The organism is Pseudomonas sp. PLMAX, from assembly GCF_046042685.1.
Lineage (GTDB): Bacteria > Pseudomonadota > Gammaproteobacteria > Pseudomonadales > Pseudomonadaceae > Aquipseudomonas > Aquipseudomonas putida_AE.
In genome coordinates, this window is record NZ_CP064949.1 from 748,045 (window position 1) to 805,715 (window position 57,671).

Annotated in this window: 49 protein-coding genes (2 of these 49 only partly in view); 16 read left to right on the forward strand and 33 right to left on the reverse strand. The window is 60.0% G+C overall.

The annotated features are described in order from the left end of the window. On the forward strand, window positions 1–960 hold the 3' portion of the coding sequence (locus DKB71_RS03355) for an AsmA family protein (RefSeq protein ID WP_408599610.1). Its footprint begins 1,110 nt before the window's first position; the window shows 960 of its 2,070 coding nt (coding positions 1,111–2,070); the start codon falls outside the window, past its left edge; its stop codon occupies window positions 958–960. A 71-nt stretch (window positions 961–1,031) separates the two neighbouring features. On the opposite strand, the gene DKB71_RS03360 is transcribed toward DKB71_RS03355, so the two are convergent. The 3 genes from DKB71_RS03360 to DKB71_RS03370 form a co-directional block, all read right to left on the reverse strand. Beyond that, window positions 1,032–1,715, reverse strand: a complete 684-nt coding sequence (locus tag DKB71_RS03360; protein ID WP_408599611.1) for a hypothetical protein — start codon at window positions 1,713–1,715, stop codon at window positions 1,032–1,034. A gap of 72 nt (window positions 1,716–1,787) precedes the next feature. After that, entirely contained in the window at window positions 1,788–2,558 is a 771-nt protein-coding gene (locus DKB71_RS03365; RefSeq protein ID WP_408599612.1) for a hypothetical protein, read from the reverse strand. Between the two features lie 180 nt (window positions 2,559–2,738). After that, window positions 2,739–3,641 (reverse strand): LysR substrate-binding domain-containing protein, encoded by a 903-nt coding sequence (locus DKB71_RS03370; protein WP_408599613.1) that lies wholly within the window; start codon window positions 3,639–3,641, stop codon window positions 2,739–2,741. Between the two features lie 119 nt (window positions 3,642–3,760). Here DKB71_RS03370 and DKB71_RS03375 point away from each other — a divergent pair, with 119 nt between their 5' ends. From DKB71_RS03375 to DKB71_RS03385, 3 genes are all read left to right on the forward strand, one after another. After that, entirely contained in the window at window positions 3,761–4,399 is a 639-nt protein-coding gene (locus DKB71_RS03375) for an NAD(P)H-dependent oxidoreductase (RefSeq protein WP_323607441.1), read from the forward strand. Then, window positions 4,400–4,705 carry a DMT family transporter gene (locus DKB71_RS03380; protein ID WP_408599614.1) on the forward strand — a complete coding sequence of 102 codons (306 nt, stop codon included), beginning with the start codon at window positions 4,400–4,402 and terminating at the stop codon, window positions 4,703–4,705. 108 nt (window positions 4,706–4,813) lie between these two features. Continuing rightward, a complete protein-coding gene (locus tag DKB71_RS03385; protein ID WP_408599615.1) occupies window positions 4,814–5,704 on the forward strand; it encodes an esterase/lipase family protein in 891 nt (296 codons plus the stop codon). 77 nt (window positions 5,705–5,781) lie between these two features. Here the strand turns inward: DKB71_RS03385 and DKB71_RS03390 are convergent, their stop codons facing one another. Beyond that, a complete protein-coding gene (locus DKB71_RS03390) occupies window positions 5,782–6,669 on the reverse strand; it encodes a DMT family transporter (RefSeq protein ID WP_408599616.1) in 888 nt (295 codons plus the stop codon). A gap of 95 nt (window positions 6,670–6,764) precedes the next feature. On the opposite strand from DKB71_RS03390, the gene DKB71_RS03395 reads away from it, so the two are divergent. The 3 genes from DKB71_RS03395 (at window position 6,765) to DKB71_RS03405 (ending at window position 9,083) form a co-directional block, all read left to right on the forward strand. Continuing rightward, the gene (locus tag DKB71_RS03395) at window positions 6,765–7,553 is read left to right on the forward strand and encodes a helix-turn-helix transcriptional regulator (RefSeq protein WP_274076838.1); all 789 of its coding nucleotides are present in this window, start codon (window positions 6,765–6,767) and stop codon (window positions 7,551–7,553) included. Between the two features lie 73 nt (window positions 7,554–7,626). After that, window positions 7,627–7,935, forward strand: a complete 309-nt coding sequence (locus DKB71_RS03400) for a PsiF family protein (protein ID WP_323607438.1) — start codon at window positions 7,627–7,629, stop codon at window positions 7,933–7,935. A 134-nt stretch (window positions 7,936–8,069) separates the two neighbouring features. After that, window positions 8,070–9,083: an AI-2E family transporter gene (locus tag DKB71_RS03405; RefSeq protein WP_274076840.1), complete on the forward strand. Its 1,014-nt coding sequence runs from the start codon at window positions 8,070–8,072 to the stop codon at window positions 9,081–9,083. A gap of 136 nt (window positions 9,084–9,219) precedes the next feature. On the opposite strand, the gene DKB71_RS03410 is transcribed toward DKB71_RS03405, so the two are convergent. Then, window positions 9,220–10,494, reverse strand: a complete 1,275-nt coding sequence (locus tag DKB71_RS03410; protein ID WP_274076841.1) for an Hsp70 family protein — start codon at window positions 10,492–10,494, stop codon at window positions 9,220–9,222. A gap of 296 nt (window positions 10,495–10,790) precedes the next feature. Between DKB71_RS03410 and DKB71_RS03415 the strand changes: the two genes are divergently transcribed. Together DKB71_RS03415 and DKB71_RS03420 are read left to right on the forward strand one after the other, a co-directional pair. Continuing rightward, window positions 10,791–11,735: a DnaJ C-terminal domain-containing protein gene (locus DKB71_RS03415; RefSeq protein ID WP_274076842.1), complete on the forward strand. Its 945-nt coding sequence runs from the start codon at window positions 10,791–10,793 to the stop codon at window positions 11,733–11,735. A 23-nt stretch (window positions 11,736–11,758) separates the two neighbouring features. Then, complete coding sequence (locus tag DKB71_RS03420) at window positions 11,759–12,064, forward strand: chaperone modulator CbpM (protein WP_274076843.1); 306 nt, start codon at window positions 11,759–11,761, stop codon at window positions 12,062–12,064. Between the two features lie 29 nt (window positions 12,065–12,093). Here DKB71_RS03420 and DKB71_RS03425 read toward each other — a convergent pair whose 3' ends face one another. Both DKB71_RS03425 and DKB71_RS03430 read right to left on the reverse strand, forming a co-directional pair. Further along, complete coding sequence (locus tag DKB71_RS03425) at window positions 12,094–12,888, reverse strand: RHS repeat-associated core domain-containing protein (protein WP_408599617.1); 795 nt, start codon at window positions 12,886–12,888, stop codon at window positions 12,094–12,096. A gap of 196 nt (window positions 12,889–13,084) precedes the next feature. Beyond that, complete coding sequence (locus tag DKB71_RS03430) at window positions 13,085–14,215, reverse strand: HAMP domain-containing sensor histidine kinase (RefSeq protein WP_323627029.1); 1,131 nt, start codon at window positions 14,213–14,215, stop codon at window positions 13,085–13,087. Window positions 14,216–14,454: 239 nt separating this feature from the next. Here DKB71_RS03430 and DKB71_RS03435 point away from each other — a divergent pair, with 239 nt between their 5' ends. Together DKB71_RS03435 and DKB71_RS03440 are read left to right on the forward strand one after the other, a co-directional pair. Then, entirely contained in the window at window positions 14,455–19,674 is a 5,220-nt protein-coding gene (locus DKB71_RS03435) for an NEL-type E3 ubiquitin ligase domain-containing protein (protein ID WP_408599618.1), read from the forward strand. A gap of 69 nt (window positions 19,675–19,743) precedes the next feature. Then, entirely contained in the window at window positions 19,744–25,794 is a 6,051-nt protein-coding gene (locus DKB71_RS03440) for an NEL-type E3 ubiquitin ligase domain-containing protein (protein WP_408599619.1), read from the forward strand. 81 nt (window positions 25,795–25,875) lie between these two features. On the opposite strand, the gene ureC is transcribed toward DKB71_RS03440, so the two are convergent. From ureC to DKB71_RS03550, 22 genes are all read right to left on the reverse strand, one after another. Beyond that, window positions 25,876–27,576, reverse strand: coding sequence for an urease subunit alpha (gene ureC, locus DKB71_RS03445; RefSeq protein WP_323607433.1), 1,701 nt, complete (start codon window positions 27,574–27,576; stop codon window positions 25,876–25,878). Window positions 27,577–27,741: 165 nt separating this feature from the next. Further along, window positions 27,742–28,047: an urease subunit beta gene (locus DKB71_RS03450; RefSeq protein WP_008146494.1), complete on the reverse strand. Its 306-nt coding sequence runs from the start codon at window positions 28,045–28,047 to the stop codon at window positions 27,742–27,744. Beyond that, complete coding sequence (locus DKB71_RS03455) at window positions 28,047–28,580, reverse strand: GNAT family N-acetyltransferase (protein WP_408599620.1); 534 nt, start codon at window positions 28,578–28,580, stop codon at window positions 28,047–28,049. Before DKB71_RS03455 ends, DKB71_RS03450 begins: the two co-directional genes overlap by 1 nt. 4 nt (window positions 28,581–28,584) lie before the next feature. Beyond that, window positions 28,585–29,118, reverse strand: coding sequence for a GNAT family N-acetyltransferase (locus DKB71_RS03460; protein WP_274077511.1), 534 nt, complete (start codon window positions 29,116–29,118; stop codon window positions 28,585–28,587). A 9-nt stretch (window positions 29,119–29,127) separates the two neighbouring features. After that, window positions 29,128–29,430 (reverse strand): urease subunit gamma, encoded by a 303-nt coding sequence (gene ureA / locus DKB71_RS03465; protein WP_007907366.1) that lies wholly within the window; start codon window positions 29,428–29,430, stop codon window positions 29,128–29,130. Between the two features lie 137 nt (window positions 29,431–29,567). Next, a complete protein-coding gene (locus tag DKB71_RS03470) occupies window positions 29,568–30,407 on the reverse strand; it encodes an urease accessory protein UreD (protein ID WP_408599621.1) in 840 nt (279 codons plus the stop codon). Window positions 30,408–30,437: 30 nt separating this feature from the next. Next, window positions 30,438–31,136, reverse strand: a complete 699-nt coding sequence (urtE, locus tag DKB71_RS03475; RefSeq protein WP_408599622.1) for an urea ABC transporter ATP-binding subunit UrtE — start codon at window positions 31,134–31,136, stop codon at window positions 30,438–30,440. Window positions 31,137–31,249: 113 nt separating this feature from the next. Further along, window positions 31,250–32,119, reverse strand: a complete 870-nt coding sequence (urtD, locus tag DKB71_RS03480) for an urea ABC transporter ATP-binding protein UrtD (protein WP_274077508.1) — start codon at window positions 32,117–32,119, stop codon at window positions 31,250–31,252. Beyond that, a complete protein-coding gene (gene urtC / locus DKB71_RS03485; RefSeq protein WP_408599623.1) occupies window positions 32,116–33,195 on the reverse strand; it encodes an urea ABC transporter permease subunit UrtC in 1,080 nt (359 codons plus the stop codon). Before urtC ends, urtD begins: the two co-directional genes overlap by 4 nt. Then, complete coding sequence (gene urtB / locus DKB71_RS03490; protein WP_408599624.1) at window positions 33,195–34,697, reverse strand: urea ABC transporter permease subunit UrtB; 1,503 nt, start codon at window positions 34,695–34,697, stop codon at window positions 33,195–33,197. The genes urtC and urtB overlap by 1 nt, the downstream gene beginning before the upstream one ends. A 157-nt stretch (window positions 34,698–34,854) precedes the next feature. After that, entirely contained in the window at window positions 34,855–36,120 is a 1,266-nt protein-coding gene (urtA, locus tag DKB71_RS03495; RefSeq protein WP_046819717.1) for an urea ABC transporter substrate-binding protein, read from the reverse strand. Between the two features lie 243 nt (window positions 36,121–36,363). Next, window positions 36,364–37,740, reverse strand: a complete 1,377-nt coding sequence (locus DKB71_RS03500; protein WP_274077505.1) for a PepSY domain-containing protein — start codon at window positions 37,738–37,740, stop codon at window positions 36,364–36,366. A gap of 110 nt (window positions 37,741–37,850) precedes the next feature. After that, window positions 37,851–39,968 (reverse strand): TonB-dependent copper receptor, encoded by a 2,118-nt coding sequence (locus tag DKB71_RS03505; protein ID WP_408599625.1) that lies wholly within the window; start codon window positions 39,966–39,968, stop codon window positions 37,851–37,853. A gap of 84 nt (window positions 39,969–40,052) precedes the next feature. Beyond that, window positions 40,053–40,499, reverse strand: a complete 447-nt coding sequence (locus tag DKB71_RS03510; RefSeq protein WP_274077503.1) for a DUF2946 domain-containing protein — start codon at window positions 40,497–40,499, stop codon at window positions 40,053–40,055. A 21-nt stretch (window positions 40,500–40,520) separates the two neighbouring features. Continuing rightward, entirely contained in the window at window positions 40,521–41,000 is a 480-nt protein-coding gene (locus DKB71_RS03515; protein ID WP_323627018.1) for a copper chaperone PCu(A)C, read from the reverse strand. A 47-nt stretch (window positions 41,001–41,047) separates the two neighbouring features. After that, complete coding sequence (locus tag DKB71_RS03520; RefSeq protein WP_408599626.1) at window positions 41,048–41,446, reverse strand: DUF2946 domain-containing protein; 399 nt, start codon at window positions 41,444–41,446, stop codon at window positions 41,048–41,050. Between the two features lie 97 nt (window positions 41,447–41,543). Beyond that, entirely contained in the window at window positions 41,544–41,834 is a 291-nt protein-coding gene (locus DKB71_RS03525) for an addiction module antidote protein (RefSeq protein WP_274077500.1), read from the reverse strand. 3 nt (window positions 41,835–41,837) lie between these two features. Beyond that, window positions 41,838–42,140, reverse strand: coding sequence for a type II toxin-antitoxin system RelE/ParE family toxin (locus DKB71_RS03530; RefSeq protein WP_408599627.1), 303 nt, complete (start codon window positions 42,138–42,140; stop codon window positions 41,838–41,840). Between the two features lie 189 nt (window positions 42,141–42,329). Next, window positions 42,330–43,058 carry a cobalt-precorrin-6A reductase gene (locus DKB71_RS03535; protein WP_408599628.1) on the reverse strand — a complete coding sequence of 243 codons (729 nt, stop codon included), beginning with the start codon at window positions 43,056–43,058 and terminating at the stop codon, window positions 42,330–42,332. Further along, window positions 43,055–44,152 (reverse strand): cobalt-precorrin-5B (C(1))-methyltransferase, encoded by a 1,098-nt coding sequence (locus DKB71_RS03540; protein ID WP_408599629.1) that lies wholly within the window; start codon window positions 44,150–44,152, stop codon window positions 43,055–43,057. Before DKB71_RS03540 ends, DKB71_RS03535 begins: the two co-directional genes overlap by 4 nt. Beyond that, window positions 44,145–45,356: a precorrin-6y C5,15-methyltransferase (decarboxylating) subunit CbiE gene (cbiE, locus tag DKB71_RS03545; RefSeq protein ID WP_408599630.1), complete on the reverse strand. Its 1,212-nt coding sequence runs from the start codon at window positions 45,354–45,356 to the stop codon at window positions 44,145–44,147. The genes DKB71_RS03540 and cbiE overlap by 8 nt, the downstream gene beginning before the upstream one ends. A gap of 132 nt (window positions 45,357–45,488) precedes the next feature. Then, complete coding sequence (locus DKB71_RS03550; protein ID WP_408599631.1) at window positions 45,489–46,139, reverse strand: hypothetical protein; 651 nt, start codon at window positions 46,137–46,139, stop codon at window positions 45,489–45,491. A gap of 192 nt (window positions 46,140–46,331) precedes the next feature. Between DKB71_RS03550 and cobG the strand changes: the two genes are divergently transcribed. From cobG to DKB71_RS03575, 5 genes are all read left to right on the forward strand, one after another. After that, a complete protein-coding gene (gene cobG / locus DKB71_RS03555; RefSeq protein ID WP_408599632.1) occupies window positions 46,332–47,654 on the forward strand; it encodes a precorrin-3B synthase in 1,323 nt (440 codons plus the stop codon). Further along, window positions 47,647–48,273 carry a precorrin-8X methylmutase gene (locus DKB71_RS03560; protein WP_274077493.1) on the forward strand — a complete coding sequence of 209 codons (627 nt, stop codon included), beginning with the start codon at window positions 47,647–47,649 and terminating at the stop codon, window positions 48,271–48,273. Before cobG ends, DKB71_RS03560 begins: the two co-directional genes overlap by 8 nt. Next, the gene (locus DKB71_RS03565) at window positions 48,273–49,004 is read left to right on the forward strand and encodes a precorrin-2 C(20)-methyltransferase (RefSeq protein WP_274077514.1); all 732 of its coding nucleotides are present in this window, start codon (window positions 48,273–48,275) and stop codon (window positions 49,002–49,004) included. Before DKB71_RS03560 ends, DKB71_RS03565 begins: the two co-directional genes overlap by 1 nt. After that, window positions 49,004–50,698, forward strand: coding sequence for a precorrin-3B C(17)-methyltransferase (cobJ, locus tag DKB71_RS03570; protein ID WP_408599633.1), 1,695 nt, complete (start codon window positions 49,004–49,006; stop codon window positions 50,696–50,698). The genes DKB71_RS03565 and cobJ overlap by 1 nt, the downstream gene beginning before the upstream one ends. Window positions 50,699–50,878: 180 nt before the next feature. Then, a complete protein-coding gene (locus tag DKB71_RS03575; protein WP_408599634.1) occupies window positions 50,879–51,703 on the forward strand; it encodes a hypothetical protein in 825 nt (274 codons plus the stop codon). Window positions 51,704–51,747: 44 nt separating this feature from the next. Here DKB71_RS03575 and DKB71_RS03580 read toward each other — a convergent pair whose 3' ends face one another. The 4 genes from DKB71_RS03580 to purH all read right to left on the reverse strand — a co-directional run. Then, entirely contained in the window at window positions 51,748–52,344 is a 597-nt protein-coding gene (locus DKB71_RS03580; protein WP_008058841.1) for a MarC family protein, read from the reverse strand. Window positions 52,345–52,408: 64 nt separating this feature from the next. Further along, window positions 52,409–55,183, reverse strand: a complete 2,775-nt coding sequence (locus DKB71_RS03585) for a response regulator (RefSeq protein WP_408599635.1) — start codon at window positions 55,181–55,183, stop codon at window positions 52,409–52,411. A 97-nt stretch (window positions 55,184–55,280) separates the two neighbouring features. Continuing rightward, entirely contained in the window at window positions 55,281–56,573 is a 1,293-nt protein-coding gene (gene purD / locus DKB71_RS03590) for a phosphoribosylamine--glycine ligase (RefSeq protein WP_274077489.1), read from the reverse strand. Between the two features lie 156 nt (window positions 56,574–56,729). Next, on the reverse strand, window positions 56,730–57,671 hold the 3' portion of the coding sequence (gene purH / locus DKB71_RS03595) for a bifunctional phosphoribosylaminoimidazolecarboxamide formyltransferase/IMP cyclohydrolase (protein ID WP_408599636.1). 666 nt of this gene lie beyond the right edge of the window; only the last 942 of its 1,608 coding nucleotides appear in the window; the start codon falls outside the window, past its right edge; the stop codon is at window positions 56,730–56,732.

The following is a 57,671-nucleotide window of genomic DNA, read 5'->3' on the forward strand; positions in this document are numbered from 1 at the left end:
ATCGGCGCCGACTCCAATGCCAAGCAGAAAGCCCGCGGCGGCGAGAGCAAGCAGCCGGCAGACAAGGTACTGCCGGTCGAGGAGTTCAAGACGGATCGCTGGCGCGACATGGACGCGGATGTAGAATTCACCGGCAAGCGCATCGTCCATAGCGAAAAGTTGCCATTCAACGACCTCTACACGCACCTGGTGCTCACCGATGGCGTGCTCAGTCTCGAGCCGCTGCGATTTGGCGTGGCCGGTGGCAAGCTGGATGCGCAGATTCGCCTGAACGGGCACACCGAACCGCTGGAAGGCCAGGCAAAACTGACCGCCCGGGGATTCAAGCTCAAGCAGTTGTTCCCGACCTTCGAACCGATGAAAACCAGCTTTGGCGAACTCAATGGCGATGCCGACATTACCGGGCGCGGCAACTCGGTGGCCAAGTTGCTGGGCAGTGCCAATGGCAAACTGAAAATGCTGATCAATGACGGCGCCATCAGTCGTGAGTTGATGGAGTTGGCCGGGTTGAACGTAGGCAACTATGTGGTTGGCAAGATCTTTGGCGACAAGGAAGTGAAGATCAACTGCGCCGCTGCCGATTTCGATATCAAGAGTGGTCTGGCCACTACGCGGTTGTTCGTCTTCGATACCGAGAACGCGATCATTTACATCGATGGCACGGCGAACATGGCCACCGAGCAGCTGGACTTGACCATCACGCCGGAATCCAAGGGCTGGCGGCTGATCTCACTGCGTTCGCCGCTGTATGTGCGAGGCAAGTTCATCAAGCCCGACGCTGGCGTGAAAGCCGTACCCTTGATGTTGCGTGGGGCCGGGATGGTTGCACTGGGTGTGATTGCCGCGCCGGCGGCGGGGTTGTTGGCGTTGGTTGCACCAAGTGGCGGAGAACCGAACCAGTGCGCGCCGTTGCTGGAGCAGATGAAGGCGGGGAAGGCACCTAAGACGGTCAAGAACTGACGTGTGCCGGTAAATTTGACTGCTCTCGACTGGAAAGTCGAGAGCAGTCATGCATACAGCGTATTAAGAAATTACTTGTCAGTGGGTAAGTTAATATGAAGTAGTTCAGCTTCAATTTTTTTGACAAGCTTATCTTGGATTTTAGCGCTGATACCGTTGTATCGGTGTTCATCCAGCAAGCAACGCATTAGGCGGAAGTTGTTTGTACCATTATTGATGCTGGTCAGTTCAGGTCGGTCCAGTAAGTCTATTGCAATCGGATGAGCAGTCCGGAATGCAGTCTGCAGAGTAATTGCGGACTTATTGTTGCACACAATGGTCAGTATTGCGGTCGTTGAAACCGACACGTCACTATTGGTAGCAGTCGAAGTGTTAGCTTGGAGTTTTGCGACAAAATTTTTAACGGGCAATGAGTCACTCTGGAGTTTGGTAAGTGCCGAAAATGCGTCGGCGAGTGCTTGCCGTTCAAGGTTTGGCAAATCTCCGTCAGCACCTTGGTCGACGATGTCTAACAGACTTTTGTTTTTGAATTCAAGCCGTTGGGTATTCCGACTATTAACCACCCAGAAAAGTTTCCCCAATGTATCGGTGTAAGTCGACCATGACTTTTCTCGATCAGTGCCTGGTTTCGCCGCTACCAATGCAGAGAATAGGCTGGAGTTTAGGATGTCATTCTTGAATCTGTCACTGTGCGTGCCGCAGAATATTGTGATGTTGCCGTTGACAATATAAATGTCGAGCGATGGTTTGTTCATATTTGCCTCCGTGCAAGTTGGTTTGTATTGTCGTTGGTTAACTAGCAGAAGCTTGCCGTGTTCGGTCGAAAGTTAATCGAAGTCGCCCAGGTCTTCAATCAACTCATCGGTTTGTTTGCTGTACCTTGTGGCGAGCTTTTCGCGGACAAGGGAGAAAATGGAAGTGTTCAAGTAAGCGCGAACTGCGCCTGATTTAATGGTGGTGGATGCACGGGTAGACTTCCAGAACAAAATGCCACGGGTACTTTCGCGCGCATCCAGAGAAATGCAGTTTAGAATCATATTTGCCTGCCCGCTTCCATCAACCCAAACGGGTGCGACGTCGAACTTGGCCTGTGTACCAAGTTTTTTATCGCGCTCAAAGATCTTAATGGCGCCGGGATTGTTTTTGACCGCGTCTACAGCCTGTTTCCCAACGTTAGCCAGAATATTGGCCGCGTTGGCGCCAATCATTCCCGCTGCAATATCCAGCGCCACTTGGTCCATCGTCAGGCCAGTTTTGCGGATGGTGACTTCTTGAATATTTCTGTTTTGAATGACCCATCCCAGTTTGCCAAGACCGTTAACGTAATGTTTGTACCAATCAAAGAGTTGCGAATCTTCTGGGAACTTTTTGGAAGCATCGTTCTGCATGATCAGTTTGCAAAGATCGACATCGTCTATAATCTGTTCCGATACCCCAGGCATGAACACATTGACTGTGTTTGGCATGGCGCTGGCAGACGGTTTGTTGATGTCGTGAGGTGGAGTTTCTGGGGAGGAAAATGCGCGTATGGCAGATGTCATTTGCAGCGGCAACGACGCCAGGGAATCAATAAATTCAAGTCGTTCTTCAAGATGCATGTCAGTAGTCCTTTACTTATTTGTTAAAGCAACCGGTTGGTTGTGGTTGTTATAATAAGTTTGTTCTGGCTGAAGTCTACCGAGTGTTTGTAACTTTTGGTTGTTTGTGTGGGAGGTGTTTGTAAGTGCAGCTGGAATAAAACTAAGTATTAGGCAGTTCGCAGCAGCGCTGGACAATACTTACGTTAAGATATGTCCGGACACCGTTGCCTCCTCCTGCAACCACGCAAAAAAAGCGCGCACCGGCGGATGACGCTCACGCCCCGGCACGCAAAGAGCGCTATAACCGGCACCACGGACCTGTATTTCGCCCCGGTAAGCCATCAGCAATCCACTGGCCACGCTTTCTGAAACCAGAATATTGCTGGCCAGCACCAGGCCCTGACCGGCAATCGCCGCTTGCAAGGCGTAATGTTCTTCATCGTATTCGCGCACGGTGGGCTGACCCGCCAACCAATCCTCGCCGGACTGTGCGCACCAGGCTTCCCAGCCATGGGCGTAGAGCTTGGAGTTGTGCCAGCGCACGCTGATCAGCGTAGGCGTGTGATGGGCAGCCAAGGCCACTTGTTCCGGCGAGCCGTAAACGCCGAAAGACTCATCGAACAGGCAAAGGCCATACAGGTTCGGATAGTCATCGAGGCTGTAGCGCACCACCAGGTCGACACTGGCGTCCTGATGCAGATCGATCACTTCGCAATGGGTGTCCAGGCGCAGGCTGATGTTGGGGTGTCGAGCATAGAACCGGCCCAGGCGCGGCACCAGCCACAGGGCGGCGAAGGCGGCAGTGGTGGAGATCGTCAGGTTCGTGCCGCTGCGGTGCGGACGCAGGGTGTCGACGCTTTGCGCCACTTCCAGCAAGGCGCCGTGCAGGCTGTGGAACAGCCGTTCGCCACCTTCGGTCAGGCGGACCTGGCGTGGCAAGCGTTCGAATAGCGCCACACCCAGCCAACTCTCGAGCGAGCGGATCTGGTGAGACACCGCCGTCGGTGTCACTGAAAGCTCCTCGGCGGCGGCCTTGAAACTCAGCAGGCGCGAGGCGGATTCGAAAGCGCGCAGGGCGGTCAATGGCAATGAGGCAAACATGATATCTCCATGGATGAAATAGATTCATCCGGACTGACTTTTGTTCAGTTGTAGTGGGCAGCAGTGAGTTACAAGCTGCAAGCCACCCGCAATTCGAGTTTAGTCCCAAGGAGAGTCAGATGAGCACAGTTCTTGCGATTCATGCCAGTCCACGAGGGGATCGTTCGCACTCCCGGCGTTTGGCGGAAGTGTTTCTGTCGGCCTGGCAGGCCCGTCACCCGCAATCGAAGCTGACCCGCCGCGAAGTCGGCCGAGCGTTGATCCCACCGGTCAACGAAGCGTTCGTGGCCGCCGCGTTCTATCCCGAACCCGACGCGCGGCCCCTGTCGATGCAAGCGGATTTGGCATTCAGCGACACGCTGGTCGGCGAGTTGCTCGGGCATGACGTGCTGGTGATTTCCACGCCGATGCACAATTTCAGCGTGCCCAGCGGTTTGAAAGCCTGGATCGACCAGATCGTGCGGCTCGGGCTGACCTTCAATCACACCCTGGATAACGGCATCGCGCAGTACGAGCCACTGGTGCAGGGTAAAAAGGCCTTGATCGTGACCAGTCGCGGCGGCTTCGGCTTCGGTCCGGGCGGCGAGCTGGAAGCGATGAACCATGCCGATACGCTGCTGCGCACGGCGCTGGGATTCATTGGCATCACCGATGTCACGGTGGTCGCCGCCGAAGGCGAAGAGTCCGAGGCGCGCACGTTCCAGGTCTCCGCCGCCGAAGCAGAGCAGCGCTTGCTGGCGCTGGCCAGGGAGTTCTAGATGGCCTGGCTGTTTTTGCTGATCGCCGCCGGGTTCGAGGTCACCTTCGCCATGGGCATGAAGTACGCCGAGGGCTTTACCCGGCTCTGGCCCTCGCTGATGACCATCGTGGCCGCGGTGGGCGGGATTTATTTTTTGACCCTGGCCATGCGCGAGTTGCCGGTGAGCATCGCCTACCCGATCTGGACCGCCATCGGTTCCCTGGGCACGGTGTTTCTCGGCTTTGCGTTGCTCGGTGAGAGCCTGACGGTGGTCAAGTTGTTGTCGGTCGGGCTGATCGTGGCGGGTGTGGTGGGGCTGAAGTAGGGCGGATGTCCTAGACTGGTCGTCGGTTTGTCATGTTCGCTGGCGAAGCTTGGCGGATGTCTTGCATCCGCCATGCATCACCTCACCGATCACAAGGATGTTTCGCCCATGTCGCAAGGTCCGGCCACGCGTTACCCATTGGTGCTGGTCCCGGGAATGCTCGGGTTCATCCGTTTGGTGCTTTATCCGTACTGGTACGGGATCGCCGAGGCATTGCGCCGTGGTGGTGCGGTGGTGTTTGCGGTGCAGGTTTCGCCGCTCAACTCCGATGATGTGCGCGGTGAGCAACTGCTGGCGCGGATCGAGGAGATTCTGCGCGAGACCGGTGCCGGGAAGGTCAACCTGATTGGCCACAGCCAGGGCTCGCTGACCGCCCGCTACGCAGCAGCCAAACGCCCGGACCTGGTCGCCTCGGTGACCTCGGTGGCGGGGCCCAATCATGGTTCGGAACTGGCAGACTATCTGCACAAGCACTATCCGCATGACAGTGCCATGGGGCGGCTGGTGACCTTTTTGATACGGTGCATCGCGGCGCTGATGAGCCTGCTGGAAACCGGTTACCGTGGACCGAAGTTGCCGGTGGATATCCATGCCTCTCATCATTCGCTCACCACGGAGGGCGTGGCGCTGTTCAATCAACGTTATCCACAGGGGCTACCTGAAACCTGGGGCGGGCAAGGGCCGGAACAGGTGAACGGCGTGCGTTACTATTCCTGGTCCGGGACCTTGCAGCCGGGCAAGACCGATCGCGGGCGCAACCTGTTGGACGGCACCAACCGCAGTTGTCGTTTGTTTGCCAGGACCTTCGTTCGCGAGGCCGGGCATTGCGACGGGATGGTCGGGCGGTATTCCTCGCACCTGGGGACGGTAATTGGCGACGAGTATCCGCTGGACCATTTCGACATCGTCAATCAGTCGCTGGGGCTGGTGGGGAAGGGGGCGGAGCCGATCCGATTGTTTGTCGAGCATGCAGCTCGGTTAAAGGCTGCCGGTTTATAAGATCAAAATCAAAAGATCGCAGCCTGCGGCAGCTCCTACAGGGGGAATACGTTCCCGCAGGCTGCGACCTTTTTTGCTCAGGCAACGCTGACCTTGCGGCCCAATACGGTGGTCCAACGCTCGGAAAGAATCACCCCGCCCAACGTCAACATCCCGCCCACCAGGTGATACAGCGCCAACTGCTCATGCAGCACCACCGCCGCAATCAGCGCGGTAATCAACGGCAGTAAATTGAAGAACAGCGTGGTCCGGCTCGGCCCCAAACGCACCACGGCCTGCATCCACGCCAGCGGTGCGATCATCGAGGCCAGCAGGCAGGCGTAAAGCACCAAGGGGATGTTCTGCAAGGTCAGGCCGGTTTTCGGTGAGGCGAGAAACAGCGGAAACAACACCACCACCGCGACCAGCACCTGCAAGTACAGCAGCACCAATGGCGGCAAGCGCAGCTGCCATTTTTTCAGCAAGGTGCTGTAGATCGCATAGGCCAGGGTGGCGATCAGCATCATCGCGTCGCCCAGGTTCACCCCGTGTTCCAGCAGCACGCCCAGGCTACCGGACGAGACGACCACCAATACCCCGGCAAACGACAGCACCGCACCGGCCAATGCGCCGATGGTCAGGCGTTGGCCGAGGCTGATGATCGCCATGGCCAGCGACATCAAAGGCATCAAGGACAGGATGATGCCCATGTTGGTGGCGGAGGTCAGGCTCGCGGCGAAATACGCCAGGCTTTGATAAACCGCCATGCCGAGCACGCCGAGGACAAAGATCTTGCCCAGGTTCGGGCGAATGGACGGCCAGTGGGCAATCACCGGTTTGAGCATGAAGGGCGTGAACAACAAGCCGGCCAGGAGCCAGCGGTAGAATCCGATCTCGGCGGGGAAGATCGCCCCGGCCGACATTTTGGTTATGACGGTGTTGCCGGCCCAGATGAAAATGGCCAGCAGGGGATAAGCGTATTGCATGGGGAAAACCAGAACGTTGATAAGGGTTAATTATCCCTTGTCTGGTTACAGGCCTATACTTCGATCCAGACAACCGAGCGCCAATTACGGACAGCATGACCAGTAAACACATCGACCTGCTGGATTTCAGCGAGTTACCCGCCCCGGTGTACTTCCGCTACGCCGATTTCGATGCCCATCGCTTTGCCTCGGCCCATCGGCACCCGTGGGGCACGCTGGAGTATTCGGCCCATGGCGTACTGCACATGGAAATCGGCGGCAGTCGCTTCATGTCACCACCGCAATACGCCGTGTGGGTGCCCCCCGAGACCGAGCACAGCTTCTACAGCAACCAGCCGATCAATTATCGCGCAGTCTGCCTGGCGCCCACCCTTTGCGCTGATCTGCCACAAGAGGCTTGCACACTGGCCATCAGCGACATCCTCAAGGCAATTCTCAAGGACTTTGCCGCCCGGGACGTGAAGATCCCCAAGCAGGCCGCGGACCAGCGCCTGGCCCAGGTGTTGGTGGATCAACTGCAGCAAGCACCGGTGCATGAGTGTTATCTGCCCTATGCCAGCAGTAGCCGATTGCTTGGAGTCCTTGAGGCACTGCAAGCCGAGCCTGGGGATAACCGGCCACTGGCGGACTGGGCCGCGCAGATTCATGTCAGCGAACGCACGCTGGCGCGGCAGTTTGTCCGCGAGTTGGGCATGAGTTTCGGTGAGTGGCGCCAACGCCTGCGCTTTCTGACGGCGATCGAGGCGCTGGACAGTCACCGCAGCATTCAGGACGTCGCCTTCGACCTGGGCTACAGCACCGGCTCGGCGTTCATCGCCATGTTCCAGCGCCAGGCCGGGTGTACGCCGGAGCAGTATCGACGCAGCCACCTGGAGACAGGATGAAGGTGTTACAGGTGTTGTCTACACTCCAGTGCAAGACCGTTCCCCCTCGGTGCGGTGACAAGGAGAACATTCCATGACGATGTTGCGCGCCCCTTTGCTGCTGATCGGTTTGCTCCTGTGTTCCCAAGGTTTTGCCGCCACTGACCAACAGAACAAGATGACCACCTGCAACGCCGACGCCACGGCCAAAAGCCTCAAGGGCGATGAGCGCAAACTCTTCATGAGCAATTGCCTCAAGGCGACACCGGCGGCCACTGAAGCCGTCCCTGCCTTGACGCCACAGCAGGAGAAAATGAAAACCTGCAATGCCGACGCCACGACCAAGGCCCTCAAGGGCGATGAGCGCAAGGCGTTCATGAGTGATTGCCTGAAGAAAAAATAAACACTGGGCCGGGAATGCGAGCAGTGCAAATAACCGATCACCCTCCGACAAAGGTCGACCCATACATTCCCTAGTGCTGCCATCGGATCGCTGGCAGACTGCCAATCCTTTTACGCCGTTCGTTTTGAGGCTGTATGCCAACGTTTTCTCAACGTCATGTGTTGCTGGTCATTAGCTGGGTCATCATCTTTGGCGGACTGCTGCTGGTGATCCCGCTGCGGTTGTTGCCCAGCCTGCTGGCCGGGTTGCTGGTGTTCGAACTGGTCAACATGCTCACCCCGCAATTGCAGCGGCTGATCGAAGGCCGGCGTGCGCGGTGGCTGGCGGTGGCGTTGCTGGGCACATTGGTGGTCAGCGCGCTGACACTGATTTTCGCCGGTGCCATCAGCTTTCTGTTGCACGAAGCGGAAAACCCCGGGGCTTCCCTCGACAAGTTCATGGGCGTGGTCGATCGCGCGCGCGGGCAATTGCCGCCGTTCATCGATGCCTATCTGCCCGCCAGTGCAGCGGAGTTTCGCGTGGCGATCGGCGAGTGGGTGAGCAAGCACCTCAGTGACTTGCAACTGGTGGGCAAGGATGCGGCGCACATGTTCGTGACGTTGCTGATCGGCATGGTGCTCGGGGCGATCATTGCCCTGCAACGCATCCCGGACCTGACCAAACGCAAACCGCTGGCCGCGGCCCTGTTCGACCGCCTGCACCTGCTGGTGCAGGCGTTTCGCAACATCGTGTTCGCCCAGATCAAGATTTCCCTGCTCAACACCTTCTTCACCGGGATATTCCTGGCGGTGGTGCTGCCGATGTTCGGCATCAAGCTGCCCCTGACCAAGACCCTGATCGTGCTGACCTTCCTGCTCGGCCTGTTGCCGGTGATCGGCAACCTGATGTCCAACACGCTGATCACGATCGTCGGCCTGTCGCTGTCGATCTGGGTGGCGCTGGCCGCGCTGGGCTACCTGATTGTCATCCACAAGCTCGAGTATTTTCTCAACGCGCGGATCGTCGGTGGGCAGATCAGTGCCAAGTCCTGGGAGTTGCTCCTGGCAATGCTGGTGTTCGAAGCTGCGTTCGGCCTGCCGGGGGTGGTGGCAGGGCCGATTTATTATGCGTACCTGAAGAGCGAGTTGAAGCAGGTGGGGATGGTTTGATCCGTTGGATCTTTGTTGCCTGAGCTGGCCCCTTCGCGAGCAAGCCCGCTCCCACATTCAACCGTATTCCGTCTGGAGGAACTCGGTTGAATGTGGGAGCGGGCTTGCTCGCGAAGGGCGCACCGCTGAAATTGGATCAGCCCATCGAACCGTAACGCTTGGCCGCCTCAATCGCCAGGCCACTGCCGATGCTGCCAAAGATATTCCCTTCCACATGCCGCGCATTCGGCAACATCGCCGAGACGCTGTTGCGCAGCGCCGGAATACCACTCGAACCCCCAGTAAAAAACACCGTATCCACCTGATCGACCCGCACATCGGCGTCGGTCAGCAGCTGGGTGACGCTATTGCGCACGCGTTCGAGCAGGTTATCGATGGCCGATTCGAACAGGGCACGGCTGAGCTCCACGCTCAAGCCGGCTTCGATGCGATCCAGCGGTACGTGGCGGTGGTCTGCATGGGTCAGCTGGATCTTGGTCTCTTCGACTTCCATGGCCAGCCAGTGCCCGGCGCGCTGTTCGATCAGCTTGAACAGGCGATCGATGCCGCCGGTGTCTTCGATGTCGTAGCGCATGCTGCCCAGGGCCAGCTGTGACTTCTGCGAATACACCGAGTTGATGGTGTGCCAGGTCGCCAGGTTCATGTGGTGGCTGGTGGGCATGTAGGCGCCGCTCTTCATCCGGCTGCCGTAGCCGAACAGTGGCATCAGGCCTTGGAGGCTCAGTTGCTTGTCGAAATCGGTCCCGCCGATGTGCACGCCGCCGGTGGCGAGGATGTCATCCTGGCGGTTATCCATGCCCCGACGCTGCGGCGACAGACGCACCAGCGAGAAGTCGGAAGTACCACCGCCGATGTCGACGATCAGTACCAGCTCTTCCTTCTCGATGGTCGACTCATAGTCGAAAGCGGCGGCAATCGGTTCGTACTGGAAGGAGACTTCCTTGAAGCCGATCTTGCGCGCGACGTCCACCAGGGTGTCTTCGGCCTCTTTGTCGGCCATCGGGTCATCGTCGACAAAAAACACCGGACGGCCCAGCACCACTTCTTCGAATTCCCGACCGGCGGCGGTTTCGGCACGGCTCTTGAGCTGGCCGATGAATAGGCCGAGCAGGTCCTTGAACGGCATCGCCGTGCCCAGGACGCTGGTGTCGTGCTTGATCAGCTTGGAGCCCAGCAAGCTCTTGAGCGAGCGCATCAACCGCCCTTCATAACCTTCCAGGTACTCGTGCAGCGCCAGCCGGCCGTACACCGGGCGGCGTTCTTCGATGTTGAAGAAGACCACCGAAGGCAGGGTGATCTTGTCGTCCTCCAGCGCGATCAGCGTTTCCATGCCGGGGCGCAGCCAGCCGACGGTGGAGTTTGACGTGCCAAAGTCGATGCCCACGGCACGGGCTGGAGATGCGTTGTTCATGTCTTTGCGGTTCCGGTTAAAAAACGGCCGCGCAGTGTATGTCAGTGCGCGACAGATTCGAAGGCCGACTATCTGCTAATTCCGGGAAACAATGTCTTGAAAGATGGCTCAACACCCCCAAACTACCCTGCATCAAGCTGGTAGCCGCGGAGCACCCGTAAGTCGCACCGCCCGCTGCCGATAAACTTCTTACGCGCCGCCCGGTCACAACCTTGAGATCGGTCTAACCTTGTGCTGCAAACACGTGCATGCTGGGGCAGGTGGCGCGATTTCGATAACGGATGGTGATTCCCGCGATGGACTTCAAAGACTATTACAAGATTCTCGGCGTGGAGCCGACAGCAGACGACAAGGCGATCAAGGCGGCCTATCGCAAGCTGGCGCGTAAATACCACCCCGATGTCAGCAAGGAAAAGGACGCCGAAGCCAAGTTCAAGGACGCCTCTGAAGCCTATGAGGCGTTGAAAAGCGCTGACAAACGCGCCGAATACGATGAATTGCGCCGCTATGGTCAGCATGGTCAACCGTTCCAGGGACCACCGGGCTGGCAGAGCCGTGGCGGTTTTGGCGGCGGTGGCCAGGACACCGGTGACTTCTCGGATTTCTTCAGCTCGATCTTTGGTAATCGTGGCCCTGGCTTCGGCGGGGCGGAATCCCGTCGCAGCACCGGACGCCGAGGGCAAGACGTGGAGATGGAACTGGGCGTTTTTCTCGAAGAAACCCTGTCGACCGAGTCGAAGAAGGTCACCTTCCAGGTGCCGCAGTACAACCCGGCCGGCCAGCATGTGAGCAACACCAGCAAAAGCCTGAACGTGAAGATCCCGGCGGGAGTGACCGACGGTGAGCGCATTCGCCTCAAGGGCCAGGGCGCTCCGGGTGTAGGCGGTGGTGCCAATGGCGACCTGTACCTGACCATTCGCTTTGCGCCACACCCGAAATTCGACGTCGAAGGCGAGAACCTGATCATCACCTTGCCCTTGGCACCGTGGGAGTTGGCACTGGGCACCGAAGTCGCCGTGCCGACCCTGACCGGCAAGATCAACCTCAAGGTCCCGGCGGGCAGCCAGAACGGCCAACGCATGCGCGCCAAGGGCCACGGTCTGATGAACAAGGCCGGCGAACGCGGTTACCTGTTCATCCAGTTCAAGGCCGTGATGCCCAAGGCCGCAGACGATGACGTCAAGGCGTTGTGGCAGGAACTGGCCAAGAAAGCCGCTTTCAACCCGCGAGAAAACTTCTGAACCCAGCGACGGAGTAGCCCATCATGAGCAGCCCCCTGATCGTTCAACTGGACCTGGCAGAATTCTGTGAGGCGACCGACCTGTCGGACGTCTACGTGATCGAAATCGTCGAACACGGCATCCTCGAACCTCAGGGCGGTCAGCCCAAGGATTGGCGCTTCACCGATTACGAACTGACCCTGGCCAGACGCGCCGCCAAGCTGCGGCGCGATCTGGAACTGGAATGGGAAGGGGTGGCGCTGGCGCTGGATTTGCTCGAGGAGGTCCAGCAATTGCGGGCGGAGAACCGAATGTTGAGGCAGCGGTTGGGGCGGTTGGTGGTGGAGTAGTTTGCCTTCGGAGTCTTCGTTGTTTGCTCCTAATTCTGGCTTCTAAAATATTTGCTGAGTTTTTGCAGGCTCACTGGTTGCTGCCGGCGTTTCAAATGCTTACTAAGGTCCGATAGCTCCACTAGCTCCACACCATCACGACCTATATCAACTCCTTTTTCAATTTGATCTGGAGGAGTAGGAAGAGGGCGGGTGACAGGGTTAAAATAGGTGTTTAGTGGTCCTTGATGATCAATTGGAACATTCCGTGTTGCAGGGTTCGTCGGCTTAAGAGATCTATTTAAGGGGGGACCAGGCAAGGCGGGAGGGACTGAGGGCAGCGGCAAGCTAATTTCAGTGAGGACTTGAGGCGATTTACCTATAGGAATCAGCTCGACCGTAGAAGACGCACGTCTTGGAGGTGTTAAAACCAGTCGGTTGGTTGATCCCGCGAAAAAGTTTGTTATATTTCCCCACCACTTCGAGGGGTTAAAATGCCCCGTCGGATCCGACCCCATCACCGGTTCCCCTTCACAATACATATACGCATTCAACCCACCCGCCTCAAACGGGCTCCAACTGTCCGGGCTATGAAAGCGCATCAACCGAGGGTTATAGACCCGATAACCATTGCCCAGAAAGTACCAACGGGATGCCTCGCGCAATTCACCATTAAACCCCAGGCCCGATACAACCTCATGTTCGGCTGACTGATGCCCATAAGCGGAATACGCCATGGGATTGTTTCTGCCACTGACAATTTCGCTGAGCACCGAGTTTTGCTGATCGGTGGCTAACAGGACGGTACGTTGCTGTTTGGGGGTATCGAGATTTAAGCGGCTCATGAAGAAACCTTCCCTGGTTGCGCTTGAGGGATATTCGTCTTCTTTCTACTCGCTATGACCGGGATGGGGAACTGGCAGATCTGATAGTGCACCGCTCCCGTAGGAGCTGCCGCAGGCTGCGATCTTTTGATTTTGCCGTTGCATTTTGGCGGCTGATAGAACGTTGAAGATCAAAGATCGCAGCCTGCGGCAGCTCCTACAGGGGATTGCGTGGCAGCACTACAGTGAATAACGTGCCATCGGCCTCGTTGGAACTGACTTCAATCGTTCCCTGATGCGCATCCACCACTTCCTTGACGATAAATAACCCCAGGCCCAGGCTGGTCGACGGCTGGCCAAGCTCTTCGTCGGCGCTGCGCACCAGTGGATCGAAGATCGTGCCGATGGCGTTCGCGGGAATCGGCGCTCCGTAGTTATGGACCGTTATGCGAACCGCGGCGGGCTCGCCGTTGAGCGTGACCGTCACATCACGTTTGTTCGCACCGTGCTGCAACGCATTGCCAATCAGGTTTTGCAGCAACTGACCCAGCCTCCCGGCATCCCAGACCCCTCGAGTATCTCCCTCCACCCTGACCGTTGGATCGCACTCCGGGTTACCGGCGCAGGCTTCGGCAATCGCCGCGTGTGCGGCATCGGCAAGGTCCATGGGCTTGGGATCGATTGGCAGACTCTTTCCCAGGCGACTGCGTACCAGCTCCAGTAGATCGCTGACCATCACCGCCATGTGCCGGGCACTGCGCGTAATGTTGTTCGCGCAGGTCAGCGCATCGCCTTCCAGCGTGGTTTTACGCATCAGCAATTCAGTGGACATGCTCACCGCTTGCAACGGCGCGCGCAGGTCGTGGCCGAGTATCGCCAGGAAGATATCCCGCGAGCGGTTCACCTGTTCGGCATAGGCGGCCGTGGATTCGGCGAGTGCTTCATCGATGGCTTCGTTGAAGCGGATCATGTCCTGGAAATAGGTCAGGTCCGGTGATTCCAGGCTGTCGACCCACAGGCGAATCACACAGGCCCGCAGGTGGCGGAATTCGCTGGTCATCTGCACCAGGTCGAAACCCACGGTATGCCGTAGCTCGCCATGGCTGGCACCGGCTTCGTCCAGGCTCGGGGTTTTCTCGGCGCCTTCACCCTTGGCCTTGGCCAGCTGTTCGCTGGCGGTTTGCGCGGTGGTCATGTCACGCGCGGCGGCCAACAGAATCGCCTTGGCATGGTCGCGCAAGGCTGCACTGTCCATGTTTTCGGCCGCCGGCGTGATGGTACTGGCGAACTGTTCCCATTCATCAACGATACGGTCCACGTGTTGCCTGATGAAGTCGGGGAGGCGCATGACCGGTTTCCTGCTGGGAATGTAGGGGGGATCTTAGCCTCTTTACCGCCGGGCAAAAACTACCGCTGAGGGATGGATCAGGTCCGGGGGCGATAGGGTGGTATCTATTTATTTTTCCGGTTCTCGAATTCGATCCTGTCCTGGGTCTTTTCGGGGTTGTTCCAGCAGGATTTTAATCTTTTGTTTTAGAGGCGGTTGAATAAGCTGGGGCACTACTCATCGCATAAGGATTTGCGAAAATGACTGTACTTCATTCGGATTATTTCGCTGAGAAAGTGCCAGCCCTGATAAAAAATGCTCCGGTTTCAAGGCTGGCGTCGATAACGCAACTGAAGCCCGGTTTTCCGGACTGGTACATCAAGGCATCGGCGATTGATCGTCAATACTTGCAACAACTCATACAGGAGCGCTGGCGTTTACAGGATGTTGTTTCTGATGCGGTCGGTAATCTGCAAACCGACATCAATGAGTTTGCCAAGCCCTTACTGACCCAAGCCCTCAGCGACGAGCTGAACTTCGAACTGGATGTCAGCACGACTTCATTGCGCCTCTATGTTCCCGCCCCGCTCGGCATTGGCATCGACACCCAGGCCAGCCGGCTCAGGCAATCGTCGTTGCTGGAAGCCGCCCTGCATAACTTCGAGTTGTCTGAAACCCTCGAAGGCGCCTTTCGCGACGGTTCAGGCATTTTCATCAAAGACTCTGAGGGGGAACTTCAGCGCCATGAATGCAGTGTCGAAAAGTTCACCGCGTTGTGTCGCAAACTCGATATCGGCGCGCAGTATCAGCAACACATCAAGTCTCTGCTCAAGCCAGCTGTCACTGCTGATCGACAACTACTTGAACAACGGTTCATGGCCCATGAAAGGGCTGCTTTCAGTGAGTCCATGCTCATTGCGCTATTAAAAAACGATATCGACTCCTATACCTTCGGAAAACTGATCGAGCTGCGGGATGACCAGGACAGCATCCTGTACCAAGGCCGTCCATTGCACTGTCACCGGCTCTCATTGATGGGCACGCGGCTGACGGGCATTGTGCTGTTCAGTGCGCTGGCCGATCCCACGCTAATAAAACAGGCTATCGAGGAGCTGGTTCCGGAGCAGCTGCAACACCTGATCGACTGGTCTCGTCGCCTGAAAATTTTGCCGGGGTATGAATATGACCAGTTCAAGACACTCCAGGCCTTTTTTGCCAATGGCCCGACCGGGGTGGTCGAGGAAATGGTTCGCCGTAACGATATCCATGAACAAAGTCGGCTGGGCGGGACATTGATCGCCTACATCCCCGGCGACCCGGATCATCCGCTCAGGCAATACGACTCTTTCACCGACTTCATGAAGGAACTGACGAGCCAGTTGCGCTCGGCGCAGTACCAGGAGTTTTTCAGTCGGTTCGTGCCGCACAAGGACAAAGGGCGCTTCTTTGCACGGGTCAACGAGCGCTTCAGCACCTTTACCTGGACACAGCGCGAGCCGCTGGACATGGGCCCGTGGTGGCGCGAGACCGCCGTCGAGAACCCGGATGCCGAACCCATCACCAACCTGATCGAAGGCGATTTCTGGGGGCATTTCTGTGCCTGGCGCAGAGACAAGGCGATTGCCGATGCGCGACAGATCGCCGTGCCCACGGGCGATGAAGACGCCACCGCGCGCTGGAAACGCCTGACCAGTTACCTGGACATCGGTTGGAACCTGTTCAACTTCGGCGCCATGTTGGTGCCGGGATTAGGCGAAGCCGTGCTGGCGGTAATGGTTGGGCAAATGATGCTTGAGACCCTGGAGGGAATCGAAGACTGGAGCAAAGGCGACAAGGACGAGGCCGCGTCTCATCTCACCGCGGTTCTGATCAATTTTGCTCAACTGGCACTCATGGGCGCCGGGCATGTGCTACCGGGCGGCACGCCGGTGGCGGTCAAAGTGTCGCCTTTTATCGACCAACTGAAAAAGGTCGAGCTGCCTGATGGCAAAACCCGTCTGTGGAACCCTGATCTGAGTCCCTACGACCACAAAGTGTCGTTGCCCAACGACTCCAAACCCAACGAACGAGGACTGCATCGACACAACGGCCAGGACATCCTGGCACTGGGTGGCAGGCATCTTGAGGTCAAGGAAGATCCGCAGACCGGTCAACCGCGACTCAGGCACCCGAACCGGCCGACAGCCTATCAGCCAAGAGTGGAACATAACGGTGCCGGTGCCTGGCATACCGAGCTCGATCGCCCGGTCGAGTGGGACAAGACCGAACTGATGCGGCGTCTGGGCCCTTCTGTCGATGCATTTTCCGATCAGACGCTGGAACAGATCCGTATCGCCAGCGGTGTCCAGGAAGATGTGCTGCGCAAGCTGCAAGTAGAGACACAGCCGCCACCGGCGCTGTTGGCCGACACCCTCAAGCGCTTCAAGGCGTATGCCGATGTGCGCACGCTGGTGGATCAGATACGGCTCAATCAGGTCGCGCCGCAATGGGCGGATCACCTGCCACCCTTGATGACAGAATTGCCGCGATGGCCCGAGTACAAAGCCATCGAGCTGTTCCGCGGGCCGGAGTTGTGGGGCGATTCCATCGTGCACGGCAACCAGGAAACTGTGCCTGCACACCGCGTGAAGCTGACTTTTGCGCAATTGAAGGCCGGCGAATTATCTGATCGCGTGCTGGACGCTTTCAGCGAAGAGGAGATCCAGCAGGTACTCGGTCGGGATATCGGCGAAGACCGGCAGGTGCAAATCGATGCCTTGCAGGAACGCCTGGCCATGTACTCAGAGGAGCAGAAAAAGCGACTCTTCGAGTCATTCTACAAGCACGCAGAGGTCGAGACCGACGCTAACGTGGTCTGGCTTCAGGACGCATTCCCGCAACTGCCGACCAGTGTCGCCAGGGAGCTGTTGGCACAAGCCTCGCCAGAGGAACTGGCGGTGATGGCCGAGCGCAAGCGCGTACCGTTGCATCTCAAACATCAGGCTCGGGCGGCGTTGCTGGAGGTGCGGCTGAACCGCGCTTATGAGGGGCTGTTTCACGATGAACTGCAAAACCCGGACACTGAGCGCCTGGTTCTGCGAACGCTTGAGTCGCTGCCGGGCTGGTCTGCAGACGTGCGTATCGAGGTGCGCAACGGTACCGCGACAGGCACGCTGGATGACAGTATCGGCGCGGCTGACGCCCCCATCCGCAAGGTGCTGGTCAAGAACGAAGAGGGTCTGTATGAGGCGCGCAATGTAGACGAACATGAGCTTCACGGCCCGGATAACTTCTTTGCCGCTGCCCTGCATGCCTTGCCCGATGCCGAACGCAAAGCGCTGGGCTACCAGATCAATCAATGGGAAACCCTCAAGCAATCCGTTCTGCGTTCTCCACTGAGCCACGACAGGTTCAGGTCGATCCTGGCGGACAATCCTTTGCGAAAACCGAAGTACGATCCCGATACCATGAAGTTGCGGGGGGGTATGCACGGCTTCTCCCAACAACTTCGTCGAGTCGGCGGCCAACTGACCGCGCAAGAACGGCTCCAGTCGCTTCGCCCCGGCTGGAGCGAACCCGACATTCAAACCTTTCTGGAGCACAGCGACAGCGGGAGCACACCCGAGAAGCGAGTGGGGGCTCTTGAAGCCGAGTTCAATCAACTCAACAGCAGCTTTCGACGCTGGCTGGATTCACCCCTCGACTCGTTCAGCCTGAGCGCGGATGGCGTTTCACAATGGCAGTCGCGCAATAGTGTCTACAGGGCGATCAGAAGCTGCTGGCAACGCAACTGCCCCGTGGAGCTCGACGCCCTGGGAAACCCGCGTGGATGGATCCTTGATCTAAGCAACATGCCCATGGGGCGGCATCTGGAAACTATGCCCAGGCTGGAGGCCAGTTTTGAGCATGTCACCCAGCTGAATCTGGCTGACACCGGATTGACCGATGCCCATGCCGGGTTTATCGAGCATTTCCCAAGACTGCGTTCCTTGAACATGAACAACAATGGCCTGACCCGCCTGCCAACTGCAGTAGGTCGCATGCAATCGCTGATCGCGCTGTACCTGGGCCACAACCGGATCGAATTGACGGTAGAGGCCGCGAACGCGCTGCGCGACCTCATCCGGCTGGAATCCATCGACCTGCGAGGCAATCCTCTGGGCCGGGTGCCGGACATCGGTCGTATGCCTTTGCTGCACACGCTGATCCTGGCGGACACCGGGATCAATACCTGGCCCGCGGGTCTGTTTTCCTTGCCGCGTTTGCGGCACTTGTTCGTGAACCTGCAGCGCAATGTCATCAGCGTTGTGCCTGAGGTGGAACCCGGTTCCGTGGAGGCGGAGTTGCTGGCCAGGACGTTATTGAACCGGGAGCCGGAGTGGCTATCGCCAGAAAACCTGAATCAGCTCAGGGATTACACCCACTCCGTGGGCCTGGACCCTGATCGGCCTTATCCTTCCCGTGGCGTGCGCGACAGTCTCGACTGGGAGGCAGGCATGACGCGAGCGCAATGGGTTGACCGCCAGCCAATATGGAATGAGGTGGAAGATGAGATCGGTTCAGTGCCGTTTTTCGATCACATCAGACTGCTCACCCAATCCAGCCACTTTCAAAATGACCGAGCCTTCAGGGTGGATTTGACGGCCAAGCTCTGGCGAATGCTGGAGGCCATGGAAAAGAACAGCGAACTGCGCAAGCAGATTTTCACTATGGCGCGAGAGCCGATCAACTGTGTCGACGCCGGGGCGGCGCTGTTCAATGCCATGGGCCTTGAAGTGCTGATTCACGAAGCCTACGAGTTGGTCAATCCGAGCCTGGTCGAAGCCGAACTGGTGTCGCTGGCCAGGGGCAAATCCCGTCTGGATGAGCTGAGCCGCATCGCTCATAAGGAAATTGCCCGGCGACTGGAGAGCGGCGACAGCTTCATGCGGCTCGATGCGCAAGGGGAGGCCACTGGCACCATCGATGAAGTCGAGACTCACCTGGCGTACATGACGGACCTCGCCAGCCGGCTGGATCTTCCGTGGCAATCGCGGGACTTGCAATTCAGAGCCCTGTCGGGTGTCACCCAGGCGATGATCGATGACGCCTGCGCCCGTGTGCTGGCGCTGGAGGAGGGTGATCTGCTGCGCGATTCGATTGTCGAACAGCCCTTCTGGGCCTCTTACATCCAGGGTTCCAATCGCGCTGCATTCAAGGCCATCCGGCGTCGACTCGATGCGACGACCGAGTTTTACATGGCGCTGGAGAGACGGGTGACCGAGTCTCTTACCGTGCAGGAAAAAGCCCTGTTGAAAGAGGAAATCAGGGTGCTTGCGGCAGAACTCGGCAAGCCGGAAAGCGCGATCGCCCCCGGATGCGTCATGACCACCGAGGAGTATGAAACGGAAATGAACCTGCTCAACGCGCAGAAGCTGACGTTGCTCAAGACCCTGACCCAACAGGCGATGGACCGGGCAAAACTGCAACGGGTCGAAATCCCTTTCACCGTGAAACCCTGACGGTTGTTCCGGCATTAAGACTGACGACCTTCGTGCCGGCCCACCAAGTCGTACATAAGGATATGTACCATGCGAAGCAACCACCAAAGCACCCCGGAAACTGCGGTGCAGTCACCGACTGGCGATCAACAAAGTGTCCACGCCGATTTCATCACCCAGACCATTCCGGCCTGGTTGGTGAACGCCTCGCCTGAGCGGCGAGAGGTAGCAAAAAACGCTCCGGTCATGTTTCCCGACTGGTATCTGGCGGCATCCGAGGCGCAGCGTCGGGCCCTGAGCGCGAGTTTCGAGACCAGTATGGCGTCCCAGAGCCTGCTTGATAAAACAATGTCGGGGATGCAGGACATCAACACCTTCGCCGAACCCTTGTTAGTCAACGCGCTCAAGGACCGGTTCGCTGTGGAACTGGACGTCAGCAAGACGTTTGTGCAACTGAAAAAGCCCTTGGAGCTAGGTGTTTTCAGATACGAAGCCGGTACGTTCGAGGTGTTGACTCTGCCGCTGCTGCAAGCGGCGATGCACAACTTCGAAGAGGATGAGTGTGCGGCCGGTCACTTTCATTCCTCCTCGGGTTTTGTCGCTGAGTCGACGCCAGGCGAACTCGCCAAGGTGACCACCGCCCTGACGGTGGTGCAGTTTCTGACGCTGTGTCGGGAACTGGATATCGGGGCGAAGTATCAGGCTTACCTGACGGACTTTTTGCAACCGGCAAATCCGCTGGCAGTGGCGCATCTGCGTGAACAGTTTGTGACCAGCCAAAAAGATGCGATGAGGGCGGCTGCCGAGCTGGCCTTGCTGAAAAACGACATTGAGCCCAAGGATTACGCAATGATCCTGTCGGTCATCAGCGGGGAGATGAACCCCGAGGTGGACGGCAAACCGGTGTGGTTTCGTGACCTGGGGCTGATGAAGAAAAAGATGACGGGCTGTGTCCTTTTTCTGATCGGCGAAAAATACAAATACTCCGATGAAATGATTCTTTACGTGCCCCATGATCCGGAGCATCCGCTCAAACGCTACAAGGCTCATGAGATGGATACGGAGCTCAAGCGCCAGTTCACGGCCCGAAATGCTTCAAATTCCAGGGACGACGGTTCGACTGAATACCAACGCTTTTTCAGCCAGTTCGTGGCCTATGCCGATCGCCCTTATTACTTCAGTCAGTTCACCCACAAGGCCAAGGACGCGCTGGCGGATCCGCAGGCCGCGCTGCGATCTCCCTGGCTGAAAGGGTTTGATGCGATCAATCCGTTTTCTGTGCTTTTCGCGCCCAAGGAGTTGCCACCGGAAAAAACGCCGAAACAGGAACCGATTGAAGACCCCTACACGCGTACTTCGAGTTTTTCCCAGCGAGGGTTGTGGGGCCCCAATGGTGACCTATGGGGTGAGCTCTTTGAGAAGAGCCGTGACAAGATCCTGGCCGATGCCCGTCACTACGCGGTCCCCTCCGCGGATGTGGATGCCAGTGTACGGGCGCAGAAAATGGCGGTATTGCTGGAGGTCGGCATGCTGCTATTGAACGGTGTATCCATGTTCGTTCCGGTGCTGGGCGAAGTCATGATGGGCGTCATGACCGCTCAGCTCATGAACGAGACGTTTGAAGGGCTGATCGAATGGAGCGAGGGTGATCATCGCGCCGCCCTGGCGCATCTGATCGACGTGGCAGAAAACCTTGCGCTGATTGCCGTGATGCATGGCGCGGGCAAAGGCCTCGGCAAGCTGGCAGCCGTCAAGCCCGACCCTTTGGTCGAGGGTTTGCAGCCCGTTACATTGCCGACTGGCAAGCAACGGTTGTGGAAGCCTGACCTCGGGCTTTACAAAGCGCCCCTCAAGCTGGCGGCGGATTCAAAGCCCAACGAGCTGGGCCTGCACCGTCACAACAATCAGGACATCCTGGCGCTGGGCGATGATCATTTTGTCGTCAGGCAGGACGCGGGCGATGGGCAATACCGTATCCAGCACCCGAGCCGCCCGGATGCCTATGCACCACGGCTTGAACATAACGGTGCTGGCGCCTGGACCCACGAGGCCGAAGAACCCTTGAGCTGGGACGGGCCGATCCTGATGCGACGCCTGGGCTATCGTGCGCAGGCGTTCACAGATGCGCAACTGGAACAGGTACGGGTCACCAGTGGCGTGGAGCCCGATCAGCTGCGTCAGCTGCATGTCGAGCAAGGGCGGCCAACTGCGCAGCTGTCCGATACCCTCACGCGCTTTCGAATCGACCGGGACCTCGAAGCCTTCAGGGAGCAGATCGGCAGCGATGACCCCCAGGTCTACGCCAAGGCTGATTTGGGCATGCAGTTCAGGGTCATGCGCAGTCAGCAATTGTTGCCCGCTACGCCCCCGATCAAAGTCCTGGACAGTCAGTCACAGATCCTCTGGCAAGACCCGATAGTGCAGAGCGAAGGGACACGCAGGCTAACGTTCGTTGTGAGTGATCGGGCGGCGGTGAAGGGCACCGTACTCACCTCGTTGCTGGACATGTTGAATGCGCAAAAGGTCGACATCGAAAGCGTTCCGGGGGCATCGGATCTGACGCTGGATCAGCGGGCCGTTGAGCTGCGCAAGGAAATCGCTCGCACGGTACAGAATAAAAAACGCTCATTGTTCGAGTCCTTGTACCGGGAGCAGGAGGCCGGCGCCGACAGCTCCGTGGCGCGGGTCAAGGTCTTTTTCCCGCAGCTACCCGCTATCGTCGTGGAACAGATATTGGAGGGTGCGACTGAGGAAGATCTGCTGGCTTTGGATAAATCCGGGCCTCTGCCTCGCAGCATTTATCAACAAGCCGAATGGGCCCGCCTGGATCTGCGTCTGGCCCATGCGTATGAGGGCCTTTACCTCGAGACTTCATCCGGAGTCGACAGTGAGCGTCTGGCCCTGCGCAGTCTTGAGACGCTACCTGGCTGGCCGAAGGATGTACGCTTCGAGCTGCGCGAGTATGGGCCGCAAGGGACATTGCTGGACGTGATTGGTGCGCCAGAGACACCGACACGCGCGGTACTGGTTGTGGATGAAAACAGCCGGTTCGCCCATTCGTCCTCTACCGATCTTTATGCATCTGTCTTGCAGGCCCTGACGGCACAAGAGCTGCAAGCATTGGGATACAAGTTGGAAGAGGCCGATCGATTGAAGCTTGCCGTGCAGCAGGCACCCTTGCCGCGAGATCAGTTCAGGGAGGTTCTTCAGTCGCACCGAGTGTTCAAGCCGAGCGTCGAACCGGGCATGAAGTTGCTCGGTGGCGTAGGGTCCTCGCTTCCTTCCGGGCAACAGGTGGCCAACTTTTTCCGAACGCCGCGCGCGCGAGTGCTCAAGCTGTATCCCGATTTCAATGAGGTCGAGGTCGAAGCCTTCCTGCGGTCACTGGGCGAAGACGTTCGAGGCGGGCTGACTCGACGTGAAGCCGAATACGCGACACTCAAGCAAGAGTTGAATAGCTGGGTTCAAGCCCGTGTTGCGGCACAAAGCAGTCCTGCTGTCGCAGGGCGAATCCCGGGCGGGCGAGAGCGTCAGGTCGCCAGCAATATCAAGCGCTGCTGGCGGCGGCAGAGCGGTGCGACGCTGACCATCGACTCTTCCATAGAGCTGCCGTCCTTGAGTTCCCGTTTCCCTCATGTCGAGACGCTGGCGCTGACGAGTACAGGTGCTGGCAACCTCAATGCCTTTCTCAAGGGGTTCACCGGGCTCAAGACGCTGAAGCTGGAGAGAATGTCCTTGCTCAGCGAACTCCCCGAAGCGATCGGTGAGATGAAAGGCCTGACTCGTCTGAGCCTCAGGGGCAGCCGGGTTCGACTCAATCGACACAATGCTGCGGTGCTCGGAAAATTGAGTGCTCTGGAAGAACTCGATTTGTTGAAAAACCCGTTGGGCCTCCCGCCGGACTTGAGCACGATGCCTCGGCTGAGGAAGGTCAGCCTCAATGGCACGGGTATAGACCTATGGCCTGAGGGAACGAAAAATTTGCCCGACCTGCAAAAGCTTGACCTGCGAAATAACGAGCTGACTGAAGTGCCCCCGGCAATGCTCTCCATGGTGGGGGAGCGGCTGGAAGCGAACGCCAGGGTCAATCGTGTCACGCTGCTTGAGGGCAACCCGTTTACTCGTCAAGGCTGGGAGCAGCTCAAGGATTATCGAGAGCGGCTGCAAGCGCTGAGGCCTGAACTACTGGAAGGGAGTCTTCCCGGCGCATTCCAGGTGCTCGACTCGATGAGCGCCAGAATTCGTCAACTGTACCCTGATTTCGACGAATTCGAGATTGCCGAATTTCTGCAAACTCATGGGCGCGAGGCAGAGTTCGAACTGGCCCGCCTTGAGAGGGAGTATGGGACCTTGAATCGGCAGTTGTCGGCCTGGGCGTTTTCGGGAGACGGAGCACTTCGCCGTTACATTCGGGCCGGTGAGGTTCCTGCGGGGCTGTCCGAGCGTGCAGATCGATACATCGCTGCGGAACGCATTCGCCGGTGCTGGAGGCGGCAAGCCCCGCAAAGGAATGCTCACGACGGAACACCGATGGGTTTTGAGCTTGATCTGAGTCGCCAGACACTCGATAGCGTTCCCGATCTTGAGGCTGATTTCAGCCATGTGGGTTCGCTCAAACTCAACAACATGGGCCTGAGCGTGTCACCAGAGGGATTCCTTGCGCATTTCCGACGTGTGCGCTGGCTGGATCTGTCGAACAACCGCCTGACGGCAATACCCGCGGCGCTGGATGAAATGCATGGGCTGACTCGCTTGTTTCTGCATGACAACCGCATTCGGCTGACCCCCGAGACCGCCCAACTGCTGGCAAGGCGCAGCACCCTCCGGGCGTTGAACCTGTCGCGCAACCCTTTGGGCATGATGCCTGACTTCAGCGCGATGACGGATTTGCGCACGCTCTCGTTGAGTTCCACCGATGTTGAGACCTGGCCAATCGGGCTGGTTGCCCAGCCAATGCTGGATGCCATCGATTTGCGAGACAACCGGATCACGGCGTTTCCAGAGTCGGTTATCGCCCCGTCTGCCGGGCAACTTGATCAGGCGGCGCGACTCAACAACCTCACCCTGATTGGTGGCAATCCTTTGTCTGAGGTGGCCCGGCAACAACTGCGCGACTACTGGGCTCGCCTCGAAGGCGAGCGACCTGATTTGTGGGGGGACAGGCGACCGGGCGTCTTCGAGTATCAAGCCCCTGTGGCGCCAGGAGAGGAAGTCGGATCTGACGCCCAGGACCCGGCAGCCCTGCAGCGCTGGATCACAGACCTGACCGCTGAGCAGCTCCCGACCAGGCAGGACCAATGGCGGTCACTGCTTGCGCAGGATGGCTCCCGCGGATTCTTCCAGGTGCTCAACAACCTTGAAAATGCCGGTGCTGGCCATGTAGACCTGCAGCGTCGCGTGTGGGAAGTCATCGACAGCATCACCGAAGCCAACCCCGGGTCCGAGGCATTGCGCGCACAGATGTTCGAGTGGGCGGGGCGACCGGCCTGCTGCGATCGTGCGGCGTTGTCGTTCAGTAATCTGGAAATCATGGCAATGGTGTACCGGGCCCGGACGCTGGCATTGGACGGGGGGCAGGGCGCTGCCTTGTTGAAGTTGTCCCGAGGCTTGTTCCGACTCGACGAGGTCGAGAAAATCGCCCTGGCGGATATCACCCGGCGAACGGCGGCGATCAATGCCACGCCGGGTTTGTCGGCGGCTCAAAGGACAGAACAGATCAGTCGTCTGGAAGAAGTCGAGATCAAACTGTCCTACCGTTACGGTCTCAAGGATCGACTCGCCTTGCCGGGGCAGCCTCGGCAGGTCAGATTCACCCACATGGGCAACGTCACAGCCAGGATGCTGGATGAGGCATACGCCAAGGTCGTGGCGCTGGACGGTTCTGCTGAAGAGTTTCAGTCGCTGGTGGCAAAAGACTTCTGGAAGGACTTCGTGACGAACAAATACCGGCCGCCATTCGAAGCGCAGCGCGAACCCTATCAGGATCGCCTGGCCAATTTGCGAGAAAGCCAGCAGGCTGGGGAATTGTCAGAGGCGCAGTACAAGGCGCAATCCGACGAACTGGACGCTCAGCTCCAGATCGAAGAGGCGGCGCTGATCGAGAAGTTCACTCGCGAGGAACTGACCAGCCACCCGCTCTGATGTTTCAGCCGTAGCCAACCAACGAACAAAGGCCTGGATCTGCGCAAGCATCCAGGCCTTTTTCTTGGCCCGCTCAACCGATCAGAACAGGAAATAACGCTGGGCCATCGGCAACACATCCGCCGGTTCGCACCACAGCAAAATGCCGTCAGCCTTGACCTGATAAGTCTGCGGATCGACCTCGATCTCTGGCAGGTAATCGTTGTGGATCAGGTCGGTCTTCTGCACCTCGCGGCAACCCTTGACCACGGCGATTTTCTTCTTCAAACCCAGGGCTTCGGCAAGCCCGGCCTCCTGCGCCGCCTGGCTGATAAAGGTCAGGCTGGTGGCGTGCAGCGAGCCGCCATAACTGGCGAACATCGGACGGTAGTGCACAGGTTGCGGCGTTGGAATCGAGGCGTTGGCATCCCCCATCAGGCTGGCCGCGATGGCGCCACCCTTGAGGATCAGCGTCGGTTTAACCCCGAAAAACGCCGGGCGCCAGAGCACCAGGTCAGCCCATTTACCCACCTCGATCGAGCCCACCTCATGGCTGATGCCATGGGTGATCGCCGGGTTGATCGTGTATTTGGCGATGTAGCGCTTGGCGCGGAAGTTGTCGTTGCCCTCACCGTCCTGTGGCAACGGGCCGCGTTGCTTTTTCATCTTGTCGGCGGTTTGCCAGGTTCGGGTGATCACTTCGCCGACGCGGCCCATGGCCTGGCTGTCGGAGCTGATCATCGAGAACGCGCCGAGGTCGTGGAGGATGTCTTCGGCGGCGATGGTTTCGCGGCGGATGCGGCTTTCGGCGAAGGCCACGTCTTCGGCAATGCTCGGGTCCAGGTGGTGGCAGACCATCAGCATGTCAAGGTGTTCGTCGATGGTGTTGCGGGTGAACGGCCGGGTCGGGTTGGTCGAACTCGGCAGCACGTTGGCAAAACCGCAGGCCTTGATGATGTCCGGCGCGTGGCCGCCGCCCGCACCTTCGGTGTGGTAGGTGTGGATGGTACGGCCCTTGAAGGCGCCGAGGGTGGTTTCGACGAAGCCCGATTCGTTGAGGGTGTCGGTGTGGATCGCCACCTGCACGTCGTACTGATCGGCGACGCTCAGGCAGTTGTCGATACTGGCCGGGGTGGTGCCCCAGTCTTCGTGGAGCTTGAGGCCAATGGCGCCGGCCTTGACCTGTTCGATCAGCGGCTCGGGCAGGCTGGCGTTGCCCTTGCCGGTCAGGCCGATGTTCATCGGGAAGGCGTCGGCGGCCTGGAGCATGCGCGCCAGGTGCCACGGCCCCGAGGTGCAGGTGGTGGCGTTGGTCCCGGTGGCAGGCCCTGTGCCGCCGCCGATCATGGTGGTGACGCCGCTCATCAGCGCTTCTTCGATCTGCTGCGGGCAGATGAAGTGGATGTGTGTGTCGATGCCGCCGGCGGTGAGGATCATGCCTTCGCCGGCGATCACTTCGGTGCTGGCGCCGATGGCGATGTCGACGTTGGGCTGGATGTCCGGGTTGCCGGCTTTGCCGATCGCGGCGATGCGCCCGTCCTTGAGGCCGACGTCCGCCTTGACGATGCCCCAGTGGTCGATGATCAGCGCGTTGGTGATCAGGGTGTCGACCACTTCGGCGGCTAATAGCTGGCTTTGGCCCTGGCCGTCACGGATAACCTTGCCGCCACCGAACTTCACTTCTTCGCCGTAGGTGGTGAAGTCTTTTTCGACTTCGATCCACAGTTCGGTGTCGGCCAGGCGGACCTTGTCACCGACGGTGGGGCCGAACATGTCGGCGTAGGCTTGTCTGGAGATTTTCATGCGCTTGCCTTGGGATTTAATTGATTTCGAGACCGCTCGCGTTGTTCGCTATCGCTGGCAAGCCAGCTCCTACAATTGGCATTCCAACACGGAAATACCGATGAAATACGATCCCTTGTAGGAGCTGGCTTGCCAGCGAAGGGGCCGGTGCGTGCACTACATAATTCAGAGGTCGCCCATGATCCGTCCGGCAAACCCGAACACCCGGCGATGCCCCGCCAGGTCGACCAGCTCGACTTCGCGACTTTGCCCCGGCTCGAAGCGCACGGCGGTGCCGGCGGGAATGTTCAGGCGCATGCCGCGGCTGGCGGCGCGGTCGAAGGTCAGGGCGTCGTTGGTTTCGAAGAAGTGGTAGTGCGAACCGACCTGGATCGGTCGGTCACCGCTGTTGGCCACCTTCAAGCTGACCGTGCGGCGGCCGACGTTGAGTTCGATGTCGCCGGGCTGGATCTGGTATTCACCGGGAATCATCAATGGGCTCCCTGGAGAGTCTTGTAGTAGAGAGCGGTTGGCTTGTAGAGACCGCTCGGATCGCAGGCGTAGTCGGGAATTTCGCCGGCGCGGGTGTAACCCAGGGCCTTGTAGAAATCCTCGGCAGGAGAGCCAGCCTCGGTATCGAGGTAGAGCATGCCGCGCTTGTGCTGCAGGGCCGCCTGCTCCAGCGCGCTCATCAGTTGTTGGCCCAGGCCACGGCGCCTGGCGTGCTCGCGCACCAGCAGTTTCTGCACTTCGGCGCGGTTGAGGCCATTGGCTTTCTGGCACAGGGTCAGCTGTACGCTGGCCTGCACCTGCTCGTCCTTGACCACCACCCACAGCAGGACGTTGCCCTTGTTCAGGTTCTCCTGGACTTCATCGAAATAGGCGCGGGCTTGCGTCGCGTCCAGATTCGCCATGAACCCGACACTGGCGCCATAGCCGACGGCGTCGAGCAGCAAATCGATCAAACCCTGACGATAGTGCGCAAAGCTTTCAATGTTGACGCGTCGCAATTGGGCGGCGTTCATCGCGTTACTCCTTGTTGGCGGGCGGCGGTTCGGCGCCAGGATTGAGCATCAGTTGCATGAAGGTCAGGTCCAGCCAGCGACCGAACTTGGTACCGACCTGCGGCATCTGGCCGGTGGTTTTGAACCCGACGCGTTCATGCAGGCGAATGGAAGCGGCGTTGCCGCTTTCGATGGCGGCGACCATCACATGTTTGTCGCAAAGCCTGGCGCGCTCGATCAGCACGTCCATCAATTGTGGGCCCAGGCCATTGCCGCGCTGGTCGCTGCGCACGTAGACCGAGTGCTCGACCGTGTGGCGGAAACCATCGAACGGCCGCCAGTCACCAAACGAAGCGTAGCCCAGCACGCTGTTCTCGCCGTCGACGATCACCAGGATCGGATAAGCCTGGGATTGCCGGGCGCTGAACCAGGCCTGGCGGTTGCCGAGGTCCACGGCCTGTTCGTTCCAGATCGCCGTGGTATTGAGCACTGCATCGTTGTAGATATCGCGGATCGCCGGCAGATCGGCATGCACCGCATCGCGGATGTGATAAGTCATGGCGCGTCCTCAGGCGATGGGTTGGTGGACGGTGACCAGTTTGGTGCCGTCGGGGAAGGTGGCTTCCACCTGGATCTCCGGGATCATTTCCGGGATGCCTTCCATCACTTGTTCGCGGCTGAGCAGGGTGGTGCCAAAGTGCATCAGCTCGGCCACGGTCTGGCCGTCACGGGCGCCTTCGAGCAGCGCCGCGGAAATGTAGGCCATGGCCTCCGGATAATTGAGTTTCACGCCGCGGGCCAAACGCCGCTCGGCGACGAGGCCGGCGGTGAAGATCAGCAGCTTGTCTTTTTCACGTGGGGTCAGGTCCATCGTTGGAATCCATCTGGGCAGATAAAAAATCGGATCTGTAAATACATCACCTGTAGGAGCTGGCTTGCCAGCGAAGCTTTTTGGCGTCATTGAGTACGCCTTCGCTGGCAAGCCAGCTCCTACAGGGGGAGCGGTGTTCAGGTGCTCCATATTCTGGGTGGGATGGCTTCTCGGCCGAGCAGTGCAGGGCGCAATAACCGCCACAAATCAATCAGCCAGCCTCGTGCCAGCAGGGCTTCATTGGCCAGGCAACGGGCTACGAGCAAACCCGGCAACTGGGTCAAATCCCCGCGCACATCATTGGTCAAAGAACGGCAACGCTCCAGCAAATCACTATCGATTTCCCCGGTCACCAGAAGGGTGGCAAACACCGGTTGCCCATCCAGCCCGATCGGCGACTCGAGCAAACCATCACCGCCCACAATGCGCTGGCGTTCGTGCCAGAGCAACTGGCCGTCGCGGCGGATGTCCAGTTGCGCCTGGAAATGCCCGAGATCGAAACGCTCGCCGCTGGCCGGGCGCCCCAACGCCACTACATCCCAATAGAACAGCCGCGCATCACCTTGCAGGTCAATGGAGGTGCTGAGCTCGGCCCGGGCATCGCTGAAGATGATCGTCTCTTGCGGCAGCCATTCCAGTGTCGCGCCGGGGGCCACTTTAAGGTCGAGTTTCTGATAAGCCGGCCCTTTCGCGCGATACCACTTGGCCGCGCCGGGGCTGGTGATTTGCGCCCACGCCGCGCGGCCGACGCTGGCGCTGATGTCCAGCCGGTCACCACCGGCAATTCCGCCTGGCGGATGCACGATGATGTGCTGGCACACCTCGGGCCCTTCGGCATACAAGTGCTTCTGCACCCGCAGCGGGCCTTTGTGCCGTCGCTGAACCGGGCGCGTGCTGTCGCCGAATCTGGCGTAGCCCAGCTCCAGTTCGGCATGCCAGCTCGGGGTAAACAGGGCAGTGGGAAGAGGTAAATTCATGGCTTCTAATTATCGTTAGGACGCTACAGATTAGATCGTAACCAGGCCGCGCACACCTTCGGCTTCCATGTTTTCGCCGCGGCCCTGCTGCACGATCTCACCGCGGGACATCACCAGATACTGATCGGCCAGTTCGGCGGCAAAGTCGTAGAACTGCTCTACCAGCAGGATTGCCATGTCACCACGGGCGGCGAGTTTTTTGATCACGGCGCCGATTTCCTTGATCACCGACGGCTGGATGCCTTCGGTGGGCTCGTCGAGGATCAGCAGGCGTGGACGGCTGGCCAGCGCCCGGCCAATCGCCAGTTGTTGCTGCTGGCCGCCGGACAAGTCGCCGCCGCGCCGTTGCTTCATCTGCAACAGCACTGGAAACAGCTCGTAGATGAACGCCGGGACTTCCTTGGCTTCACTGCCGGGAAAACGCGACAGGCCCATCAGCAGGTTTTCCTCCACGGTCAACCGGCCGAAAATTTCCCGGCCTTGCGGCACATAGGCGATGCCGGCATGCACCCGCTGGTGCGGCTTGAACGTGGTGATCGGCTTGCCCTCCCAACTCACAGCGCCGTCCTTGGCCGGCAGCAGGCCCATCAGGCATCTGAGCAAGGTGGTCTTGCCCACGCCGTTACGGCCCAGCAGGCAGGTGACTTCGCCGACCTTCACGTCAAACGTCAGGCCGCGCAGGATGTGGCTACCGCCGTAGTATTGGTGCAGCTTGTCGACTTGCAGCATTCTCAAATCCTCCTCAATTCCTTGTAGGAGCTGGCTTGCCAGCGAAGCTTTTGGCGTCATTCAGTACGCCTTCGCTGGCAAGCCAGCTCCTACAGGTTCGGTGTTCGCAAAACTCAGCGACCGAGATACACGTCGATCACCCGTTCGTTTTCCTGCACCTGTTCCAGCGACCCTTCCGCCAACACGCTGCCCTGATGCAATACGGTGACGTGGTCGGCGATCGAACCGACGAAGCCCATGTCGTGTTCCACCACCATCAGCGAATGCTTACCGGCCAGGGTCTTGAACAGTTCGGCGGTGAATTCGGTTTCGGCGTCGGTCATGCCGGCCACCGGTTCATCGAGCAGCAGCAGTTGCGGGTCTTGCATCAACAGCATGCCAATTTCCAGGAACTGCTTCTGGCCGTGGGACAGCAACCCGGCGGGACGATTGACCGAAGCGGTCAGGCGAATGGTGTCGAGCACCTCGGCGATCCGGTCTTTCTGTTCGCCACTCAAGCGCGCCCGCAGACTGGCCCACACCGACTTGTCGGTTTTCTGCGCCAGCTCCAGGTTCTCGAACACACTCAAGGCCTCGAACACGGTCGGTTTCTGGAACTTGCGGCCGATGCCGGCCTGGGCGATCTGCACTTCGCTCATTTGCGTCAGGTCCAGGGTTTCGCCGAACCAGGCTTTTCCGTGACTGGGGCGGGTCTTGCCGGTGATCACGTCCATCAGCGTGGTCTTGCCCGCGCCGTTGGGCCCGATGATGCAGCGCAATTCACCGACGCCGATGTACAGGTTCAAGTCGTTCAGTGCCTTGAAACCATCGAAGCTGACGCTGATGTCTTCGAGGGTCAGGATGGTGCCGTGGCGGGTGTTCAGGCCCGGACCGGCGCGTTGGCCGAGGCCGATGACATCGCGGCTGGTGCCGGCGTCCTTGTTCGGCTCCACGGGGAAAAACGCCGGTTCGAGCATGAATTCAGCGGTCGCAGTGACTCTCATTGTTCACCTCTTTTCTTCAGCAAGCCGATCACGCCCTTGGGCAGGTACAGGGTCACGACGATGAACAGCGCACCGAGGAAGAACAGCCAGTATTCCGGGAAGGCCACGGTGAACCAGCTCTTCATGCCATTGACCACGCCGGCGCCGAGCAACGGACCAATCAAGGTGCCGCGACCGCCGAGGGCGACCCATACAGCTGCTTCAATAGAGTTGGTCGGCGACATTTCACTTGGGTTGATGATGCCCACCTGCGGCACGTACAACGCACCGGCCAGACCGCACAACACCGCGCTCAACACCCACACGAACAACTTGAATCCCCGCGGGTCATAGCCGCAGAACATCAGGCGGTTCTCCGCGTCGCGCAGGGCGGTCAGCACTCGGCCGAACTTGCTCTGCGCCAGGCGCCAACCGATGTACAGGCTGGCCACCAGCAGCAGCACCGTGGCGAAAAACAGCACCGCACGGGTGCCAGGTTCAGTGATGCCAAAGCCGAGGATGGTGCGGAAGTTGGTGAAGCCGTTGTTGCCGCCAAACCCGGTTTCGTTGCGGAAGAACAGGAGCATGCCGGCGAAGGTCAGGGCCTGGGTCATGATCGAGAAATACACGCCCTTGATCCGCGAGCGGAAGGCGAAGAAGCCGAACACCAGCGCGAGCAATCCTGGCGCCAATACCACCAGACACATGGCCCAGAGAAAGCTGCTGGTGCCGGTCCAGTACCAGGGCAATTCGCTCCACGACAGGAACGTCATGAAGGCCGGCAAGCCATCGCCGGAGGCCTGGCGCATCAGGTACATGCCCATGGCATAACCGCCGAGGGCGAAAAACAGGCCGTGACCCAGGGACAGCAGGCCGGCATAACCCCAGACCAGGTCCAGCGCCAGGGCCGCGATGGCGTAGCACAGGATCTTGCCCACCAGGGTCAGCGTGTAGGCGGAGACGTGCAGCGCACTGTCGGCTGGCAACAGCGAGAGCAGCGGCAACGCCAGCAGTAAAGCGAGGATTACAGCGCCGACGGCCATCGTGACTTTCGGGCCGGCTTTTTGTGTCGCGGTAACGAGCAGGGGCTGGTTCATCAGTCGATCACCCGTCCTTTCAGTGCGAAGAGGCCTTGCGGACGTTTCTGGATGAACAGAATGATCAGCGCGAGGATGAGGATCTTGCCGAGCACGGCACCGATTTGCGGTTCGAGAATCTTGTTGGCGATCCCAAGGCCGAACGCGGCCAGAACGCTACCGGCCAGTTGCCCGACACCGCCGAGCACCACCACCAGGAACGAGTCGATGATGTAGCTCTGGCCGAGGTCCGGCCCGACGTTGCCGATCTGGCTGAGCGCCACGCCGCCGAGGCCGGCAATGCCCGAGCCGAGGCCGAAGGCGAGCATGTCGACGCGCCCGGTGGGCACGCCGCAGCAGGCCGCCATGTTGCGATTCTGGGTGACGGCGCGCACGTTCAGGCCCAGGCGCGTCCTGTTCAGCAGCAGCCAGGTCAGCACCACCACGAACAGCGCGAATGCGATGATCACGATGCGGTTGTACGGCAGCACCAGGTTTGGCAGCACCTGGATCCCGCCTGACAACCACGCCGGGTTGGCCACCTCGACGTTCTGCGCGCCGAACACCAGGCGCACCAGCTGGATCAGCATCAGGCTGATGCCCCAGGTGGCGAGCAGGGTTTCCAGCGGGCGACCGTAGAGGTGGCGAATCACCGTACGCTCCAACGCCATGCCGATCGCTGCGGTGACGAAAAACGCCACCGGCAACGCAATCAGCGGATAGAACTCGATGGCCTGCGGGGCGAAGCGCTGGAACATCAACTGCACCACGTAGGTCGAGTAGGCGCCGAGCATCAGCATCTCGCCATGGGCCATGTTGATCACGCCGAGCAGGCCGAAGGTGATCGCCAGTCCCAAGGCGGCGAGCAGCAGGATCGAGCCCAGGGACATGCCACTGAAGGCCTGGCCAAGGAGTTCGCCAACGAGCAATTTGCGTTTGACCTGGGCGAGGCTGGTTTCGGCGGCGGTGCGCACATTCGCGTCGGTTTCAACGCCCGGCTCCAGTAGATTTTCGAGGCGGGTACGGGCCAGCGGATCGCCGGTTTCGCCGAGCAAACGGATGGCGGCGAGTCGCACGGCCGGATCGGCGTCTACCAGTTGCAGATTGGCCAGGGCCAGGCTGAGGGCGGCGTGAACGCTCTCGTCCTTCTCGCCCGCCAATTGCTGGTCAAGGAATTTCAGCTGCGCGGGTTTGGCGCTTTTCTGCAATTGCTGCGCGGCGGCCAGACGGATTTTGGCGTCGGCGGCGAGCAATTGGTGGCTGGCCAATGCGGTATCGATCAGACCTCGCAGGCGGTTGTTCAGGCGCAAGGTTTTCGGTTGGCCGTCGACGGTCAATTCGCCTTGTTGCAGGGCGTTGATCAGCTCGATTCGGGCCGGATCGGGCTGCGCGGCCCAGGTTTCCAGCAGTTTGGCTTGCTGCACGGGATTGGCGGCGACGAAGTCTTCGGCGTCATCGGCGTGGGAGGCCATCGGCAGCAAAAGTGCAATGGCAAGGATGAAGCGGTAAAGGGCGGTGGGCATATGTATGGCCTTGCGCGGACTAAATGTGGGAGCGGGGCTTGCTCGCGAAAACGGTGTGTCAGTCACATTGATGTTGGATGTGCCACCGTCTTCGCGAGCAAGCCCGCTCCCACAGGGATTTGTGCTGGCCTCAGGTACGGAAGCCAGCATCCAGCGATCAGTTGCTCTTCACCGCATACTCCGGCTTCTTGTCGTTGCCCGGAATGAACGGGCTCCACGGCTGGGCGCGGATCGGCCCTTCGGTCTGCCACACCACGTTGAACTGACCGTCGGCCTGGATCTCGCCGATCATCACCGGCTTGTGCAAGTGGTGGTTGGTCTTGTCCATGGTCAGGGTGTAGCCGGATGGTGCGGCGAAGGTCTGGCCGCCCAGGGCTTCGCGGACCTTGTCGACGTCGGTGGACTTGGCTTTTTCGGCCGCCTGCGCCCACATGTGGATGCCGACGTAAGTGGCTTCCATCGGGTCGTTGGTCACGGCTTTGTCGGCACCCGGCAGGTTGTGTTTCTTCGCGTAGGCTTTCCAGTCGGCGACGAATTTCTTGTTCGCCGGGTTCTCCACCGACTCGAAGTAGTTCCACGCCGCCAGGTTGCCCACCAGCGGTTTGGTGTCGATGCCGCGCAGTTCTTCTTCGCCCACCGAGAACGCCACGACCGGCACGTCGGTGGCTTTCAGGCCCTGGTTCGCCAGTTCCTTGTAGAACGGCACGTTGGAGTCGCCGTTGACGGTCGAGATGACCGCCGTCTTGCCGCCGGCCGAGAACTTCTTGATGTTGGCGACGATGGTCTGGTAATCGCTGTGGCCGAACGGGGTATAGACCTCTTCGATGTCCTTGTCGGCCACGCCTTTGGAGTGCAGGAACGAACGCAGGATCTTGTTGGTGGTGCGCGGGTAGACGTAGTCGGTGCCCAGCAGGAAGTAGCGCTTGGCGCCGCCACCTTCTTCGCTCATCAGGTATTCAACCGCCGGGATCGCCTGCTGGTTTGGCGCGGCACCGGTGTAGAACACGTTCGGCGACATCTCTTCGCCTTCGTACTGCACCGGGTAGAACAGCAGGCCATTGAGTTCTTCGAACACCGGCAACACCGATTTACGCGACACCGAGGTCCAGCATCCGAACACCACGGCGACCTTGTCCTGGGTCAGCAGCTGCCGGCCTTTCTCGGCGAACAACGGCCAGTTCGACGCCGGGTCCACCACCACCGCTTCGAGCATCTTGCCGTTCACACCGCCCTTGGCGTTGATCTCGTCGATGGTCATCAGCGCCATGTCCTTGAGCGACGTCTCGGAGATCGCCATGGTGCCGGACAACGAATGCAGGATACCGACCTTGATGGTCTCGGCTGCCTGGACTGTCCAGGTCATGCCCATCGCGGCAATGCTTGCCGTGAGTGTGAAAGCCTTGATCAAGCTGCGACGCTTCATTGTGCGATCTCCATGAACTTATGAATTTTTTGATTGGCAGATGCGGACTACTGAAGAGGCTTTAGCAAAGGCTGTGCCCGGTCGGAAAAAGGCAGGGAAATGTCGTGTTAGAGCGGTTGTGCGGATATTTTGCGCACCATCAAGGCACGCGGCGGACGTGCTGGTGCGTTGAGGTGCGCCAGATTGGGGCGTGATGAGGAGGGAGGTCGGGCAAGCACGGTACGTTGCTTGCCCAGGTATCGCTCAGGCTGCCGAATCGGGTTCAGCTTGCCGGTTGAGGCGTCCCAACAGGAGCTTGTCCAGCACCCACACCACCACCAGTGAAGCTCCCACCAATGGGAATGCCACCGCCAGGGCGAACATGATCACCATCGCGGTTTTCCATTTCGGCAGGTCGTGACGCAGCGGCGGCACACCGAACTTGCCTTGCGGACGACGCTTCCACCAGATCACCACGCCGCTGACCGCACTGAGCAAGATCATCAGGCAGATCAGCAGGACAATGATCTGGTTGAGCGTGCCGAACATCTTGCCTTCGTGCAGCATCACGCCGATTTCCGTGGCGCGGGCGACGGCGCCGTAGTGCTCGTAGCGAACATCGGCGAGGACGTTGCCGGTGTATTGATCGACATGCAGCGTGGCGTCGTTGCGTGGGTCATCGGCGAACACGGCAATGGTGAACACGCCGGTGGCCGTGGTCGGGAACGTGATGCTGTAGCCGGGCTCGACCTTGCGTTGCACGGCGATGTTCTGCACGTCCTGCAGGCTGATGGTCGGCGCGGCCGGACCGGATGGCGCTGCACCGTGGGCCATGTGTTCGGCGTGATCGCCGGACATGGGCATCGGTGTATTTTCCATGGCCCACGGCACGGTCTGGCGGGTGGCGCTGTTTAGACTGCGCGCTTCGACGTCGGACTTGGGCACGTTATCCCACATCGCCGCCGGAAAGACGTTCCAGACGGCGGCGTACTGTTGGCCCCAGAAGCCGGTCCAGGTCATGCCGCTTAGCAGCATTACCAGCAGCAATGAGGCGCCCCAGAAACCGGTGACGGCGTGCAGGTCACGCCACAGCACCCGGCCTCGACTGCTCAGGCGTGGCCAGAGAATGCCCGCGGCCTGACCACGTGGCCACCACAGGAACACCCCGGACACCACCAGCACCACCCCCCAACCCGCGGCCAGTTCCACCAGTCGGTCACCGACGGTGCCGATCATCAGCTCGCCATGAATCGCCCGCGCGACTGCCTGCAGGTTCTTCTTGGCGTCTTGTTCGCCGAGGATGTCGCCGTGGTAAGGGTCGACGAACACGTTCAGCTCGGTACCTTCGTTGAGCACGACAAACTGGGCACTGCGCTCGGCGTTGATCGGCGGCAGGTACTGTTTGATCGTGCCTTGTGGATACGCGTCTTTCACCCGCTTGAGCAGGTCGTCGGCTGGAACGGTGTGGTGGCCGGCCGGGACGTTGAGCAGGCTGCTGTACATCAATGAGTCGAGCTGCGGCTTGAACAGGTAGATGGTGCCGGTCAGGGCCAGCATCACCATGAATGGCGCAACGAACAATCCGGCATAGAAATGCCAGCGCCAGGCCAGGTTGTAGAAATTCACTTTGGGCTGTTTCATCACGCGTGCTCCGCTTGGCTTGGATCTTTTAGTTGTTTGTTTGCGGTTGCTGCGCAACCGATCGCGAGCAAGCTCGCTCCTACAGGGGAGCGGGCTTGCCTGCGGGGCTCTTAAAAGCTCATATCCACTTTCGTCCAGAGCGTGCGCCCCGGTTCCTTGATGGCTTGCGGGTCATTGGCCGGGTAGCCGAACCCGGCGTTGCCGGCCAGGTTCAAGTGTTCGGCGTAGGCCTTGCCGAACAGGTTGTCGATGCCGCTGCTGACCTTCCAGTGCTGGTTGATCCGATAGGCACCGTTGAGCGAGAACACGCCAAAACCCGGGGTCTTGTCGAAGTCCTTGCCAACCACGTTGCCTTTGTTCTGGTCGATGCGGTTTTGCGCGGCAACCACTCTCCACAGTGCGCCGGCGCTCCAGTTGTCTTCGCTGTAGGTCAGGCCGAAACGGGCATCCAACGGCGGCATTTGCGGCAATGCACTGCCATCGCTGCTGTTCTTGCCCCAGGCGTAGGCCAGGGTCGCGTCGGCTTTCCAGTGCTCGGTAAGTTTGTAAGCAGCTCCCAGTTCGCCACCCATGATTCGCGCGTCGATGTTCTCGGCTTGCGAGGTCATCCCCATCATCCCGGGCGTGTAGTTGAACAGGATGTAATCGCGCACCTGGCCGACGTAAGCCGAGGCCCAGGCATCGAGGTCTTCGGTCTTGTACTGCAGGCCGAAGTCGAGCTGGGTGGTTTTCTCCGGCTTGATCGAATCGAAGGCATTCACCGATCCGGCGGGGCCTGAGTTGGGCGAAAACAGCTCCCAGTAATCCGGGAAGCGTTGGGTGTGACCGAGGCCCGCGTACAAAGTAGTCGGGCTGTCGGCGAGGTCGTGTTCGTAGCGAATGAAACCGCTGGGCAGCGTGTCGGCACGTGTGTCGTCAGCGGTTGGATTCGGGCGAGTCATCATTCCCGAACCGAGGGTCTGCCGATAATCCTTGGCCGAAGCGCGGTCCAGTCGTGCGCCGGTGATGAGTCGGTCGCGATCGGCGGCGTACCAGGTCAGTTCGCTGAACACCCCGTAGTTGTGGAAGTCGGCGTCCTTGGTGTACGGCTGGTCCTTGTAGGTGTCGATACCCATGGCGCTGCGTTGGCGGTGTTCGTTGGTCTGCGCATCGATGCCGCTGATCAACTGTACATCGGCCCAGCGCCAGGTGGCCTTGATTCGCGCGCCGAGGGTACGACGGTCGACGTTGGACGCCATGGGGCCGGCCATCATCCCGGTGCCAGACGGCGTGCGCAGGGTGTAGTTGTCCATCACATGGTCGGCGTAGTTGTAATAGACCTGCGCCTCGAGCTTTTCCAGCACGTCGCTGATGTTGGACTTTTCGAAGCGCAGCCCGAGGCTCTCGCGCTTGAACTGCGAACCGTCCATGCCGCGTCCAGCGTAACGCGCCTCGCCGTCACCCTTGCCAGCGGTCAGCTCCAGCAGGGTATCGGCGTCCGGGGTCCAGCCGAGCGCGACGTCGCCGTTCCATTTGTCATAACGCGATGCCACGGTGTCGTTGTTGCCGTCCTTGTAGTCGTCGGCCTGGGCGGTGTTGCCGATCACTCGCACGTAGCCCAATGGGCCGCCGGCAGCGGCGTCCACCAGTTTGTCGAATCGACCGTTGGAGCCGGCCAGCACACTGGCGTTCACCCGCGTGCCGAGTTCGCCGAAACTTTCCGGTTCGCGATCGAAGAGGATGGTACCGGCCGAAGCCCCCGGTCCCCAGAGCACGGTTTGCGGGCCTTTGATGACGGTCAGCTTGTCGTAGGTTTCCGGGGAGATATATGAAGTCGGTGCATCCATCCGCCCAGGACAGGCGCCGAGCATCATGCCGCCGTTGGTGAGGATGTTCAGGCGCGAGCCAAACATGCCGCGCAACACCGGGTCGCCGTTGGTGCCGCCATTGCGCACCTGGGCGAAGCCCGGAATGGTTTTCAGGTAATCGGAACCGTCGCTGGCCGGCACAGGCTGGCGCGGGTCCTTGGGGTTGGTGACGATGGTCAGAGGCGAGCTCGGGGCAATGGCGGTAATGACCGTCGGGCTCAGTTCTTCACTATGACCTGCGTGTTCATCGGCCAGCGCGGAGGGCGCCAGCAAGGCACCGCACAGGATGGCGGTGGCGTGCCTGAAGCGAATGCTGGATTCGTTCAGGACAAAGGAGGCTTGGGCAGTGCTCAAGCAGGGGGCAGCGGAAAACCTGGACATGACAATTTCCATCGAACAGTCGTAAACGACACGGCCGACAACCTGAAGCTGTTCGCTAAACCGTGTGAAATCAGAGGTGATTGTTTACGCGACGACGGGCGGGGCGCGGGTGCGGGCGCCGGGGAAGAAGGTTTGCCGGGCATGGCCCAGGCGCGGGGACGGGGTGGTGAAAGTGTTGGCGGGCGGGGTGTCGAACGCGGTGAACGAGCCGCCACCGGTGAGCGCCGGGCAGTTGAACAGCAGGCTGCAATAGCCGCATTTTTCCCAGAGTGCATGGTGCCCGGACGCAGGCGGGCAATGCTCGGCAGCCGCTGGTGCGCCGTGATCGGCGTGCTCCATCGCCGACATGTCCATGCTCATGTCCATCGACATGTTCATGGAGGTCGAGGCGTGCTGATCCATCGGCATCGACTGAGAAATCAGCGGACCGATAAAGATCATCAACATGGCGAACAGGCTGATCCAGCTGCCGCGCGTCAGGCTCAATGGCTGACGACGGTGGGCGGATGTCCTGGTGCCTGGCGGGCGCATGGGCGGCCTGAGCTCAGTGGGTTACTGAACGTGTGCGTGCTTTTGCGTGGCCTCGGGCGCCTGCTTCTGCACCGCCACTTCGACAGTCACGTCACCGGACTTCTCGAAATGCAGGGTCAGAGGGAAGCGCTTGCCATCGCTGAGCAGGCTGCGGTCTTTCAACCCCAGCAACATGACGTGGTAGGCCATCGGTGCAAAGGTGACGTCGCCGCCGGCGGGGATCTCCACGCTGGGCACCTGCTGCATTTTCATCAGGTCGTTTTGCATCAAGTGCTCATGCAGTTGCGCTTCGCCCGAGATCGGTGAGTCGACACTGAGCAGGCGGTCGGCTGTATTGCCCGCGTTGTGGATCACGAAATACGCGGCGACGGTGGGTGCATTGGGCGGCAGCTCCTGCGACCACGGGTGAGCGATTTCCAGTGCGCCGACCTTGTATTCGTGGGCATTGGCAAAGCAGGCAGGCAGCAGCAACGCGGCCAGAACGATGAGTCTGTTCAACATGGCAGTTCTCCAGGTGATTCAAAACGCAGGTCAATTGCGAGAAGTCATCACACCAGAGGGGAGGCGCGGGGGTTGAGGCTGGGCCATTGCTGGCGTGGTGTCGGGGTGTTGAGGGATGGGGGCGGCAGGCTTCGATTTGACTCGAAGTGCGCGAAATACAGCTGCGGCTCATGCCCGGGCAACGCCACCAATGGCGCGGAGCCAGAGCAGCACCAGCAATGCTGCATGTTGGAGTGATCGTCGCTTTGCGGTTTTTTCTGCTCGATGTCGCCGAGGGATATTGCCACCATCTTGGTGCCGCTGGACGAGCAGAAACTGCCCCACAACAATTGTTCGGCTGGCGACTTCGCCGCCTGCGCCAGCGCTCCGGTCATCGGCATGGCGAGCATGTTGAACAGCACTGCAAAGCAGGCGATCCAGGCAATTGCAAGCCGTTGTCGGGACATGGGACTAATCCGGTGGGTGGGCGATCAGGCGCGGCTATTTAGCCTGATCAGGGCCGATAAGTAAAAAGACTGCGTGCGGTGTGGTGTCGCAGCCCAATCAGACAGCGATGGCATGCAAACGCAGGCCCAAGGCTTTCATAACCTTCATGATAGTCGCGAATTCGGGATTGCCACTGCTGCTCAGCGCTTTGTAAAGGCTCTCGCGTCCAAGGCCGGCATCACGGGCAATTTGTGTCATACCCTTCGCTCGGGCTATATCGTTCAGCGCTGCACGTATCAACACACCGTCGCCAGCATCCTCTTCAAAGCAGGCGTCCAGATAAGCCGCCATTTCTTCCGGTGTTTTGAGAAACTCGGCGGCGTCAAAACGGGTGAATCGTTCGGCCATGATTTACTCCTCACTACCGATGTTTTGTGCCATTTGAATAGCACGTTTGATATCTCGTTTTTGAGTCGATTTGTCGCCCCCGATCAACAGTAAGTAAATCACTTCATCTTTGCGAGTGAAGTACAGCCTGTAGCCAGGGCCGTAATGAACGCGCATTTCATGAACGCCAGCGCCTACGGATTCACAATCACCAAAATTTCCATGCTCGGAGGCTCGAAGTCTGGCGATTATCCGAGCTTTGCCGATGGTGTCCCTCAGTGAGTTGAGCCAATCGGCAAATATTCGGGATCGTTCAAACTCGATCATAGTGGATCGTATTCCTTGGGATACATTGTGGCAAGCAACTCTTTTCTCGAGGCGAAGCCATTCATCCCTGTAAATGGTGGGTGCGCTTGATGGGATCAGGAGGAAAAGGACTATAGGGTTAGAGCCCTGGTGTGGAAAGTCAGATCTGTCCGAGAGTTTTGCCGGCAAAATCGCAGGGTTCAGTAGCGCTCAGGAATTGTCTGACGTCGACAGGGCAACCAGCATATCTGGCACCGACCCAAACTCCCGCTCTACCACCGGCAACTCCGGCCGCTTCAATATCAGTACCGGCAAGCCACGCTCGCGCGCCACATCCAGTTTCGGTTCAGTAGCGCTACTGCCGCTGTTTTTGCTGATCAGCACGTCGATGTTGCGACGTTCGAACAGCTCGCGTTCATCGTCGATCAGGAACGGTCCGCGTGCGCCGATCACTTCGCAGCGTTCATTGCCGGGATAAACGTCCAGCGCGCGCAGGGCCCAGAATTGCTCCGGTGGAATCTCGTCCAGATGTTGCAACGGCTCGCGGCCCAATGTGAACAGCGGTCGCCGGAAGGGCTTCAGCGCTTCGATCAGTCCGGCCCAATCGCTGACCTCACGCCAGTCATCGCCCGCCTGTGGTTGCCAGGCCGGACGGCGCAACGCCCAGCAGGCGATACCGCTCAAACGCGCGGCCGTCGCGGCGTTTTGACTGATTTGGGCGGCGTAGGGATGAGTAGCATCGAGCAACAGATCAATCCGTTCATCGCGGACGAACTGAGCCAGGCCTTCGGCGCCGCCATAGCCACCCACGCGCACCTGGCAGTGCAAATCGGTCGGCACCCGACCGATACCGGCCAGGCTATAGATGTGTTGCGGCCCCAGGGTTCGGGCAATCGCCAGGGCCTCGGTCACGCCGCCGAGCAACAGAATGCGTTTCATTGAAAAGCTCCCGCATGGCCGACGATCCCGCCTTGGCGATCGATGGCAAACACTTCGACCTGAACCTGCGCCGGCACCACGCTGCGGGCAAAGTCCAGGGCGTGTTGGCACACGGCATCGCCGAGGGCGATACCTGCGGAGCTGGCCATGGCCAGGGCCTGTTGACTGGTGTTGGCTTCGCGGATGCCTTGCTGCAAGGCGGCATCGGCGCCGATTGCGGCGGCCCATTTGGCCAGTTGTGGCAGATCGATGCTCGAATGCCGACTGTGCAGGTCCATATGCCCCGCCGCCAGTTTGCTGATCTTGCCGAAGCCGCCGCAAATGCTCAGTTTATCCACGGGCACCTTGCGCAGATGCTTGAGCACTGCACCGACGAAATCGCCCATTTCGATCAGGGCGATTTCCGGCAGGTGGTAGACCCGGCGCATGGTGTCTTCGCTGGCGTTGCCGGTACAGGCGGCGATGTGCAGATAGCCGTTGGTCTTGGCGACATCGATGCCCTGGTGGATCGAGGCGATGTAGGCCGCGCAGGAAAACGGCCGGACGATGCCGCTGGTGCCGAGGATCGACAGGCCGCCGAGAATGCCCAGGCGCGGGTTCATGGTTTTCAACGCCAGGGCCTCGCCGTCCTCGACGTTCACCGTGACCTCGAAACCGCCGCTGTAGCCAAGTTCGTTGGCGAGCAGGGTCAGGTGATCGCTGATCATCTTGCGCGGTACCGGATTGATTGCCGGCTCGCCGACGCCCAACACCAGTCCCGGGCGGGTGACCGTTCCGACACCTCGCCCGGCACTGAAGCGAACACCTGGCTCGTCCAGTAGACGCACCTCGCTATAGAGCAGTGCACCGTGGGTCACGTCTGGATCGTCCCCGGCATCCTTGATCGTGCCGGCCTCTGCGCCGTCATCGATCAAGCGGCAGAACTCCAGGCGCATCTGCACCTGCTTGCCTTTGGGCAGGACGATTTGCACGGCGTCCGAGCTTCCACCGCCGAGCAACAGGCGAGCCGCCGCCAGGCTGGTCGCGGTGGCGCAGCTGCCGGTGGTCAGTCCGCTGCGCAGCGGGGCAGGTTGTTCGGCGGTTTCGTCACGCATCGAAAGGCTTCGTCACATCCAGCAAGGTAATCGGCAACGCCTGGCGCCAGGTATCGAACTCACCCAGCGGTTGCGCCTGGGCGATATGGATACGCGTCAGTTCGCCACCGTGTTGTTCGCGCCACGCCATCAGGGTCATTTCACTTTGCAGCGTGACCGCGTTGGCGATCAGCCGGCCGCCGGGTTTGAGCGCTGCCCAGCAAGTGTCGAGCACGCCTTCACGGGTGACCCCGCCACCGATGAAAATCGCATCCGGGCGTTCGAGGCCCGCGAGTGCTTGCGGCGCACTGCCGCGAATCAGTTGCAGCCCAGGAACGCCGAGGGTGTCACGGTTGTGCTCGATCAATTGCTGGCGCCCTGCGTCGGCTTCGATCGCCAGCGCACGGCAACCCGGATGGGCGCGCATCCATTCAATGCCGATCGAACCGCTGCCGGCGCCGACATCCCACAACAATTCACCGGGGACCGGTGCCAGGCGGGCGAGGGTGATGGCACGCACGTCGCGTTTGGTCAGTTGCCCGTCATGCTTGAATGCCGAGTCGGGCAAGCCGGCCAGGCGGGACAGGCGCGCAGTGGCGGGATCGGCAACGCAGTCGATGGCGATCAGGTTCAAGTCGGCGATCACCGGGTCGAGCCAGTCGTTGGCGACGCCATCAATGCGGCGTTCGGCTTCGCCGCCCAGATGCTCGAGGACGGTGATACGACTCGCGCCGAAACCGCGTTCACACAACAACCGGCAGATTTCACCCGGGCTTCGGCCATCGTTGCTCAGTACCAGCAGGCGAACACCGCTAGCCCAGTGCGCGTTAAGCGCGGCGACAGGGCGGGCGACGACAGAAAGCGTGACCACGTCCTGCAGGGCCCAGCCCATCCGCGCGGCGGCCAGCGAGCAGGACGAGGGGGCCGGCAGGATCAGCATCTCATCGACAGGCAGTTGTCGGGCGAGGCTGGCGCCGACGCCAAAGAACATCGGATCGCCACTGGCGAGGACGCAGACAGGCTCGCCGCGTCTGGTCAGTACCGGGTCGAGGGAAAACGGGCTGGGCCATGGCTGCCGTTCACCCCGGATGCAAGCCGGCAACAGATCCAGCTGCCGTTGACCGCCAATGATCCGCGAAGCGCCCAATAGAGCATGTCGGGCGTTTTTACCCAGGCCCTTGAAGCCGTCTTCACCGATACCTACCACTGTCAGCCAGGGGGTCATGCTGTTCCTCATTTGCAAAGCGAAGCTGTCATCACCGCGCTCAGGCCTGTGTCGACCTGCACGGGTGCGCATCATAGCGCGGTGTTGATTGCCGTGGCCTGCGGTCAGTCGGTGAAATCGCTGCGCGGGGCGTCATCCTCTATTCCTTCGCAAGTCGAACTTGCTCATGAGGATTTCGCGACGTTTCTTGTCGATGAGTGCTCTTTTAGCGTCGAGTTTGTTTCTGTCCAGTTTCAGGTAAGCCCGTTGTTGAATGATTTTTGTAGCCTGCCCCTCCCAATCGACGAACAGAAAAGCGCTTTTTTTTGCATAACTCACCAACTCCAGATTGAACACGGCAATTTCCAGGAAACCCTTGGCGTCGTAACGTGCAGGCGTGACCTGAAATCGCTTTCCCATCAGGCTTTCCGTATCCAGGGAGTAGAGGGCCGGTTTATCCGGTTTCAATGCGTCGAGCGTGTCGATCATGGCGTTGCCTTGGCGCCTGTCCGGCATGGCCTGGGCGCTTTGTACCAGGAAGTCCGCGACACTATTGGAGACGTCGTGACGAATGCGGGTGGAAATGCTGTCCTCGAAGACCCACCAGCCGAGGAAATTCAGCGTGTTGACATATTCATCGAGCCATTGTGTCGAGTCGGTAAAACGACTGCAGAGCATATCGGCGGATCGAGTGGCGATCTGTGTGCAATGGGTCATGTCGTCAAAGTCTTGCAGCGAGAGTTCTCCAATGCACGAAATCAAATTGGGGCCGGTTAACAGGCCCGCTGGGGTTTTATTATCCATATGCAACTCCTGACAAACATCCTTGTTGGTCACTGCAAAGTACAAGAGCCCCCGGGCAGTTGAAAATTTCTCGGCGTGTTGATTTGATTCTTTCTGTAAGTACTTGCGTTTCGTCGTCAATCCACTCGGTCTTTTCATCCGGTTGGATAAAGCAGGCATAATGCCGCTCTTCGTCCCGTTACCGGTCATCCCGTGAATTCACGTCCAATCTCCAGTCCTTTGCGCCCTTCGGCCTGTCCCGGGTTGTTGCGTGTCGTCCAGGCGCTGGATGGCGGAATTTGCCGGATCAAACTCGACGGTGGCTCCCTGCGCGCGGACCAGGCCGTGGCTGTCGCTGACGCTGCCCGGCGGTATGCCGGTGGCGTCATCGAAGCGACCAACCGGGCGAACCTGCAAATTCGCGGGATTGGTCAGCAGACGCCGGCGTTGATCGAGAGCCTGCTGGCCGCTGGACTGGGGCCCACCACGGCCCTTGGCGACGACGTGCGCAATCTGATGCTGAGCCCCAGTGCCGGCATCGATCAGGACATGCTGATCGACACTCGGCCGCTGGCCCGGCAAATTCTAAACAGCTTGCAAACCCATCCGCGCTTCCATGAGTTATCGGCCAAGTTCGCGGTGCAGCTTGATGGCGGTGAAAGCGTGGCGATGCTCGAGCATCCACATGACCTGTGGTTGAGCGCGATTGAGCGCAACGGCGAGGCACTGCTGGTCTTCGGTCTTGCCGGGTGTCCTGTAGACCCACCCGTCGGCGCGGTATTGCTGGGCGATGGACATCGCCTGGTGGTGGCCGTGCTGGAGTTGTTTCTGGAACTCGCGCGACCGGACCAGACCCGAATGCGCCATCTGCTGGCCGAACATTCACGCCCTTCGTTGCTGCAAACGCTGGCCGGGCGCGTACCCTTGCTCGACATCGGACAATGGCAAGCCCCGGTTCGCCGTTCCGGTCAACCCATCGGCAGTTTTCCACAACGTCAGGAAGGCCTGATGTACGTCGGAGCCATGCCACCGCTGGGGCGGCTCGACCCGACGATGCTCAAGGGGGCGGCCGAGCTCTGCGCAACCCTGGGTGACGCCAGCCTGCGCCTGACGCCGTGGCAAAGCCTGTTGCTGCCCAATATCCGTCACCAGGATGCCGCGCTCGTCATCCAACAGTTGCAGGCGCTGGGTTTCCTGGTCGACCCCCGTCAGCCCCTGTGCTCTGTGGTGGCCTGCACCGGCTCGGCCGGTTGTGGCAAAGGGTTGGCGGATACCAAGGGCGATGCGCGGCAACTGGCGGCACGGCTGCACGATCAGCCGGAGCGGCAGCAGGTGCACTTGTCGGGTTGCCCGCGCTCCTGTGCATGCGCCCATACGGCGCCCGTCACACTGCTGGCGACCGGTACCGGTCACTACGATCTTTATTTTCGCGATGCAGCGTTGCCGGGTTTCGGCGCGCTGCAAGCACGCAATCTCACAATTGAAGCGGCTGGCGCATGGCTTGATGCCCGCCCACGGAGTCCCCTTGATGCTTGATTACATCCGCGACGGTCAGGAGATCTATCGCAATTCTTTCGCGATCATTCGCGCCGAGGCCAACCTGGAGCGAATCCCGGCTGATCTGGAAAAACTCGCGGTCCGGGTGATCCACGCCTGCGGTATGGTCGAGGCGATCGATGGCCTGCAGTTTTCCGCAGGCGCGGGCAAGGCCGGGCGCGATGCGTTAGCCGCGGGGGCGCCGATTCTGTGCGATGCGCGGATGGTCTCCGAGGGCGTGACCCGTGCCCGCTTGCCGGCGAACAACGAAGTGATCTGCACCCTGCGCGATGACAGCGTGCCGGACCTGGCCCGTGAGCTGGGCAATACGCGCTCGGCCGTGGCGCTGGAGCTGTGGCGTCCCTACCTGGAAGGCAGCGTGGTAGTGATTGGCAATGCGCCGACCGCCTTGTTCTACCTGCTGGAAATGCTCGACGCCGGTGCCCCCAAGCCTGCCCTGATCCTCGGTTTCCCGGTGGGATTTGTCGGCGCCGCCGAGTCCAAGGCGATGCTCGCGGCGAACAGTCGTGGCGTGCCCTTTGTGATCATGCAAGGCCGCCTGGGTGGTAGCGCCATGGCTGCCGCCGCCGTCAATGCCCTCGCCACGGAGATTGAATGATGCAGCAACCAGGACGTTTGATCGGCCTTGGCGTCGGCCCCGGTGATCCGGAACTGATTACCGTCAAGGCCCTGCGCCTGCTGCGCGAATCGCCGGTGGTGGCGTATTTCGTTGCCAAAGGCAAAAAGGGCAATGCCTTCGGCATCATCGAAGCACACCTGCAGGACGCGCAGACGCTGCTGCCACTGGTCTACCCGGTCACCACCGAGGCCTTGCCGGCGCCGCTGTCCTACGAGCAGGTGATCAGCGATTTCTACGATACCGCTGGCGAACAACTGGCCGCGCATCTCGATGCCGGTCGTGACGTGGCCGTGATCTGCGAAGGCGATCCGTTCTTCTACGGCTCCTACATGTACCTGCACGACCGTCTGGCCGAGCGCTATGAGGCCGAAGTCGTGCCGGGTGTCTGCTCGATGCTGGGCGGCGCCTCGGTGCTCGGTGCGCCACTGGTGTACCGCAACCAGAGTCTGTCGGTGTTGTCCGGCGTGCTGCCGCACGAAGAGCTCAAGCGCCGCCTGGCCGATGCCGATGCCGCGGTGGTCATGAAGCTGGGGCGCAATTTCCCCAAGGTCCGCCAGGTGCTGGAAGAACTGGGCCTGGCCGGGCGAGCGCTGTACGTCGAGCGCGCGACCATGGCCAACCAGAAGATCGTGCCGCTGGATCAGGTCGATCCGCTGTCTTCGCCGTATTTCTCGCTGATCATCGTTCCCGGTGAAAGGTGGCAAGGCTGATGACTCGTCCCGTCCCGGCGATTGTCATTCTTGGTAATGGCAGCCTCGCTACCGCACGCAAGATCCAGCAGTTGTCCCCGGGCGCCCTGATCCACGGCCTGGCCGAACGGGTCGAAGGTGCTGACCGCCTCTACCAGGAGTTCGGCGCAACCCTGCGTGAACTCTATCAACAGGCCACGCCGATCATTGCGCTGTGCGCGGCCGGCATCGTGATTCGCACCCTGGCGCCGCTGCTGCTGGAAAAGGGCGCGGAGCCGCCGGTCCTGGCGGTTGCCGAAGATGGCAGCGCGGTGGTGCCGCTGTTGGGCGGCCTGGGCGGCGTCAATCTGCTGGCCCGGGAAATTGCCCAAGGGCTGGGCGTGGCGGCGGCGATCACCACCAGTGGCGAGCTGCGCTTCGGCACCTGTTTGCTCAACCCGCCAAGCGGCTATGCATTGGCTGACCTGGAGCTCGGCAAACGTTTTGTGTCCGACCTGCTCGGCGGCGAACCTGTACGGATCGAAGGTGAAGCACCTTGGCTCGCGCAAGCACAGTTGCCCCAGGATCAGCAGGCGAATCTGTCGATTCATGTCAGCACCGCCGAGCGCGAACCTGCGGCCAATGAGTTGCTGATCTATCCAAAAAGCGTCGTAGCGCTGGTGAGCGACGACGTTGCAGACCTGCCCGAGGCCATTCGCCAGGCTTTGCGTCGGGCGAAAATTGCGCAGCAATCCCTGGCGTGCCTGTTGGCCAGCGATCAGATGATGGGTAATCCGACGCTGCATGATGTGGCGCTGGAGTTGGGTGTCGCGCTGCGGTTTACGGCAGCGGCCAGCGTCGAGGAGGTGATCGGGCTCCCCGTGGTTCTGCACACCGATAACGGAATTACCCTGGCGGTCGCCGAACAGCCGCTGGACGTCACGCTGATCGGTCGTCCCCGCGGGCGCCTTGCCGTCATCGGCATCGGTCCGGGTGCTGTCGAGTTGATGGTGCCGGCGGTCAAGGCGGAACTGGCGCGTGCCAACGACGTGCTCGGTTATGAAACCTATGTGCGCATGGCGGGCCCTTATCGACCAGACCAGGTGTTGCACTGCACCGACAACCGTGAAGAAATGCAGCGCGCCCGGCATGCCTTTGAGCTCGCTGTGCAAGGCCGCAGCGTGGTGGTTGTGTCTTCCGGGGATCCCGGCGTATTTGCCATGGCGGCGGCGGTGCTCGAAGCACTGCATGAATCCGGCGACCCGACCTGGCATCAGGTCGACCTGGAGATCCTGCCGGGTGTCTCGGCCTCACTGGCGACAGCCGCCCAGGCGGGAGCACCGCTGGGGCATGACTTCTGTGTGCTGTCGCTGTCGGACAACCTCAAGCCATGGGAGATCATCGAGAAACGCCTGGACCTGGCGGCGCAGGCTGATCTGGCGATGGCGTTCTATAACCCGATCTCACGGTCACGGCCGTGGCAGTTGGGGCGCGCACTGGAGGTCGTCGCCCGGCACCGTGCAGCCGATACACCGGTGGTGCTGGGGCGCGATATCGCCCGTCCGGGACAGACTTTGCGGGTAACGACCCTCGGTCAATTGACGCCGGATCAGGTCGACATGCGAACCATGGTGTTGATCGGTTCATCCACGACCCGGGTGTTTCCACGCTTGCATGGGTTGTCATGGGTGTACACGCCACGAAGTTATGGTGACAAGTTGATCGACATCAAATAGGCATTTCTGTTTTCAAATTGAATAACATTGGATCGCCCGAGTCGTTGGCTCGGGCGATTTTTTGTCTGGCTTCAAGTTATACACATATGGTCATTAGTGCAGTTTGTAGGCGGCGGTGCAGTGGGTTAGATTCGTTTTGCCCAGGAGGGCGCTAAACGAAACTAATAAGGATTGTTTGATATGTTAAATAATGAAGGTTCTCTGAGTGTAGAAGAAAGTAATGACTTGGTCGGCTGGCGTATTGCGCGGCGCCAGTCCCTGATGCCGAATGTTGCCCGAATGCAAAAGCTGGCCACCGTGGAAGTTTCGAGTCCTACCAAGGAGCTCGATGCTGTTGTCCTTGGGAATACACTTGTCGGTTACGGCGACAATGTGTCACTCGAGAACATGGAAATTATCGAAAACATCATCAAGTTTTCGAAGATGGAGGCGACCCTGGAAGTCCCGGGTGATAAAAAGCCTAAGGAGTGGCATCGTGCATTTCTAAATTGCATGGAAGATCTGGGCTGCTACGTTCCCGACAGCGGTTATGTCGAGCACAGTCGCAGTGCTGTGCAGCTGACGATGGCCAACATCGTCACAGACATTATCAAGGCGGGTATCGATGCGGCAAAAGCGGCCATTCCTGGTGCGACGGTATTGGGCGCGGTCGCGGATTCCACCCTGGATGCGCTGAAGAAGGAGCCCGAAACCATCAAGGTTTTCAACTATGAAGTCACGAAGACCAAAGGTGTCAAACTGGCGATATTGCCCTGCGAGCAACTGAAGAATGGTCTGGTCCTGATCATGTTGTCGTCCATCGACAGCAATGCCGACAAAGACGATGGCAAGGTGGTTTTTTTAGACTGGAAGACATCGGACCTGAATACTTTTCGCGCCGCCTCTTTTGTCACTTTCAACCCGCTTCGTTATTCTCACGTCAAACAAGACATTGAAGCAGTGCTCGGTCTGCACCAGAGCACGCAGTTGGTAAAACGGTTTCAACGACGTAAACGCACACAATAATCAGCAGGCCCAGAGGTTACTGACCTCTGGGTGTGCTGGAGCATTCAGGGCACCAGGTAACCCTTCACGCCCGTGAATATAATCTGCGCCGCCAACGCACACACAAACAGCCCCATCAATCGGCTGACTATCTGCAAGCCCTGGTCGCCGAGTATGCGTTCAATACGGTTGGACAGGTACAGCACCACCCCCACGGTAAAGCTGGCCAGGGCAATACTGACGATGGCCGTGAGTTTGTCGTCCCAGTGCGGCTGACTCACGCCCATCACCAGCAAGGCGCCAATGGTGCCGGGGCCGACGGTCAGCGGGATGGTCAGGGGGACGATGGTCACGTCCTGTTGCACGTTGTCGGTCTGCACCGCCGATTTGCCCTGGGCCATGCCCAGCGCCGAGATGAACAGCACACTGCCGGCACCGATGCGGAAGGCGTCCACGGTGATGCCGAACACGCTGAAAATTACCCGCCCGAACAGGTACAGCAAGACACTGGAGACCAAGGTGGCAATGGCCACTTTCCAGGCCAGTCGACGTTGTTCCTTGCGCGAATAACCGCGGGTCAGGCTGATGAAGCAGGACAACACGAAGAACGGGCTGTAGAGCACCAGCATCTTCAGGTAAACGCTGAACAACACGTGGAGCATGGGGCAGGCTCACTGGCGAGGGAAGTCGAGGGAGAGTCTAACAGGCGCCGTGGAGTCTGTCGGCTCAGGACGTTGGCGTCGTCGTGCGGTTCTGATCGCGCTGGGCAACCCAGTGTTCGATCAATTCGCGCAACTGCGAGAGCTCGACCGGCTTGGCCATGTGTCCGTCCATTCCGGCCTGGCGTGCCCGCTCCTTATGCTCGGCGAGGATGTGTGCGGTCAACGCGACCACCGGGGTGCGGGTCCGCTGATTGCCGACTTCCCAGGCACGCAGCTGCTGGGTCGCCGAAAAGCCGTCGAGGATCGGCATTTCGCAGTCCATCAGCACCAGGTCGTAACGCTGCGCCTTCATCGCCACCAAGGCTTCTTCGCCATTGCTGGCGGTGTCCGGTTGCAGGTTGAGCTTGCCCAGCATGCCGCGGATGACCTTGGTCGAAATGCTGTTGTCTTCGGCCACCAGAATGCGGAAATCGCTGGGCACCTTGATCGGCAACGGCGGGCCGGATGGCAAGTGTGGCGGGACCGCGAGCCCTTTGTTGCGCTGGTTCAGTTCGTCGGCCAGGGTGGTCTTGAGGGTATAGCCGGCCACGGGTTTGGCCAGGATGCGTTTGATCCCCGAGTTGCGCGCGATGATCTTGCTCGGCGCATTGCTGATGCCGGTCAGCATGATGAGCAGGATGTCGTGGTTCAGGCTCGGGTCTTCCTTGATCTTGGCAGCCAGTTGCATGCCGGTCATGCCGGGCATGTTCTGGTCCAGCAGGACCACATCGAAGTAGTCACGCAGGTGCGCCTTGGTGCGCAACAACGCCAACGCTTCCTTGCCCGAGGGTACGGCGCTCACGTTCAAGCCCCAGGCGGTGCACTGCTGCACCAGCACCTTGCGGCAGGTGTCGTTGTCATCCACCACCAGTACCCGTGCACCCTGCAGCGGGCCATCGAGGTCCGAGGTCGGATGCTCCAGGCGGTCAGGGTCCAGCGGCAAGGTCAGCCACAAGGTACTGCCCTGGTTGTTGCCACTCTTGATGCCGAATTCGCCTTGCATCAGGCGAATCAGTTGACGGGCGATCACCAGCCCCAGATTACCGCCCAGGTGGTTGGTCGAGAGGAAATGCTTGCTGTGCAGTTCGGCGTGCATCAGCGCGTCGCGCTCTTCGGCGTCCATCGGTTCGCCGCTGTCTTGTACGGCGATGCGCAGGCGTGGATGGCTGCTGCGTTCGTCGAGGGCGACGACGATCAGGATCTCGCCTTCGTCGGTTTTCTTCAGGGCATTTTCCAAAAGGCTCAGCAACGTCTGGCGCAAGCGCGTCGGGTCGCCACTGATCACGCGCGGTACTTGTGGCTGAATGAAGCTGATCAGCTCGACGTTCTGCTGCTCGGCCTTGGCGCGGAAGATGCTCAGGCAGTCTTCGATCAGGGCGTTGAGATCGAACTGCACATCATCCAGTTCGATCTGTCCGGACTCGAGTTTGGAAATGTCGAGAATTTCGTTGATCAATGTCAGCAGTTCGTTGCCGGCACTGTGGATGGTCTGCACATAATCGCGCTGCTTGACCGACAGCGGCGTGCCCAGCAGTAACTCGGTCATGCCCAGCACGCCATTCATCGGCGTGCGGATCTCATGGCTGATCTTTGCCAGGAACTCGGCCTTGGCATTGACCTCGGCGTTGCTGGCCGCCAGGTCGCGACTGATACTGAAGCGCGCTTCGGTAATACTGCGCTGGCGTTCGCTCAGGGCAATGCTCATCAACAGGCCACTGATGCAGATGAACACCAGCAGGGTGGTGATCAGGTCATGGGGTTCGATCAGGGTCAGCCCCAGCAAGGCGGGCAGGATGATCAGGGTGCCAAGGTTGAATACCACCATGGCCGCCACGAACAGCCGCGCCGGGCGATAGCCTTTTTGCCAGTGATAGGCGCTGACGAACAACATGCTCAGGCCGGCCAGTGCGACCAGTGCGTAGGTGATGATGTTCAGTGGCAGCGTGTTGACGAACAACAGCAGCAGGCTGCAGATCATGATGAACAGGATGTCGCCCACCAGCAGCTTGTTCAGCGGATGCGGGCCGAGGGGCTTGAAGAAACGATAGGCAAATATCAGGCCGCTGGGGGCCGTCAGCAGCAAGGCGAGGTAGGCACCGGGGGTTTGCACGGCCTGCCAGTCCGGGATCCAGGGGCCCGCCAGGTTCAACAACAGCACCAGGCTGAGCATCAACAAGGCTTCGCACACCGCCAGCCAGACACTGCTGGTCGAGCGGGTATAGGCATAGCGGATGAGGTTGTGCAGGATCAGCATGGCAATGCAGCCCAACAGCAGCCCGTAGACCAGCGTCTGGTTCTGATTGGCCGCGGTGATGACCGCCGATTGCAAGGTGATGTAGGGCCTCAACTGGTGTTCGGAAACCAGTCGCAGGTAAACGTCCAGGGTCTTTTCGCTTTGCGGCAACGGCAGCATGAAGTCGCTGCTGGGCAATGGGCGGTCTGCCAGCGGTTGCTCGTTGCCTGTATGGGATTGCTCGATCAGCTTGTCGCCGTCAAACACATACAGGTTGAAGTGCAGCAGATCGGGTGCGAACACCCGCAGCAATTGTTCATGCTTGCCCGGCGCAAGCTTGAAACGCAGCCATAGCGCACCCTCGGGCTCGGCCGCCGTGAGGTGGTCGAGTTCGATGGGGCTGAAATGATTGGTGTAGCGGGCGGAGCGTATGTCGCTCAGCTGCAGGTCGCCCTGTTCGTCGAGCAATACCGCCCAGCCACTGCCTTGCGCGGCCTGGGCCGGGAGCATGCAGAGCAAGGTCAGCATTGTGACGGTTAGAGTTATGGCAATCCTGAGCCAGCGCACGGCGAAATCCTTTCGTAGGTTAATGCCAGAATATAACTATGCGCGGCGCCGCAATAGCCAGGCAAGGGCTGCAAGCCCCTGCCTGTCGTTATGTTGCTTATTCCTGTTCGCCACGCTCGCGGGCAATGGCGCGGTAGCCAATGTCCTTGCGATAGAAACAGCCTTCCCAATCGATCTTGGCCGCCAGTTTGTAAGCCTGCTGCTGGGCGGCATCGACGCTGGCGCCCATGGCCGTGGCGCAAAGCACGCGGCCGCCGGCGGTCACGACTTGACCGTCCTTGAGCGCGGTACCGGCGTGGAAGACTTTGCCTTCCAGTGCCGCGGCTGCATCCAGGCCATTGATGGCCACACCCTTGGCGTAGTCACCAGGATAGCCGCCTGCCGCCAGGACGATGCCGACGCTCGGACGTGGATCCCATTGCGCTTCGACCTTGTCCAGCGCCTGCGCCAGGGCGGCTTCGACCAGCAAAACCAGGCTCGACTGCAAACGCAGCATGACCGGCTGGGTCTCCGGGTCACCGAAACGGCAGTTGAACTCGATGACTTTCGGGTTGCCCGCCTTGTCGATCATCAGGCCGGCATACAGGAAACCGGTGTAGACATTGCCTTCCTCGGCCATGCCGCGCACGGTCGGCCAGATCACCAGGTCCATGACGCGCTGGTGCACTTCGCTGGTCACCACCGGGGCAGGGGAGTAGGCGCCCATGCCGCCAGTGTTCGGGCCGGTGTCGCCGTCGCCGACGCGCTTGTGGTCCTGGCTGGTGGCCATCGGCAAGACGTTCTTGCCGTCGACCATGACGATGAAGCTGGCTTCTTCGCCGTCGAGGAACTCTTCGATCACTACGCGCGAACCGGCATCGCCGAATGCATTGCCCGCGAGCATGTCACGCACCGCGTCTTCGGCTTCGGCCAGGGTCATGGCAACGATCACGCCTTTACCGGCGGCCAGGCCGTCGGCCTTGATCACGATCGGCGCGCCTTTTTCACGCAGGTAAGCCAGGGCCGGCTCGATCTCGGTGAAGTTCTGGTAGTCGGCGGTCGGGATCTTGTGGCGAGCCAGGAAGTCCTTGGTGAAGGCTTTCGAGCCTTCAAGCTGGGCAGCACCGGCGGTCGGACCGAAGCAGTCCAGGCCACGGGAGCGGAACAGGTCGACCACACCGGCGACCAGCGGCACTTCCGGGCCGACGATGGTCAGGGAAACGTTTTTCTCGGCAAAATCCGCCAGTTGCTCAAGGGCCAGTACGTCGATGGCGACGTTCTCGCACTTGGCTTCGATGGCGGTGCCGGCGTTGCCCGGTGCCACGAACACTTTCTGCACCCGTGGATCCTGGGCTACTTTCCAGGCCAGGGCGTGTTCACGGCCACCGCTGCCAATGATCAAGACATTCATTTCAAAAACCTCGGATGACGCTAATTCTTGATAGCACCGCTGGGATGCTCTTTTGTGGGAGCGGGCTTGCTCGCGAAAGCGGTGTGTCAGCCAACATCAATGTCGCTGACAGATTGCATTCGCGAGCAAGCCCGCTCCCACATTTGATCGTCGTGTTTAGTGACGGAAGTGGCGCATGCCAGTAAAGACCATGGCGATGCCGGCTTCGTCTGCTGCCGCAATCACTTCAGCATCACGCATCGAGCCACCTGGCTGGATCACCGCGGTGATGCCAACCTTGGCCGCATTGTCCAGGCCGTCGCGGAACGGGAAGAATGCATCGGAAGCCATCACCGAACCGGCTACCTGCAAACCAGCATGTTCAGCCTTGATCGCAGCAATACGCGCGGAGTTCACGCGGCTCATCTGGCCTGCGCCGACACCGATGGTCTGACGGTTCTTGGCGTAGACGATGGCGTTGGACTTCACGTACTTGGCGACTTTCCAGGCGAAGATCAGGTCGTTGATTTCCTGCTCGGTCGGTGCGCGCTTGGTCACGACCTTGAGGTCATCGGCGCCGATCATGCCGATATCGCGGCTCTGCACCAGCAGGCCACCGTTGACGCGCTTGTAGTCCCAGGCAGCGGCGCGATCAGCCGACCACTCGCCACAGGCCAGCAGGCGTACGTTGGCCTTGGCAGCGACGATGGCGCGGGCTTCTTCGCTGACGCTCGGGGCGATGATCACTTCGACGAACTGACGCTCGACGATGGCCTTGGCGGTCTCGGCGTCCAGTTCGCGGTTGAAGGCGATGATGCCGCCGAACGCGGATTCGGTGTCGGTGGCGTAGGCCAGGTCGTAGGCCTTGCGGATGCCGCCTTCGGCGTCCGGGCTGACGGCCACGCCGCACGGGTTGGCGTGCTTGACGATCACACACGCCGGCTTGACGAAGCTCTTCACGCATTCCAGCGCGGCATCGGTGTCGGCCACGTTGTTGTACGACAGTTCCTTGCCTTGCAGCTGGGTCGCGGTGGCAATGCCAACTTCGGCAGGCTTGGCTTCCACGTAGAACGCCGCGCTCTGGTGCGGGTTCTCGCCGTAGCGCATTTCCTGGGCCTT

Excerpts from the sequence above, each read along its gene's own strand:
- DKB71_RS03360 (WP_408599611.1), bottom strand. The coding sequence starts at position 1,715 with ATGAACAAACCATCGCTCGACATTTATATTGTCAACGGCAACATCACA.
- DKB71_RS03365 (WP_408599612.1), bottom strand. The coding sequence starts at position 2,558 with ATGCATCTTGAAGAACGACTTGAATTTATTGATTCCCTGGCGTCGTTG.
- DKB71_RS03370 (WP_408599613.1), bottom strand. The coding sequence starts at position 3,641 with ATGTTTGCCTCATTGCCATTGACCGCCCTGCGCGCTTTCGAATCCGCC.
- DKB71_RS03375 (WP_323607441.1), top strand. The coding sequence starts at position 3,761 with ATGAGCACAGTTCTTGCGATTCATGCCAGTCCACGAGGGGATCGTTCG.
- DKB71_RS03380 (WP_408599614.1), top strand. The coding sequence starts at position 4,400 with ATGGCCTGGCTGTTTTTGCTGATCGCCGCCGGGTTCGAGGTCACCTTC.
- DKB71_RS03385 (WP_408599615.1), top strand. The coding sequence starts at position 4,814 with ATGTCGCAAGGTCCGGCCACGCGTTACCCATTGGTGCTGGTCCCGGGA.
- DKB71_RS03390 (WP_408599616.1), bottom strand. The coding sequence starts at position 6,669 with ATGCAATACGCTTATCCCCTGCTGGCCATTTTCATCTGGGCCGGCAAC.
- DKB71_RS03395 (WP_274076838.1), top strand. The coding sequence starts at position 6,765 with ATGACCAGTAAACACATCGACCTGCTGGATTTCAGCGAGTTACCCGCC.
- DKB71_RS03400 (WP_323607438.1), top strand. The coding sequence starts at position 7,627 with ATGACGATGTTGCGCGCCCCTTTGCTGCTGATCGGTTTGCTCCTGTGT.
- DKB71_RS03405 (WP_274076840.1), top strand. The coding sequence starts at position 8,070 with ATGCCAACGTTTTCTCAACGTCATGTGTTGCTGGTCATTAGCTGGGTC.
- DKB71_RS03410 (WP_274076841.1), bottom strand. The coding sequence starts at position 10,494 with ATGAACAACGCATCTCCAGCCCGTGCCGTGGGCATCGACTTTGGCACG.
- DKB71_RS03415 (WP_274076842.1), top strand. The coding sequence starts at position 10,791 with ATGGACTTCAAAGACTATTACAAGATTCTCGGCGTGGAGCCGACAGCA.
- DKB71_RS03420 (WP_274076843.1), top strand. The coding sequence starts at position 11,759 with ATGAGCAGCCCCCTGATCGTTCAACTGGACCTGGCAGAATTCTGTGAG.
- DKB71_RS03425 (WP_408599617.1), bottom strand. The coding sequence starts at position 12,888 with ATGAGCCGCTTAAATCTCGATACCCCCAAACAGCAACGTACCGTCCTG.
- DKB71_RS03430 (WP_323627029.1), bottom strand. The coding sequence starts at position 14,215 with ATGCGCCTCCCCGACTTCATCAGGCAACACGTGGACCGTATCGTTGAT.
- DKB71_RS03435 (WP_408599618.1), top strand. The coding sequence starts at position 14,455 with ATGACTGTACTTCATTCGGATTATTTCGCTGAGAAAGTGCCAGCCCTG.
- DKB71_RS03440 (WP_408599619.1), top strand. The coding sequence starts at position 19,744 with ATGCGAAGCAACCACCAAAGCACCCCGGAAACTGCGGTGCAGTCACCG.
- ureC (WP_323607433.1), bottom strand. The coding sequence starts at position 27,576 with ATGAAAATCTCCAGACAAGCCTACGCCGACATGTTCGGCCCCACCGTC.
- DKB71_RS03450 (WP_008146494.1), bottom strand. The coding sequence starts at position 28,047 with ATGATTCCCGGTGAATACCAGATCCAGCCCGGCGACATCGAACTCAAC.
- DKB71_RS03455 (WP_408599620.1), bottom strand. The coding sequence starts at position 28,580 with ATGAACGCCGCCCAATTGCGACGCGTCAACATTGAAAGCTTTGCGCAC.
- DKB71_RS03460 (WP_274077511.1), bottom strand. The coding sequence starts at position 29,118 with ATGACTTATCACATCCGCGATGCGGTGCATGCCGATCTGCCGGCGATC.
- ureA (WP_007907366.1), bottom strand. The coding sequence starts at position 29,430 with ATGGACCTGACCCCACGTGAAAAAGACAAGCTGCTGATCTTCACCGCC.
- DKB71_RS03470 (WP_408599621.1), bottom strand. The coding sequence starts at position 30,407 with ATGAATTTACCTCTTCCCACTGCCCTGTTTACCCCGAGCTGGCATGCC.
- urtE (WP_408599622.1), bottom strand. The coding sequence starts at position 31,136 with ATGCTGCAAGTCGACAAGCTGCACCAATACTACGGCGGTAGCCACATC.
- urtD (WP_274077508.1), bottom strand. The coding sequence starts at position 32,119 with ATGAGAGTCACTGCGACCGCTGAATTCATGCTCGAACCGGCGTTTTTC.
- urtC (WP_408599623.1), bottom strand. The coding sequence starts at position 33,195 with ATGAACCAGCCCCTGCTCGTTACCGCGACACAAAAAGCCGGCCCGAAA.
- urtB (WP_408599624.1), bottom strand. The coding sequence starts at position 34,697 with ATGCCCACCGCCCTTTACCGCTTCATCCTTGCCATTGCACTTTTGCTG.
- urtA (WP_046819717.1), bottom strand. The coding sequence starts at position 36,120 with ATGAAGCGTCGCAGCTTGATCAAGGCTTTCACACTCACGGCAAGCATT.
- DKB71_RS03500 (WP_274077505.1), bottom strand. The coding sequence starts at position 37,740 with ATGAAACAGCCCAAAGTGAATTTCTACAACCTGGCCTGGCGCTGGCAT.
- DKB71_RS03505 (WP_408599625.1), bottom strand. The coding sequence starts at position 39,968 with ATGTCCAGGTTTTCCGCTGCCCCCTGCTTGAGCACTGCCCAAGCCTCC.
- DKB71_RS03510 (WP_274077503.1), bottom strand. The coding sequence starts at position 40,499 with ATGCGCCCGCCAGGCACCAGGACATCCGCCCACCGTCGTCAGCCATTG.
- DKB71_RS03515 (WP_323627018.1), bottom strand. The coding sequence starts at position 41,000 with ATGTTGAACAGACTCATCGTTCTGGCCGCGTTGCTGCTGCCTGCCTGC.
- DKB71_RS03520 (WP_408599626.1), bottom strand. The coding sequence starts at position 41,446 with ATGTCCCGACAACGGCTTGCAATTGCCTGGATCGCCTGCTTTGCAGTG.
- DKB71_RS03525 (WP_274077500.1), bottom strand. The coding sequence starts at position 41,834 with ATGGCCGAACGATTCACCCGTTTTGACGCCGCCGAGTTTCTCAAAACA.
- DKB71_RS03530 (WP_408599627.1), bottom strand. The coding sequence starts at position 42,140 with ATGATCGAGTTTGAACGATCCCGAATATTTGCCGATTGGCTCAACTCA.
- DKB71_RS03535 (WP_408599628.1), bottom strand. The coding sequence starts at position 43,058 with ATGAAACGCATTCTGTTGCTCGGCGGCGTGACCGAGGCCCTGGCGATT.
- DKB71_RS03540 (WP_408599629.1), bottom strand. The coding sequence starts at position 44,152 with ATGCGTGACGAAACCGCCGAACAACCTGCCCCGCTGCGCAGCGGACTG.
- cbiE (WP_408599630.1), bottom strand. The coding sequence starts at position 45,356 with ATGACCCCCTGGCTGACAGTGGTAGGTATCGGTGAAGACGGCTTCAAG.
- DKB71_RS03550 (WP_408599631.1), bottom strand. The coding sequence starts at position 46,139 with ATGGATAATAAAACCCCAGCGGGCCTGTTAACCGGCCCCAATTTGATT.
- DKB71_RS03560 (WP_274077493.1), top strand. The coding sequence starts at position 47,647 with ATGCTTGATTACATCCGCGACGGTCAGGAGATCTATCGCAATTCTTTC.
- DKB71_RS03565 (WP_274077514.1), top strand. The coding sequence starts at position 48,273 with ATGCAGCAACCAGGACGTTTGATCGGCCTTGGCGTCGGCCCCGGTGAT.
- cobJ (WP_408599633.1), top strand. The coding sequence starts at position 49,004 with ATGACTCGTCCCGTCCCGGCGATTGTCATTCTTGGTAATGGCAGCCTC.
- DKB71_RS03575 (WP_408599634.1), top strand. The coding sequence starts at position 50,879 with ATGTTAAATAATGAAGGTTCTCTGAGTGTAGAAGAAAGTAATGACTTG.
- DKB71_RS03580 (WP_008058841.1), bottom strand. The coding sequence starts at position 52,344 with ATGCTCCACGTGTTGTTCAGCGTTTACCTGAAGATGCTGGTGCTCTAC.
- purD (WP_274077489.1), bottom strand. The coding sequence starts at position 56,573 with ATGAATGTCTTGATCATTGGCAGCGGTGGCCGTGAACACGCCCTGGCC.